This is a genomic window from Algihabitans albus, assembly GCF_003572205.1.
GTDB lineage: Bacteria > Pseudomonadota > Alphaproteobacteria > Kiloniellales > DSM-21159 > Algihabitans > Algihabitans albus.
Genome location: NZ_QXNY01000007.1, coordinates 55846 through 111279 on the forward strand (window position 1 = coordinate 55846; position 55434 = coordinate 111279).

53 protein-coding genes and 1 pseudogene (2 of these 54 cut by a window edge) are annotated in these 55434 nt (G+C 66.5%); 28 read left to right on the forward strand and 26 right to left on the reverse strand.

The window, feature by feature from the left end; all coding sequences use genetic code 11:
- Positions 1-800, forward strand: partial view of a hypothetical protein gene (locus DBZ32_RS19530; protein WP_119168943.1) — the 3' portion only. 304 nt of this gene lie to the left of the window's left edge; the window shows 800 of its 1104 coding nt (coding positions 305-1104); the start codon falls outside the window, past its left edge; it ends in the stop codon at positions 798-800.
- A 29-nt stretch (positions 801-829) separates the two neighbouring features.
- Here DBZ32_RS19530 and DBZ32_RS19535 read toward each other — a convergent pair whose 3' ends face one another.
- Complete coding sequence (locus DBZ32_RS19535; protein WP_119168944.1) at positions 830-1702, reverse strand: hypothetical protein; 873 nt, start codon at positions 1700-1702, stop codon at positions 830-832.
- A 65-nt stretch (positions 1703-1767) separates the two neighbouring features.
- Between DBZ32_RS19535 and DBZ32_RS19540 the strand changes: the two genes are divergently transcribed.
- The gene (locus DBZ32_RS19540; RefSeq protein WP_119168945.1) at positions 1768-2313 is read left to right on the forward strand and encodes a DUF924 family protein; all 546 of its coding nucleotides are present in this window, start codon (positions 1768-1770) and stop codon (positions 2311-2313) included.
- Between the two features lie 67 nt (positions 2314-2380).
- Here DBZ32_RS19540 and DBZ32_RS19545 read toward each other — a convergent pair whose 3' ends face one another.
- Positions 2381-3565, reverse strand: a complete 1185-nt coding sequence (locus tag DBZ32_RS19545) for an FAD binding domain-containing protein (protein WP_119168946.1) — start codon at positions 3563-3565, stop codon at positions 2381-2383.
- 114 nt (positions 3566-3679) lie between these two features.
- On the opposite strand from DBZ32_RS19545, the gene DBZ32_RS19550 reads away from it, so the two are divergent.
- Together DBZ32_RS19550 and DBZ32_RS19555 are read left to right on the forward strand one after the other, a co-directional pair.
- A complete protein-coding gene (locus tag DBZ32_RS19550; protein WP_119168947.1) occupies positions 3680-4582 on the forward strand; it encodes a LysR family transcriptional regulator in 903 nt (300 codons plus the stop codon).
- Between the two features lie 102 nt (positions 4583-4684).
- A complete protein-coding gene (locus DBZ32_RS19555) occupies positions 4685-5056 on the forward strand; it encodes a hypothetical protein (protein ID WP_119168948.1) in 372 nt (123 codons plus the stop codon).
- A 77-nt stretch (positions 5057-5133) separates the two neighbouring features.
- Here the strand turns inward: DBZ32_RS19555 and DBZ32_RS19560 are convergent, their stop codons facing one another.
- Both DBZ32_RS19560 and DBZ32_RS19565 read right to left on the reverse strand, forming a co-directional pair.
- Positions 5134-6180, reverse strand: coding sequence for a methyltransferase (locus DBZ32_RS19560; RefSeq protein WP_119168949.1), 1047 nt, complete (start codon positions 6178-6180; stop codon positions 5134-5136).
- A 593-nt stretch (positions 6181-6773) separates the two neighbouring features.
- Positions 6774-7406 carry a pyridoxamine 5'-phosphate oxidase family protein gene (locus DBZ32_RS19565; RefSeq protein WP_119168950.1) on the reverse strand — a complete coding sequence of 211 codons (633 nt, stop codon included), beginning with the start codon at positions 7404-7406 and terminating at the stop codon, positions 6774-6776.
- 126 nt (positions 7407-7532) lie between these two features.
- Between DBZ32_RS19565 and DBZ32_RS19570 the strand changes: the two genes are divergently transcribed.
- A complete protein-coding gene (locus DBZ32_RS19570; protein ID WP_119168951.1) occupies positions 7533-8498 on the forward strand; it encodes an endonuclease/exonuclease/phosphatase family protein in 966 nt (321 codons plus the stop codon).
- 26 nt (positions 8499-8524) lie between these two features.
- Here the strand turns inward: DBZ32_RS19570 and DBZ32_RS19575 are convergent, their stop codons facing one another.
- From DBZ32_RS19575 to wrbA, 4 genes are all read right to left on the reverse strand, one after another.
- Complete coding sequence (locus tag DBZ32_RS19575) at positions 8525-10978, reverse strand: DUF3772 domain-containing protein (protein WP_162906862.1); 2454 nt, start codon at positions 10976-10978, stop codon at positions 8525-8527.
- A gap of 281 nt (positions 10979-11259) precedes the next feature.
- A complete protein-coding gene (locus DBZ32_RS19580) occupies positions 11260-12288 on the reverse strand; it encodes a glutathione S-transferase family protein (RefSeq protein WP_119168953.1) in 1029 nt (342 codons plus the stop codon).
- Between the two features lie 76 nt (positions 12289-12364).
- The gene (locus DBZ32_RS19585) at positions 12365-13090 is read right to left on the reverse strand and encodes a pirin family protein (protein ID WP_119168954.1); all 726 of its coding nucleotides are present in this window, start codon (positions 13088-13090) and stop codon (positions 12365-12367) included.
- Positions 13091-13143: 53 nt separating this feature from the next.
- Entirely contained in the window at positions 13144-13743 is a 600-nt protein-coding gene (gene wrbA, locus DBZ32_RS19590; RefSeq protein ID WP_119168955.1) for an NAD(P)H:quinone oxidoreductase, read from the reverse strand.
- 130 nt (positions 13744-13873) lie between these two features.
- On the opposite strand from wrbA, the gene DBZ32_RS19595 reads away from it, so the two are divergent.
- Positions 13874-14809: a LysR family transcriptional regulator gene (locus DBZ32_RS19595; RefSeq protein WP_119168956.1), complete on the forward strand. Its 936-nt coding sequence runs from the start codon at positions 13874-13876 to the stop codon at positions 14807-14809.
- 41 nt (positions 14810-14850) lie between these two features.
- Here DBZ32_RS19595 and DBZ32_RS19600 read toward each other — a convergent pair whose 3' ends face one another.
- Positions 14851-16404 carry a methyl-accepting chemotaxis protein gene (locus DBZ32_RS19600; protein ID WP_208539331.1) on the reverse strand — a complete coding sequence of 518 codons (1554 nt, stop codon included), beginning with the start codon at positions 16402-16404 and terminating at the stop codon, positions 14851-14853.
- A gap of 325 nt (positions 16405-16729) precedes the next feature.
- Between DBZ32_RS19600 and DBZ32_RS19605 the strand changes: the two genes are divergently transcribed.
- The 3 genes from DBZ32_RS19605 to DBZ32_RS19615 all read left to right on the forward strand — a co-directional run bounded on the left by DBZ32_RS19605 (position 16730) and on the right by DBZ32_RS19615 (position 19892).
- Positions 16730-17344, forward strand: a complete 615-nt coding sequence (locus tag DBZ32_RS19605; protein WP_119168957.1) for a hypothetical protein — start codon at positions 16730-16732, stop codon at positions 17342-17344.
- Positions 17345-17413: 69 nt separating this feature from the next.
- Positions 17414-19099: a methyl-accepting chemotaxis protein gene (locus DBZ32_RS19610; RefSeq protein ID WP_119168958.1), complete on the forward strand. Its 1686-nt coding sequence runs from the start codon at positions 17414-17416 to the stop codon at positions 19097-19099.
- A 259-nt stretch (positions 19100-19358) separates the two neighbouring features.
- Positions 19359-19892 carry a GNAT family N-acetyltransferase gene (locus DBZ32_RS19615; RefSeq protein ID WP_119168959.1) on the forward strand — a complete coding sequence of 178 codons (534 nt, stop codon included), beginning with the start codon at positions 19359-19361 and terminating at the stop codon, positions 19890-19892.
- Between the two features lie 14 nt (positions 19893-19906).
- On the opposite strand, the gene DBZ32_RS19620 is transcribed toward DBZ32_RS19615, so the two are convergent.
- The 5 genes from DBZ32_RS19620 to DBZ32_RS19640 are packed head-to-tail and all read right to left on the reverse strand — an operon-like array spanning position 19907 to position 27367.
- On the reverse strand, positions 19907-20419 hold the full coding sequence (locus DBZ32_RS19620) for a TspO/MBR family protein (RefSeq protein ID WP_119168960.1): 513 nt from the start codon (positions 20417-20419) through the stop codon (positions 19907-19909).
- The gene (locus DBZ32_RS19625; protein WP_119168961.1) at positions 20416-22545 is read right to left on the reverse strand and encodes a hypothetical protein; all 2130 of its coding nucleotides are present in this window, start codon (positions 22543-22545) and stop codon (positions 20416-20418) included. The genes DBZ32_RS19620 and DBZ32_RS19625 overlap by 4 nt, the downstream gene beginning before the upstream one ends.
- 15 nt (positions 22546-22560) lie before the next feature.
- Positions 22561-25386 carry a DUF4159 domain-containing protein gene (locus tag DBZ32_RS19630; protein ID WP_119168962.1) on the reverse strand — a complete coding sequence of 942 codons (2826 nt, stop codon included), beginning with the start codon at positions 25384-25386 and terminating at the stop codon, positions 22561-22563.
- Between the two features lie 4 nt (positions 25387-25390).
- The gene (locus tag DBZ32_RS19635) at positions 25391-26293 is read right to left on the reverse strand and encodes a DUF58 domain-containing protein (protein ID WP_119168963.1); all 903 of its coding nucleotides are present in this window, start codon (positions 26291-26293) and stop codon (positions 25391-25393) included.
- Positions 26294-26341: 48 nt separating this feature from the next.
- Complete coding sequence (locus DBZ32_RS19640; RefSeq protein WP_119169015.1) at positions 26342-27367, reverse strand: AAA family ATPase; 1026 nt, start codon at positions 27365-27367, stop codon at positions 26342-26344.
- Positions 27368-27576: 209 nt separating this feature from the next.
- On the opposite strand from DBZ32_RS19640, the gene DBZ32_RS19645 reads away from it, so the two are divergent.
- From DBZ32_RS19645 to DBZ32_RS19660, 4 genes are all read left to right on the forward strand, one after another.
- Positions 27577-28167, forward strand: a complete 591-nt coding sequence (locus DBZ32_RS19645; protein WP_235830282.1) for a DUF1285 domain-containing protein — start codon at positions 27577-27579, stop codon at positions 28165-28167.
- Entirely contained in the window at positions 28119-28787 is a 669-nt protein-coding gene (locus DBZ32_RS19650; protein ID WP_119168964.1) for a CoA pyrophosphatase, read from the forward strand. The genes DBZ32_RS19645 and DBZ32_RS19650 overlap by 49 nt, the downstream gene beginning before the upstream one ends.
- Complete coding sequence (locus DBZ32_RS19655) at positions 28784-29191, forward strand: GFA family protein (RefSeq protein ID WP_119168965.1); 408 nt, start codon at positions 28784-28786, stop codon at positions 29189-29191. Before DBZ32_RS19650 ends, DBZ32_RS19655 begins: the two co-directional genes overlap by 4 nt.
- A gap of 62 nt (positions 29192-29253) precedes the next feature.
- Positions 29254-29535, forward strand: a complete 282-nt coding sequence (locus DBZ32_RS19660) for a hypothetical protein (protein WP_119168966.1) — start codon at positions 29254-29256, stop codon at positions 29533-29535.
- Between the two features lie 4 nt (positions 29536-29539).
- Here DBZ32_RS19660 and DBZ32_RS19665 read toward each other — a convergent pair whose 3' ends face one another.
- Together DBZ32_RS19665 and DBZ32_RS19670 are read right to left on the reverse strand one after the other, a co-directional pair.
- Positions 29540-30025 carry a thioesterase family protein gene (locus DBZ32_RS19665; protein WP_119168967.1) on the reverse strand — a complete coding sequence of 162 codons (486 nt, stop codon included), beginning with the start codon at positions 30023-30025 and terminating at the stop codon, positions 29540-29542.
- Between the two features lie 168 nt (positions 30026-30193).
- Positions 30194-30577 (reverse strand): RidA family protein, encoded by a 384-nt coding sequence (locus DBZ32_RS19670; protein ID WP_119168968.1) that lies wholly within the window; start codon positions 30575-30577, stop codon positions 30194-30196.
- Positions 30578-30644: 67 nt separating this feature from the next.
- On the opposite strand from DBZ32_RS19670, the gene DBZ32_RS19675 reads away from it, so the two are divergent.
- Positions 30645-31175 carry an Lrp/AsnC family transcriptional regulator gene (locus tag DBZ32_RS19675; protein ID WP_119168969.1) on the forward strand — a complete coding sequence of 177 codons (531 nt, stop codon included), beginning with the start codon at positions 30645-30647 and terminating at the stop codon, positions 31173-31175.
- Positions 31176-31230: 55 nt separating this feature from the next.
- Here DBZ32_RS19675 and DBZ32_RS19680 read toward each other — a convergent pair whose 3' ends face one another.
- The 3 genes and pseudogenes from DBZ32_RS19680 to DBZ32_RS19690 all read right to left on the reverse strand — a co-directional run bounded on the left by DBZ32_RS19680 (position 31231) and on the right by DBZ32_RS19690 (position 32613).
- Positions 31231-32067 (reverse strand): methyl-accepting chemotaxis protein, encoded by an 837-nt coding sequence (locus DBZ32_RS19680; protein ID WP_119168970.1) that lies wholly within the window; start codon positions 32065-32067, stop codon positions 31231-31233.
- Positions 31979-32407, reverse strand: a pseudogene (locus DBZ32_RS22760) (sensor histidine kinase); the annotation flags it as partial. The gene DBZ32_RS19680 and the pseudogene DBZ32_RS22760, both read right to left, overlap by 89 nt.
- Positions 32407-32613 carry a hypothetical protein gene (locus DBZ32_RS19690; RefSeq protein ID WP_119168972.1) on the reverse strand — a complete coding sequence of 69 codons (207 nt, stop codon included), beginning with the start codon at positions 32611-32613 and terminating at the stop codon, positions 32407-32409. The gene DBZ32_RS19690 and the pseudogene DBZ32_RS22760, both read right to left, overlap by 1 nt.
- 51 nt (positions 32614-32664) lie before the next feature.
- On the opposite strand from DBZ32_RS19690, the gene DBZ32_RS19695 reads away from it, so the two are divergent.
- The 3 genes from DBZ32_RS19695 to DBZ32_RS19705 all read left to right on the forward strand — a co-directional run bounded on the left by DBZ32_RS19695 (position 32665) and on the right by DBZ32_RS19705 (position 35695).
- Complete coding sequence (locus DBZ32_RS19695; RefSeq protein WP_119168973.1) at positions 32665-33606, forward strand: hypothetical protein; 942 nt, start codon at positions 32665-32667, stop codon at positions 33604-33606.
- 481 nt (positions 33607-34087) lie between these two features.
- Positions 34088-34936, forward strand: coding sequence for an MlaA family lipoprotein (locus DBZ32_RS19700; protein WP_119169017.1), 849 nt, complete (start codon positions 34088-34090; stop codon positions 34934-34936).
- A 96-nt stretch (positions 34937-35032) separates the two neighbouring features.
- On the forward strand, positions 35033-35695 hold the full coding sequence (locus DBZ32_RS19705) for an MlaC/ttg2D family ABC transporter substrate-binding protein (RefSeq protein WP_119168974.1): 663 nt from the start codon (positions 35033-35035) through the stop codon (positions 35693-35695).
- 246 nt (positions 35696-35941) lie between these two features.
- On the opposite strand, the gene ettA is transcribed toward DBZ32_RS19705, so the two are convergent.
- Positions 35942-37615: an energy-dependent translational throttle protein EttA gene (gene ettA, locus DBZ32_RS19710; RefSeq protein WP_119168975.1), complete on the reverse strand. Its 1674-nt coding sequence runs from the start codon at positions 37613-37615 to the stop codon at positions 35942-35944.
- Between the two features lie 180 nt (positions 37616-37795).
- Positions 37796-39859 carry a bifunctional lysylphosphatidylglycerol flippase/synthetase MprF gene (locus DBZ32_RS19715; protein ID WP_119168976.1) on the reverse strand — a complete coding sequence of 688 codons (2064 nt, stop codon included), beginning with the start codon at positions 39857-39859 and terminating at the stop codon, positions 37796-37798.
- Positions 39860-40356: 497 nt separating this feature from the next.
- On the opposite strand from DBZ32_RS19715, the gene DBZ32_RS19720 reads away from it, so the two are divergent.
- From DBZ32_RS19720 to DBZ32_RS19735, 4 genes are all read left to right on the forward strand, one after another.
- Positions 40357-41088, forward strand: a complete 732-nt coding sequence (locus DBZ32_RS19720; protein WP_119168977.1) for a class I SAM-dependent methyltransferase — start codon at positions 40357-40359, stop codon at positions 41086-41088.
- A 230-nt stretch (positions 41089-41318) separates the two neighbouring features.
- Entirely contained in the window at positions 41319-42053 is a 735-nt protein-coding gene (locus tag DBZ32_RS19725) for a substrate-binding periplasmic protein (RefSeq protein ID WP_119168978.1), read from the forward strand.
- Between the two features lie 71 nt (positions 42054-42124).
- On the forward strand, positions 42125-43612 hold the full coding sequence (locus tag DBZ32_RS19730; RefSeq protein WP_119168979.1) for a sensor histidine kinase: 1488 nt from the start codon (positions 42125-42127) through the stop codon (positions 43610-43612).
- Between the two features lie 77 nt (positions 43613-43689).
- Positions 43690-44130: a response regulator gene (locus DBZ32_RS19735; RefSeq protein ID WP_208539332.1), complete on the forward strand. Its 441-nt coding sequence runs from the start codon at positions 43690-43692 to the stop codon at positions 44128-44130.
- A gap of 143 nt (positions 44131-44273) precedes the next feature.
- Here the strand turns inward: DBZ32_RS19735 and DBZ32_RS19740 are convergent, their stop codons facing one another.
- Positions 44274-45185, reverse strand: coding sequence for a LysR family transcriptional regulator (locus DBZ32_RS19740; RefSeq protein ID WP_119168981.1), 912 nt, complete (start codon positions 45183-45185; stop codon positions 44274-44276).
- Between the two features lie 133 nt (positions 45186-45318).
- Between DBZ32_RS19740 and DBZ32_RS19745 the strand changes: the two genes are divergently transcribed.
- The 4 genes from DBZ32_RS19745 (at position 45319) to DBZ32_RS19760 (ending at position 47919) form a co-directional block, all read left to right on the forward strand.
- Positions 45319-46023 carry a type 1 glutamine amidotransferase domain-containing protein gene (locus tag DBZ32_RS19745; protein WP_119168982.1) on the forward strand — a complete coding sequence of 235 codons (705 nt, stop codon included), beginning with the start codon at positions 45319-45321 and terminating at the stop codon, positions 46021-46023.
- A gap of 184 nt (positions 46024-46207) precedes the next feature.
- On the forward strand, positions 46208-46624 hold the full coding sequence (locus DBZ32_RS19750) for an antitoxin Xre-like helix-turn-helix domain-containing protein (protein ID WP_119168983.1): 417 nt from the start codon (positions 46208-46210) through the stop codon (positions 46622-46624).
- A complete protein-coding gene (locus DBZ32_RS19755; protein WP_208539333.1) occupies positions 46621-47331 on the forward strand; it encodes an RES family NAD+ phosphorylase in 711 nt (236 codons plus the stop codon). The genes DBZ32_RS19750 and DBZ32_RS19755 overlap by 4 nt, the downstream gene beginning before the upstream one ends.
- Positions 47332-47376: 45 nt before the next feature.
- Positions 47377-47919 (forward strand): dihydrofolate reductase family protein, encoded by a 543-nt coding sequence (locus DBZ32_RS19760; protein ID WP_119168984.1) that lies wholly within the window; start codon positions 47377-47379, stop codon positions 47917-47919.
- Here DBZ32_RS19760 and DBZ32_RS19765 read toward each other — a convergent pair.
- Both DBZ32_RS19765 and DBZ32_RS19770 read right to left on the reverse strand, forming a co-directional pair.
- Positions 47903-48403: an SRPBCC family protein gene (locus tag DBZ32_RS19765; protein ID WP_162906863.1), complete on the reverse strand. Its 501-nt coding sequence runs from the start codon at positions 48401-48403 to the stop codon at positions 47903-47905. The two genes, DBZ32_RS19760 and DBZ32_RS19765, sit on opposite strands and share 17 nt — an antisense overlap.
- A gap of 2 nt (positions 48404-48405) precedes the next feature.
- A complete protein-coding gene (locus tag DBZ32_RS19770; protein WP_119168986.1) occupies positions 48406-48720 on the reverse strand; it encodes an ArsR/SmtB family transcription factor in 315 nt (104 codons plus the stop codon).
- Between the two features lie 110 nt (positions 48721-48830).
- On the opposite strand from DBZ32_RS19770, the gene DBZ32_RS19775 reads away from it, so the two are divergent.
- Positions 48831-49457 carry a glutathione S-transferase family protein gene (locus DBZ32_RS19775; protein WP_119168987.1) on the forward strand — a complete coding sequence of 209 codons (627 nt, stop codon included), beginning with the start codon at positions 48831-48833 and terminating at the stop codon, positions 49455-49457.
- Positions 49458-49751: 294 nt separating this feature from the next.
- Positions 49752-51659 (forward strand): putative bifunctional diguanylate cyclase/phosphodiesterase, encoded by a 1908-nt coding sequence (locus tag DBZ32_RS19780; protein WP_119168988.1) that lies wholly within the window; start codon positions 49752-49754, stop codon positions 51657-51659.
- Positions 51660-51981: 322 nt separating this feature from the next.
- Here the strand turns inward: DBZ32_RS19780 and DBZ32_RS19785 are convergent, their stop codons facing one another.
- On the reverse strand, positions 51982-52410 hold the full coding sequence (locus DBZ32_RS19785) for a response regulator (RefSeq protein ID WP_119168989.1): 429 nt from the start codon (positions 52408-52410) through the stop codon (positions 51982-51984).
- A 94-nt stretch (positions 52411-52504) separates the two neighbouring features.
- Positions 52505-54454 carry a sensor histidine kinase gene (locus tag DBZ32_RS19790; protein ID WP_162906864.1) on the reverse strand — a complete coding sequence of 650 codons (1950 nt, stop codon included), beginning with the start codon at positions 54452-54454 and terminating at the stop codon, positions 52505-52507.
- A gap of 125 nt (positions 54455-54579) precedes the next feature.
- On the opposite strand from DBZ32_RS19790, the gene DBZ32_RS19795 reads away from it, so the two are divergent.
- Positions 54580-55434, forward strand: the 5' portion of a protein-coding gene (locus DBZ32_RS19795) for an extracellular solute-binding protein (protein ID WP_208539335.1). Its footprint extends 603 nt past the window's final position; only the first 855 of its 1458 coding nucleotides appear in the window; its start codon is at positions 54580-54582; the stop codon falls past the right edge of the window.

Sequence of the window (55434 nt, forward strand, 5' to 3'; positions counted from 1 at the left end):
AACGGCAGCTGCCAGGTCTCGTCACCGGCGAGGCCGAGTTGACGATCCCGATCGGCGACGATGCCGACGCGCTGCGCAGTTTGAAGCAAGGTCGCTTTCTGGGCATGGATGCGCGCCACGAGAGCTTCGGCTTCAAGCTCGAGGGCACGATGAAGGCGCTGAGTCTGCTGGAGCGCTGTGTGGAGCGAAGGCTCTATGCCGGCAGCTTGAACCCCTTCGGCGGTCCGGGGGAAGGGCCCGGCGAAGGTACGGCGAACCCCTTCGGTCCGGTTGCCCCGGGAGCCCCTGAAGCGCCGTTGGACCCGGACGACTGGACTTACCGCGATTTCGCGCTGACGCCGCAGAAGTTGAAGGAGTTTCTGGTTGCTGCCAGCGGGGGCGGTTCGGCCCGCGTCCATCGGCCGGGAGCCAACGACGCCTACCTCGATTTCGTGGTGGAGGGCATTCCTGGAACCTACCTCGAATTTCCGACAGACATGCGGGAACCGGACGCCACCTTAACGTTCCGATTGCTGGCGGAGGCCTTCGCCGACGATTGCCGAGCCCGTGTCGGATCGGGCACGTTGGATGCCACGCTTGTCGGCGGGCTGGATATCGTAAGGGGCTTTCATGCCTGCAGCTCGCCGGATCGCTACGTCGCGGTGATCGCCCTGTCCGAATCCTACCTCGACAGCCTGCTGACCATGGAGGCGTCGCGCGAGGGGCAGGCGGTCGCCGAGCGCTTGGGACGCAGGTTCTTCTCCACCCTGGCAGCGGCCGCCGGCAGCTCCTACGAGGGTGTCAGCTTGCTGTTCGAATAGCGTTCGATGCGGCGCCGCGCCTGCGGCGATCAGTATTGGAAGTTCAGCTTGCGGCTGACCAAGGGGATCGGGCTGGCCGGTTCCGCTTGCCCCTGGCTGGGTACCACCCGGTTGAGAGTCGCCGGCTGCGCGGGTGCGGGCGGAACGACCTGGGGCGAAGCCGGGACGACACGAGCTTGTGTCGGAACGGCTTGCGGCGTTGGCAGGCCGGCCGCCGGTTGCTCGCCCGGCCGCTCGCCTTGCGTCAGGTCCTGTTGCGCGGTCGGGCCGAGTGGACTTGTGCCGAGTGGATTTGGGGCAAACCGGTTCTGCGGCGCAGCGCTTCGCTGCGGCGCGGTCGGCGCCTCCTCCGGCAAGGCTTCCCCCGGTGCCGCGGGGGGCGTAAGCATCAGGTCCCCGGGGCGCACGCCCTCGTCGCGCGGCACCTCGACGGGGCCGCGGCCGCCGCGCACGTTGCGGATGTCGTCGAACCAGGGCGGGATATAGACCTGTCCCGCCACCAGGCGCGGCAAGCTCTCCTCCGGCTGCTGCGCGGGGGCGTCCGGCAGGACGATCCCGCGCGCGCCGCCCGGGCCGCGCTCTCCGGCCGGATCGCGATAGAGCCCCGTCGTGGAGTCGATCTGAGGCGGCAGGATCGTGGCGCCGGCGGGCAGAGGCACGCGCGGCAGATTGCTGAGATCGACTCGCGGGATCGAGACTGTCGAGGACCCCTGTTGCTCCTGCGCGCGCTCGGCCGGCGTGGTGTGGAACTGCAGCTCGCGGGAGACCAGCGGGAGCTGCTGCGCCATGGCCGCCAGCGGAGCCAGCGCCAGTGCCAGAGTCGCAAGGGCGCCGAAGGCCAGCGCGGTGCCGGCGACGGGTCGCGGAGCTTCAGAGCCTTTGCCGGTGAGGATCTTGTTCATTGCCGGTGCTTGTAGCAGAAAGATGCCGGTTTGGGCGAGCGGGTCGGGCGGGAGAGCAGGGCGGCATGGACGAGATCGACGCGGTACTGGATTTCTGCTTCTCGGAGGCGGTCGCACCGAAGTGGTTCGTCAAGGATCCGGACTTCGACACGGAGGTGGCGCGCGTCCTCGGACCTCTATTGGAAAGGGCGCGCGCCGGCGCCTTCGGCCATTGGCCGGCGACGGCGCGGGGCGCGCTGGCTCTGGTGCTGCTGTTCGATCAGGCGCCGCGCAACCTCTTCCGGGACAGTCCTGAGGCCTATGCCCTGGATCCGCGCGCGCGGGCGCTGACGCGCCAGGCGGTGACGGCGGGCCTGGACCGCGATCTCGCTCAGGACCGGCGGCTGTTTCTCTACCTGCCGCTGCAGCACAGCGAGGTCCTGGCCGACCAGAACCTGTCGGTGGAGCTGTTCGGCCAACTCGATGAGGACCCCGACTGTCTGGTCTATGCCGAGCGGCATCGTGAGATCGTGCAGCGCTTCGGCCGCTTTCCCCACCGCAACGCCGCCCTGGGCCGCGAGACCACGGCCGAGGAAGCCGACTTCCTGACCCAGCCGAACTCGTCCTTTTAGCGGCCGTCTAGAGCGCGATCGTCTCAGGCGGAAGCGCTTCGCTTCCGCCTGAGACGTGAATCCTACTCTAGCGGTTGAACAGGAGGTGGTCGCCGCTTCGGCGGCCCTGGTCCCGGAGGCGCTGGCCGAGGGCGAGTTGCCGGGGCTCCCAGCGCTCCAGCGCTTCGTCGATGTCGTCCGGGCAGCGCCGCAAGGCGTCGGCCAGAGTCAGGGCGTTGGCCGCGGCCTTCGCCGTGCTGGCCGCCGTGTGCGGGCGCGGAATGAAAGCGGCGTCGCCCAGCAGGATCACGCGGCCCCGCACCATCCGCTCGACCGCCAGATCCCGGATCGCCTGGGCGAAGGGCTCCCGCGTCGCCCGCACGACCTCGCGGAAGGCAGGGGGCAACAGCTCGCCCGCTTCCCGGTGGACATGGTCGCGCCACCGGTCGGCCAGCCGGCCCTCGGGCAGGGAGAAGCCCCGGTAGCGGCCCTCCCGATCAGTCATGATGTCCCGCAGCGCGGCGTCGTCCGCCACCCGGTACCAGACCCAGTTGTAGAGGCGGTGGCCGGAGCGGGTATCGTTGTTCTCGCCCGGCACCAGATAGCCCAGGATGTGCGACCCCTTGGTGTTGGCGAAGCCGAAGTCGCCGTGCAGTCCGTCGCGGGCGGCCGGCGGCATCTCGTCCTCCGGCACCAGGCCGCGCCAGGCGAGATAGCCGGCGTAGGCCGGCTCCGCCTCCGGCCAGAGCAGGCGCCGCACCGTGGAGCCGTTGCCGTCGGCGCCGACCAGCAGATCGCCAGTCTCCTCCGTGCCGTCCTCGAAGCGGGCCGTGACGGTTTTGCCGGCCTCGTCCTGCCGCAGCCCGACCAGGGTCTTGCCTTGGCGATAGTGCGCCTCGCCGAAGGCCCGCTTCATCGTGGTGTAGATCAGCGACCAGGAGGTCTGGGTCTGCGGCGCCACCTGCCGGTCCTGGAGCGAACCGTCGCGCCGGAACACTTTACGCTCGCGCGACCGCACGCCCAGATCCATCGTCTCGACTTCCGCGCCGGCCTGACGGAAGGCCTCGACGACATCGGGCTGCAAGACAATGCCGCCGCCCCGGCTGTCCAGGCCGTGGGAGGAGCGTTCGTAGATGTCGACGGTCCAGCCGGCCTGCTTCAGCAGGGCTCCGGCGAAGAGGCCGCCGAGGGATCCGCCGACGACCAGAGCGCGGCGTGCAGTCGGAGCGCGGCTTGCTGTCGGAGCTGCGGCTTGTGAGGCTTTGGGGCTCAAGGCGGCTATCCTTTCCAGGTCTCCGTTGTGTCCTTTGCGCAGACATTATTCCTCGCCACTCCGAAGTAAAACGCCGCTTGCTCGCCTATGTTTCATTCGGTTATGGAATGAGTTATGGACCGCATCGCCGCCATGCGGAGCTTTCTCCGCGCCGTCGACACCGGCAGCTTCACCGAGGTCGCGCGGGAAGGGAACACCACGCAGCCCACCGTCTCGAAGCAGATCGCGGCGCTCGAGGCCCATCTGGGCGTCCAGCTTCTGGTGCGGACCACCCGGTCGCTCTCGGTAACGGAGGAGGGCGCGCGCTACTACGAGGCGGCCAAGGCGGCGCTCGACGGCCTGGAGGCCGCCGAGGCGGCGGCGCGCGGGTCGAAGTCTCCCGAAGGTCTGCTGCGGATCGGCTGTCCCGTGTCCTTCGGGCAGGTCCAGCTCGTGCCGCGCCTGCCGGCGTTTCTCTCGCGCTTTCCCGCCCTCTCCGTCGATCTCGCGATGTCGGACGCTTTTCTCGATCCCGTCGAGCAGGGTGTCGATCTGGTGATCCGTCTGGGTGCGCTGAAGGACTCGCGGCTGATGGCGCGCTCCGTCGGGTCTGCGCGGCGGGTCACGGTAGCCAGTCCGGCCTATGTCGAGGCCTTCGGCCGGCCCGGGCGGCCCGAGGATTTGGCCCGGCACGACTGCGTGCTCTACACGCGGCTGACGTCCGGTTCCGAGTGGCCTTACGCAGGGCCCGACGGCACGGCGCCGGCCGTGCGGGTGCGTGGCCGGGTCCGGGCCGATAATTCCGTTGCCATGCTGGGCGCGGTGCTGGCGGGCCTGGGGGTCGGACTGATGCCGCTTTGGCTCGCCGGCGACGATCTGCGACGCGGGCGGCTGCTGTGCCTGCTGGAGGACTACGAGCCGCAGGCGCTGCCGATCCATATCGTCTCGCCGCCGCGCCGCTTCGCGCCGCCCAAGGTGACAGCCTTCGTCGACTACATCGCGCGGGCGTTCAGGCAAGATCCCCACCTCTCGGGATGAGGCCGCGCCGCTTCCGGAAACTGCGACTGGCGTTTGTGAGGAGGCGTCCGATCTGCTCTAAGTGAGCCATCGAAGACGGACGAGCGACCAGGAGTTTTTCGAATGCCGATCCTCTCTGCCGCAACCTCTGCCGCCGCGCTGCTGGCTCTGGCCTTCGCGCTGGCCGGCCCAGCCGCGGCCCTGACCGACCAGGAGGCCGAGGGGATCTTCCTGCGCTATCAGAAGGCCATAGCCGCCGCCGAGTCCTGCTACGAGGTCACCTTCGGCCAGTCGGAGCAGCAGGCGATGATGGACGTCGTCAACGCGGCGGTGGAAAACCGGATCGGCGCGAAGCGTCTGCGTCTGGTCGTCGAGGCCGAGACCGAGGTGCGCGAGATGCTTCCGAGCCAGAGCTGCAATGGCGAGAAGATCCTGCCGTTGCTGGAGCTGTTCGAGCGCGATCTGCGGCCGGCGCTGGCGGGCGTAGAGGGTTAGGGTCTTCGGGAATCGGCTGCGGGGACTGGCTGGGTGGACCCTGAGGCGTCGCCAAGGCCTTGGGTTGTCCCCGGGCGTCAGGCAGGCTTTTGGAGGACGACCAGCTTGGTCATGGCCGGGATAAGCTCGCAGGTCTGGCTCACCTTAAATCCGATCTCCTGACCCATCCGGGTTAGCCAGCCGACCGACAGCGAGCGCGCATCTGGCGTAAAGGCCATATGCTGAAGCTGCCAGAGCGCGGCCAGCGCCGGGCCGCGGCGGTCGTCCTCGACCATGAAGTCGTGCACCATCAATTTGCCGGCCGGCGCCAGGGCGGCGAAGGCGTTGCGCAGTAGGCTTTCCACCGCACCCCCGGGCACGCCGCTCATGAGATAGGACATCAGGATCGCATCCTGGTTGCCGGGCCACTGCACCTCGATCGCATTTCCGGGGATATAGCGGACGCGGTCGACCAGCCCGGCTTCGGAGATGAAGCGCCAGCCGATCTCGGCCACGTTCGGAAAGTCGATAATCGTGGCGTGCAGCTGCTCGTAGGCCTTGCAGAGGCTGATGGTCACCGCACCCGTGCCGCCACCGACGTCCAATAGGGATGTCGTGCCGGCCAGATCGACAATCCGGGCCAGCGTGCGGCCCGGTCCCAGAGAGCCGGCATGCTGGCTTTCGGAATAGACCGAGGCCTGCTCCTCGTCCGCCATCCAGTGGCGGTACGACGCGATGGCCTCGTCCGGCAACTGGTCCTGCATCACGGCGTTCAACTGCAGCAGGAAAGGGTACATCTGCTGGTCGATCTGGTAGCGCAGATAGTCGCCGAAATCGTATTTCGACTGACGCGAAAGGAAGCTTTCGGCCGCTGGCGAGTTCTGCAAGCGCGTCTTGTCGGCATAGATCAGGAGACCGATGCTGACCAGCGCCGTGGTCAGCATTCCGATCCGATTGACGGGGACGCCCGTCGCCTCGGCCAGTTCCTCGACGGTCTTGGCACCGTCCGCCAAGGCCGTGAAAAGCTCGATGTGCAGCCCTGCGAACAGCGCTTTCGACGCCATGAAACTGAAGGCGATCGAAGACAGCTCTTCGGCGGTCTCGACCGGTTTGGCCTCGCCGCCAAGAATGTCTTGTACGTTCATTGGTTCTGAAAACTCCTTTGGATCCAGGAGGGACGGCGAGCATACAGGGTCTTCGCTGCAGCGCAACATGAGGGCGGAAAGGGTGCGTCCAGGCGCCGTCGGGGGCAGTACGAGCGGGAGCGCTCATCGCGGTGTGAAGGCCAATCCGAGGCCGCTGCACGGTCGAAGGCAGATGGGACTCTTCCAGGTTCCCGATTTAAATGCCTCACCGAGTTGGTACGGAGAGCGACGCCTACGGTTGGGCGTGAGACGGCCTGTCCGGCGTTTTCAAAGCCCCACTCCGAGGGATATCGGGGCTCGCACGGCTCACTGTGCCGCCGTGAAGCAGGTTACGAGAGGGTCGCTTGTCTCAGAGATGGAGTTCCACGTTCTTCCGGAAGATCAGTCGCCGCGTCGCCGATTGCAAACCCTTTATAGAGTACTATTGCAGGAAGTCTCACCCTGTATGAAAGCTGACAATCGCACAGGTTCGGCGCGGGGGGGGGTGTCCGCAATCGGGTGATTGGGCAGTACGGGGAGTCCACAGGTATCGACACGGCGCGCCGCATCGCTGCCGCAGTCACGGTCCGGCTATCGATCGCTTGGGCGCGAGGCTAGGGCTGTACCCAGGTCTCGGTCAGGTTGCCGGCGTCGTCCCAGGTGAAGCGGGCGGCGCGGTGGCCCTGATGGCTGAGGTAGAGCCAGTCCAGCCGGCGGATCTGGCAGAGCACGACGGTGAAGTTTCGGCGTCCGGCCAGGCTCTCTTCCTCCGTCGGGCTGCGGTCGGCCAGGGCGGCGGGCAGGCCCGATGTCGGTGTCTCGGTCGGGCGGCCGGGCGGCTGGTGGGTCATGTAACAGCGGCGGCTGAACAGCCGGGTGCCCTGCCAAGCCGCGTCCGCGGCGGCGTCCGCCTCCCGATGGACCTTGGCGAGGGCCTGAACGCGGAGCTGAGTTTCCTCGGCCGCATCGTAGAACAGGAAACTGACGCGCGGGTCCGTCCCGATCTGGCGGATCTTGGCGCTGCGTGCGTCGCTGTGGACGCGCAGCAGGTGGTGTCTCCGGTCGACCCCGCGCAGCACGACACTGCGGGCGTCCGGCCCTTCGTCGGGCGTGGAGGTCGCCAGGACCGGCAGATGAAAGCCGTGCTTGCGGTCGCTCACCCCGACCTGCAGCAGATGCCAGCAGTTCTCGAGAACGGTGCCGAGGTCCGGCTCGTCATCGCGATGGCAGATGTGCACCAAGGTCATTCTTCGCGCCCCGAAAGGGCCGGTTGAAAAACGATAGGTTCAGGCTCGAAACCATCTACTTTCGCAGATAGGCAGGCTACTCTTCGGTTTCCAGGGAGCGGCCCTGTAGTGGCATAGTCGCATCCCATGAGCACGAGCTTTCGGCTGGCCACCTTCAACCTGGAGAGTCTCGGCGACGGCGACCGCGGCGGGCCGCCGCTGGCGCCGCGGCTGTCGGCCCTGCGCCCGCTGCTGCTGGCCCTGGAGGCCGAGGTGGTCTGCCTGCAGGAAGTGAATGCCGTCTCGCGCGACAAGCGGCCGCGCCAACCCGAGGGGTTGGAGGCCCTGATCGCCGGGACGCCCTATGCCGAAGCGGCGCGGTGCCTGTCGCTGGGCGTCACCGGGACGCACCTGGCCGACCGCCATAACCTGGCGATTCTGAGCCGTCTGCCGATCCGGAGTTGGCAGTCCTTGCACCATGCCTTCGTGCCGCCGCTCGACTTGCCGCTGATCGGACGGGAGGGCGTGCAGGTGACGCGAAACTTCGACCGTCCGCTGCTGTTCGCCGAGTTGGAGCTGGCCGACGGACGGATGCTGCACCTGCTCAATCTGCATCTGCGCGCACCTCTGGCCGCCGCCTTTCCAGGCGGCAAACGCGAGGGCACCTGGCGCGACACGGCGGCCTGGGCGGAGGGCCTCTACCACGCGTCGCTGCTGCGCAGCGCTCAGGCGCTGGAGGCGCGGCTGCTGGTGGAACGGATCTTCGACGCCGAGCCCGAGGCCCTGATCGCCGTCTGCGGCGACTTCAACGCGGAGGGGGAGGCCGCCGCGCTGGAGGTCCTGGCGGCACCGCCGGCCAAGACGGGCTTGGCGGAAAGTGCCGGGCGCGCCCTGGTGACCCTCGATCCCGGCCTGTCGCCCGAGCGCCGCTTCTCCCTGCGTCACGCCGGCCAGGCGCTGATGGTCGATCATATCCTGGTCAGCCCGGCGCTCTTCGCCGGCTATCGAGGCATCGACAGCCTGAACGCGCACTTGGTCGATGACTGCGCTCAGTCGGCGGGTGCCGAGCGCGGCTCCTTCCACGCACCGCTGGTCGCGGCGTTCGACCTTTAGAGCCTGCGATCCCGGTCGCGGTTCGCTTAGCGGTCGCCCCCGTCCGACCCCCCGCCGTCCGACCCCCCTTCGGGGCCGACCTCGCCGCCGCGCGGCGCCATCGCGGCGGCGGGTCCGGACCCGGGCGCGATGGCCTGGCCCGGCGCGGTGACGATGTGCAGGTCGCGCTGGGGGAAGGGGATCGAGATCTTGTGTTCGCGAAAGACCCGGTCGACCGCGAAGTGCAGGTCGCTGCCGACCCTCAGGTAGTAGTCGGTGTCGCGCACGTAGGCCCGCAGCTCGAACTCCAGGGCCGAGTCGCCGAAGTTGCGGAAAAGGACATAGGCAGCCGGCGTATCCAGCACGTCGGGATGTTCCTGAGCGCAGGAGAGCAGCAGGTCGTGGACGAGCTGGGTATCGGAGCCGTAGGCGACCCCGACCTTCACGGTGGTACGCGCGACGCGGTTCTTGTGGGTCCAGTTGGTCACCGGCTGGGTGACCAGCTCGCTGTTCGGCAGGATCACCGAGGCGCGGTCGAAGGTCTCGATCTCGGTGGCGCGCACGGAGATATGCTTGACCATGCCCTCGTGGCCGGCGGTGACGATCCAGTCGCCCACCTTGACCGGGCGTTCGATCAGCAGCAGCAGGCCGGAGACGAAGTTGTTGACCACCTCGCGCAGGCCGAAGCCGATGCCGACCGAGAGGGCGCCGGCGATGATCGCGATGTTGGAGAGGTCGAGCCCGAGGGCGGCGACGCCCAACAGCAGGGCCAGGATCACGCCGACGTAACCGCTGGCGGCGACGATGGAGTGGCGCACGCCGATGTCGAGCCGGGTCTGCGGCAGCAACCGGTCGGACAGCAGCCGTTTCACTATGCCGGTGGTGGCCAGGGCCAGCAGGAAGACGATCACCGCCAGGACGAAATCGAGCGGCGAAATGGTCAGGCCGCCGATCTCGAAGCCTGTGACGATCTCGCGGGTCCAGAGATTCAGCAGAGCGGAGGGGACGCCGAGCAGGTTCAGCAGCATGTAGAGGCTGCCGAGCACCAGCGCGGCGTCGATCGCCAGCGAGACCCAGAACAACAGGACCCGCGCGCCCTGTTCGCTGAGACCGCTCGAGCGCGTGACCCCCTCGAACCAACCGCCCTCCGGTGTCAGGAGTTGTTCCAGCCCCTCACGCAGGATCGCGCGGAGCAGCAGCAGTCCGCCCAGCAGCAAGGCGAAGAACATCAGGCGGGACAGCAGGAAACCGCCCATGAAGGCATAGCCTGCAAGTGCCGTCAGCGGGGCGGCCGCCAGCAGCAGCCAGATCAGCAGACGGGCGGCGGGCCAGTAGCTGCTGCCGATGCCCTTCGCCTCCGGCCAGAAGCGGGATGGCAGCAGGCCCATCAGGAGGATCGTCACGACGGTGATGGCGATCAGCAGGAAGACCGAGGCCAGAGCCTCCGGCATCGGCGACATCGTGATGCCGATGGTGTCCCAGCCGAAGGTGAAGAGGGCGTTCGCCGCCGCGAAGGCCGTGATGCCGTTCGCCAGGGCGACGGCCCCGTCGGGCGAGGTCGGGACGATGCGCCAGGCCGGCAGCTTCGGTGAGAGCGCCGCGCGTGCCAGGCCGGCGACCAGCAGGAAGAAGGCCAGGGCGCGCAATCCCGAATCGATCAGCTCGGCAAAGTGGCCGGTCAGCAGCCCCTGGCCGATCAAGGCACCGGCCAAGGCCGCCAGCGCCAGCAAGGGCAGCAGCGCGTCGGCGGCGCCGTCGACCACGACGGCTAGAAGCCGTCGGGTGTAGGAGGGATCGGAGATGGCCGGATCGCGGCCGAAGCGGCCCTTCAGGAAGAGCCGCACCGGCCAGGCGAGGACGCCGGCGAGCAGGAAGGCCAGCAACGCCAGGAAGTAGGGGCCGGGCCGGCTCGTGAGCGCCGGCGCCTGGCCGTACCATTCCAGCGGCGCGGCCAGAGCGTGGCCGACCACCGTGACCGCCTCTCCGAAGGCATCGAGCCAGGTCTGCGGCTCCAGCGGGCTGGGGAAGAGCGTCAGCAGCTCGGCCGTCAACTCCTCCTGCTGAGCGCGGCTGATGTCCCGCAGCAGCACGTTGGCCTGCGTTTCCGCTAGCTGCGCCTGACGCAGCCGGGACTCGAAGACCGCAATTCTTTCCTGGATGTTCTGGCGCGCCTCGGTGATCTCGGGCCGCTCTTCGGGCTCTCCCTCGGCTGGGGGCGGACCCAGCGCCTCCCGTTCCTGACCGAGCGGCGTCAGCGCGTTCTGCGCCCGTCGCTCCGCCGCGTCGGCTTCGGCGATCAGCGCATTGAGGTCGTTCTGCAGTTCGGTGGTGCGCGTGGGTGACGGCGGCGTGCCGCTGAGCTCCTCGCGGACCGCATCCAGGGTTTCATGCCAGGATGCGCTGATTTCGTCGAAGGAACGGGCTTGCTGCTCCGCCAGAGCGGAGAGCGGCGTAAGCAGGACGAAAAGGGCAAAGGCACAGAACGCCAGGCGGGCAAACACGATCCGGTCGAACCTCGAGAATGATCGGCAGGTCGCCGAGGGTAGCGGCGCTGGGTAGCAGTCCGCGAGCTGGCCCGACAAGCCCTGCCGCCGCCTGTTCCCCAACCTTGTCCCGGTAGCGCCGAAGCGAGGGGAAAAGGGGGCAAAAAGACGACCGTCACGCCTTCTTCGCGCTGTGCCGCCCGTGGCATCTTGTTCGTAGGTCTAGTTCAATGCAACCACGGGTGCCAGGAAGCGGGCTCAAGCGACCGCTATCCGGCCTACGGCCCTCTGCAGGCGCCCTATTCGGCCGCTCGGCTCAAACGGTCGCGGTCGTGGGGGGCCATGAAATCGATCCGCAGGCCGGACGGCACGACGCCGGTCGGGTTCACTGTCGCGTGGCTGCCGTAGTAGTGCCGCTTGATATGCGTGAAGTTCACGGTTTCGGCGACGCCCGGCACCTGGAAGAGTTCACGGGTGTAAGCCCAGAGATTGGGGAAGTCGACCAGGCGGTCGCGGTTGCACTTGAAGTGTCCGACGTAGACCGGGTCGAAGCGCACCAGCGTGGTGAAGAGGCGCCAGTCGGCTTCGGTCAGGGTCTCCCCAACCAGGTAGCGGTTGCGGGCAAGCCGCGCCTCGAGCCCGTCCAGGCAGGCGAAAAGCGCTTCGAAAGCTTCCTCGTAGACAGACTGTTCGGTCGCGAAGCCCGCCTTATAGACGCCGTTGTTGATCCGGTCGTAAACCTGGGCGTTGACCGCGTCGATCTCGCCGCGCAGCGCTTCCGGATAGAAGTCCGGCGCGGAGGCGTCGCCGATCTCGCTGAAGGCCGCGTTGAGCATGCGGATGATCTCCGCCGACTCGTTGCTGACGATGGTCCGGCGTTGCTTGTCCCAGAGGATGGGGACGGTGACCCGGCCGCTATAGTCCGGCTTGGCCTTGGTGTAGAGCTGGTGCGCGAAGTCGAAGCCGTGGAGCGGATCGCCGGCGGGATAGCCGGAGGTGCCGCCAGCGCCCTGGTTGTCGCTATCGGTCGGGCGGAACTCCCAGCCGTTCTCTGCCATGTGATAGTGCACCGTCGAGGTGGAGATCACCCGCTCCAGACCCTTCAGCTTGCGGAAGATCAGGGTGCGATGCGCCCAGGGGCAGGCCAGGCTGACGTAGAGGTGATAGCGCCCGGCTTCGGCCTCGAAGCCGCCGTCGCCGCTCGGCCCGGGGCTGCCGTCCCGCGTGATCCAGTTGCGGAAGGCGCTGTCCTGACGCCTGAAGCGCCCGCCGGTCGACTTGGTGTCGTACCACGTGTCGTGCCAAACGCCCTCGACCAGCAAACCCATCTTGGTTTCCTCCCGCTGCAGGTATCACGGACGCGGGCGCCGGCCAATCGGATAGCCGGCGCCCGCGCTCCGTGAGTTAGGCCGGAACCTCGGCGATCAGGATCTCGCTCTGGTCCTCGGCGGTCAGCTCGACCGCCTCCACGTCGGCGAGCGCGACACCATCGCGGGCCTTGGCGGAGAAGGACGTGCCGTCGCCCTCGACCTTCACCCGACCGACCGCCGGCACCAGATAGGCGCTCTTGCCTGGCTGGGGCCGGTAGGTCACCGACTGTCCCGGCTTCAGGGTGGCGGCCAGGATGCGGGCGTCCTGGTGAATCCTCAGGGGACCCTCGGTACCGCCGGTCTCCTCGCCGGTTCCGGAGGCCAGCACCACCAGCTCTCCGCTGCGCTCGCCCTTGGGAAAGGCGCTGGCGGCCCAGCCGGGGGCGATGCCCGGTTCCGCGGTTTCGATCCAGATCTGGAAGATCTTGGTCTCCTCGCTTTCCACGTTCATCTCCGAGTGCTGAATCCCGCTGCCGGCCCACATCACCTGGACGTCGCCCGCCTCGGTCCGGCCGGCATTGCCCAGGCTGTCCTGGTGGGTGATGGCGCCCTCGCGCACGTAGGTGACGATCTCCATGTCGCGGTGGCCGTGGGGGGCGAAGCCGCGGCGCGGCTCGATGGTGTCGTCGTTCCACACCAGCAGCTTGCCGAAGCCGCGCCGCGCCGGATCGTCGTAGCCGGCGAAGCTGAAGTGATAGCGGGCGCTCAGCCAGTCGTTCTCGAAGCGCCCGAGGCTCTCGAAGGGACGATGCTCGATCATGGCGAAAGATCCTTTTTGTGCCGGCTCCCGGGCCGATTTCAGTTATGTGTCCGCTAGGCACTCAGTTTCTTGGCGACTTGGGCGACGGTCTGACCCTGGTAGCGGGCCAGCGCCAGCTCCTTGTCGTTCGGCTGGCGCGAGCCGTCGGCCCCGGCGATGGTCGCCGCGCCGTAGGGGCTGCCGCCCTTGACCTCGGACAGATCCGTCAGTTCGGCCGCGCCGTAGTTCAGCGGCACGATGACCATGCCGTGGTGGGCCAGGGTGTTCCAGGTCGAGGTGATGGTGGTCTCGTTGCCGCCCCCGGTGCCGGTGGAGGCGAAGACGCTGCCGACCTTGCCGACCAGCGCACCCTTCATCCAGAGCCCGCCGGTCTGGTCCCAGAAATTTCGCATCTGGCTGGCCATGTTGCCGAAGCGGGTCGGGGTGCCGACGATCACGGCATCGTAGTCCGCCAGTTCGGACGGCTCGGCGAGCGGCGCGGTCTGGTCCAGCTTGGCGCCGGCCTTCTCCGCCACCTCCGGCGGCATCAACTCGGCGACGCGCTTGACGGTGACTTGGACGCCCTCGACGGAGCCTGCACCGTCGGCGACGGCGCCCGCCAGGGTTTCGACGTGGCCGTAGGTCGAATAGTAGAGCACCAGTACCTTGGTCATTCTTGGAGACTCCCTTGCCCGTCTCGTCGGTGAAAGCCGTTGCCGGCTGGTTCGAAGGAAAGATGGTGCGTTCACCCAAGGATGTTAATAAGCTGAATTGTTAATTGATTGTTTCTTGGAGGAAACGCCAATGAGGCTCGAAGACGTCACGGCCATGGTCGTCTTCGCCCGCGTCGTGGATCTGGGCGGCTTCTCCGCCGCAGCGCAGGCGCTCGGCCTGTCCAAGTCGGCGGTGTCGAAGCAGATCAGCAAGCTGGAGGACCGGCTCGGCACGCGGCTGCTCAACCGCACGACGCGGCAGCTTTCCCTGACCGAAGCCGGGGCGGCCTTCTTCGAGCGCTGTCAGCGGGTCGAGGCCGAGGCGCTGGCGGCCGAGGAGGCGGTGACGCATCTGGCCGAGGCGCCGCGCGGTCTGCTGAAGGTCAATTCGGCCCTGTCCTTCGGCGTCCGGCATATCGCCCCGGCGCTGCCGGCCTTCCTGGCCATGTGCCCGGAACTGGAGGTCGATCTCTCGCTGAACGACCGTCCAGTGGATCTGGTCGAGGAGGGTTACGATCTGGCGATCCGGATCGGCAAGCTCGACGACTCGAGTCTGGTGGCGCGCCGTCTGGCTCCGATGCGCCGCTTTCTCTTTGCCGCGCCCGACTACCTGGCGCGCGCCGGGCGGCCAGAGCATCCGAACGACCTCAAGCAGCATGACTGCCTGCTCTACGCCTATCAGACCAGCGACCAGACCTGGAGCTTCAAGGCGGCGACGGGCGAGGCGGAGCGGGATGTGAAGGTGCGGATCTCCGGGCGGCTGCGGATCAACAACGGAGATGCCATTCTGGAGGCCTGCATCGCCGGGCAGGGCATCGCCCTGCTGCCCAGCTTCATCTGCAGCGACGCCTTGACGGAGGGCGCCGTCGAGCGGCTGTTGCCCGACTGGGCCGACGGCACGCCGGGTGGGGTGCACGCCGTCTTTCCGGCGAGCCGGAACCTGTCGCCCAAGGTTCGCGTCTTCGTCGACTTTCTGCTGAGCCGCTTCGGCAGCGAGCCCTATTGGGACGCGCCGCTGCGCGATTGAGGTCCGCTCTCCCCGACGCCCTGCTTTGCTGGGCGGCCTTGCTAAGCCGCCGTGTTCTGCAGGCTGCGATAAAGGTCGGTGCCTTCCTGCGCCAGGGTGTCAGCGGTCTGTACGGCTTCGGCGATGGAGTCCAGGCTGGTGCTGACTTCACCGACCGCCCCGGCCGCCGACTGCATGTTCGCGGCGATCTCGCGCGTCGTCTCGGTCTGTTCCTCGACCGCTCCGGCCACGCCCGTGACGCTTTTTTCCACCGAGGTCACGGCGTTCTTGATGCTGTCGAGACGCTGGACGACGTCGCCGGCGATGGACTGCATGCCGGCGATTTCCGTGGAAACCTGCTCGGTGGCCTTGGCCACCTGGGTCGCCAGCAGCTTGACCTCCGAGGCAACGACGGCGAAGCCCTTGCCCGCCTCGCCGGCGCGGGCGGACTCGATGGTTGCGTTGAGGGCCAGCATGTTGATCTGTCCGGCGATCTCCTGGATCACCGAGACGATGCTGTTCATGGCGTCCGCCGCGCCGACGAGTTGCTGGGTCGCGGTGTCTGCCTTCGCGGTCTCCTCCATCGCCGTTCCGACCTGTTCGGTGGAGAGGGTCATGCTCTGCGAGATTTCGGTCGCGGAGGCCTGAAACTGCCCCGCCGCCGCCGCCGCCGATTGGACCACCTGCGCCGTTTCATTGGATGCGGCGGCCGCCGAGGTCGTCTGCTCGTTGGCGGTGCCGACGGCTGCCAGGATCTTGTCGAGATTGCCGTCCACCAGCTTGCCGACGCGCTCGGCTTCGTGGCGCGCGTGGACGCGCTGGGTGATGTCCGTGGCGTAGAGTACGACCTTGAAGGGCTTGCCGTCGGGATCGAGGATGGCGTTGTAGGAGGCCTGCAGCCATAGCTCCCTGCCATCCTTGCCGATCCGCTTGACCTCCGAGGCGCGATGCTCGCCGCGCGCCAGCGCCTCCCAAAACTCCCGGTAGTCCCGGCTTTGCGCGTCGTCGGGCACGAGCAGGAGCCGATGGTTTTGGCCGATAACCTCCTCGAGGCGATAACCGACCGCGTTCAGGAAGTTCTCGTTGGCGTCGAGAATGGTGCCGTCGAGCTGGAAGGACACCACCGCCTGGGACGTGTTGATCGCCGCGATCTGTCCGCTGTAGTCGGCGTTCTGCAGCGTTTGGGCGGTGACGTCGATGGCATGCTTGATGACCTTGACGACCCGGCCGCGCGCATCGACGACGGGACTGTAAGTCGCCTGAATCCAGATCGGCCGCCCGCCCTTGGCAATGCGCTTGAAGACGCCGGTCGGCGGCTCGCCGCTGCGCAGATTGGCCCAGAACTGCCGGTAGGCATCGCTCTCGGCGAAGAGCGGATCGACGAAGAGGCTGTGATGCCGGCCCTGGATTTCCGCCAGATCGTAGCCCATGGCCGCCAGGAAGTTATGGTTGGCGGTGATGATCGTACCGTCAGGCTCGAAATGAATGATGGCCTGCGACCGATCCAGCTCCGCGAGCATCGAAGCTATTTCGACGGAGGTGACCTTGATCCTGCCGCCCGCCGATATCCGGCCGCGCCCGGCACCTAGGATGCGGCCGAGGGAGAGGTGCGCCATGAGTCGTCCTTTAGCGAAAAGCAAAGCAGCGATGGTGTGAGCGGAGCCGAGAGGTGGCCACAGCGTTGACGATAATTGAATTCGGAGACTGCCCCCTAATGGTTGATGGAGGGTAAAATTTGATCGAGTTTTCCGAGTCTTAGCCGCTGCAGCCAGACCGATTTGCAAGTCGTTCGATTCTGCAAGACCAGCATAATTCAATCTGAAATTGTGCCGATTTGATAGATAGTCAGCGAACTACACTTCTAATTGTATCCAATTTACCACCGCTTAATCATAGCGTGACACTGTCCGATGCAAACAAAGGGTAGTCCGGAGGAGCCCCATGCGCCGCATCTTGCTCAAATTAGCTATTTCCCTCGCGTTTCTACCGTTGGCTATCGGCGCGGTTGTCGGATCGGCCGAAGCCGACGCGCCGCGGGTGCAGATTTCCGAGGCCGACCTGGATCTGATGCGCGACTGGGTCGCGGTGCCGGTCACCATCGCGACGCTGCGCGGACTCAATGCCGAGCAAAACGCGCTGTCGCAAGCCGATATCGATGCGCTTGACAAGGAGTGGCGGGCCGAGCGCGAGCGGATCGGCGACCGGCCCCTGGTGGCCGAACTGATGGCCCGGCCGCTGTCCAACTATCTGCTTCGCCGTCAGGCCATGGCCGGCGGCCTCTACACCGAGATCTTCGTGGTCACCGACCGCGGCCTGAACGCCGGGCAGAGCGCCGTGACCGGCGACTACTGGCAAGGTGACGAGGCGAAGTTCACAAAGACCTTCGAGGTCGGCGCCGATGCGGTCTTCATCGACGAAGCCGAATTACACGAGGCTTCCGGCACCTGGCGGCAGCAGGTCAACTTCACCATCCCCGACCCCGAAACCGGCGCGCCGATCGGCGCCGTGACCATCGAGATCAACTTGACCGAACTGGCACGCCGCCGCGCGCTCTAGAGTCCGCACAGAATCCGGCGCCCCGGTTCGCGCCAGACCCCGGACCGCCGAAACACGGAGTCCTCGACCATGACCTTCCTCGACAATCTGCCCATCGTGCGCAAACTTACGGTGGCTTTCGCCGGTATGTTCCTGATCGGCGTTCTGGCCTCGGGCGTTGGCCTCATGCAGATGTCCGCGATCCAGGAAAGCGCCCAGGCCACGCGCACCACGATCGAAACGCGCGGTCATCTGGAGGAGCTGCGCGAGGCCTTCATCGAACAGCAGGGTGCCATCCGCGCGCTCCTGCTGAGTGGCGAGCGGGCCTATGTCGCGCAGTACGATCAGGCCGTCGAGCGTTACGGACTCTCCTATGGGGTGGCCCGCAACTCGCTCAGCGACCAGGAAAGTGTCTTGACGAAGCTGGCGGCGCTCAACGAGGAGGTCGCGGCCTGGCAGAACGACGTGGCCGCCCGTCAGATCCGGTTGATGCGGGAGCCGCTGACCATCGACGAGGCGCGGGCGATGGAGGTTTCCGGCCTCTCCACCATGGCCATGCAACGGGTCCAACAGATCTATGTCGGTCTCCTTGAGGGTAAGCGCGTCGAGATCGAAAACCGCGCAGCCGAGGAGAACGCGGCCTTCTCGACCGCCTTCGCCGTGCTGATCGCAGGCGCTCTGCTTTCGCTCGCGGCGGCCGTCGGCTTCTGCCTGCTGCTGGTGCGCAGCCTGTCGCGTCCGATCTCCGCCATGACCCGGGCCATGAGCCGGCTGGCCGACGGCGATACCTCGGTCGAGGTGCCGAGCGTTGGGCGCGGCGACGAGGTCGGTGCCATGGCCGCGGCGGTTCAGGTCTTCAAGGACAACGCCATCCGCAACGCGGAGCTTGCCGCCGCCTCGGAACAGGAGGCCGCCGAGCGGTCGGCGCGCGCCGACCGACTGCGCGGCGTAACGGAGAGTTTCAGCCGTGACATCGGCGACGTGCTGGATCAGGTGACCGGCGCCGCGCGGCAGCTCCAGGGAACCAGCACCAGTCTGACCTCGACGGCGCAGGAGACAAGCGAGCGTGCCTCCAACGTCGCTTCCTCCTCCGAACGGGCCAGCCAGAACGTCGAGACCGTCGCCGCGGCCTCGGAGGAGTTGGGGGCCTCGATCCAGGAGATCACCCGACAGGTCAACAAGCAGCGGGAACTGGCCGGCGAGGCGGCCAAGGACGCGAAGGCGAGCGATGCCGAGGTGCGCCGGCTGGCCGACAGTGCCCAGAAGATCGGCGACGTGGTCAGCCTGATCACGGACATTGCCGAGCAGACCAATCTGCTGGCGTTGAACGCGACGATTGAAGCCGCCCGTGCGGGCGAAGCGGGCAAGGGCTTCGCGGTGGTGGCCAGCGAAGTCAAGAACCTGGCCAGCCAGACCGCCAAGGCGACGGAGCAGATCTCCAGGGATATCGACGCGATTCAGTCCCAGACCTCCGCTACCGTTGGCTCCATCGACGTAATCGGCCAGCGCATCGGCTCGATCAGCGAGATCGCCACCGCCGTTGCCACCGCCGTCGAGGAACAGTCGGCCGCGACCCAGGAGATTTCGCGCAATGTCCAGTCGGCCGCGGCCGGCGCGCGCGACGTCAACGACAACATCTCCGGCGTCACCGAAACGGCGGGCGGGCTCGACCGCTCTTCCTCGGAACTCGCCGATGCTTCGCGAGTCCTGACCACCCAGTCGGAAGAACTGCAGCGCTTCGTCGCCCGTTTCGTCGAGGACGTCCGGGCGGCGTGACGGTGGTATACCGGCCTATGGCATCGACGGGCACGGCAGAGCCGAGCCCGTCCCGCTTTTGCTTTGCCGGTCCCGCGCTTCGTGCTATCGAACTGAAATGACTGTTCGTTCGTTCATCTCCGTCAGAAGCCGCGCCTCGCTGCGCGGCGATCTGCGACGAGGGTGCGGCCGCCGACGCGCGGCCTGAGCCGGCCTCGTGCGTTGGCGCGAAGGGCGGCTCCTGTCAGTCCCTTCGACCGCACCGCGAGAGTTCCGAACGATGAGCTACGAGATCCAGCAGGCCACACCCGCAGACGACGCCCAGATCGAGGCGTTGCTCGACCGCACCTTCGGCTACGACCGCAAGCAGCGGACCTCCTACCGGCTGCGTGACGGGATCGCGCCGCTTCCGCGGCTGTCCTTCGTCGCGCGCCATGCCGACGGCGGCCTGCTGGCCTCGATCCGCTACTGGCCGATCCGAATCGCGCGGACGCCCGCGATCCTGCTCGGTCCCCTGGCCGTCGAGCCGGCCTTGCAGGGACAGGGTTACGGCAAGGCGCTGGTCCGTCACAGCCTGAGCGAGGCGAAGCGCCAGGGGCACCGTCTTTGCGTCGTGATCGGTGCGCCCGGCTACTATGAACCCTTCGGCTTCGTCTCGGCGCCGGCCGCCGGCCTGGTGATGCCCGGCCCGGTCGCGCCGGAGCGCTTTCAGGTGCTGGCGCTGCGGGCGGGCGCGCTGGCGGGCTTGCATGGCGTGCTGGGCCGGACGGATGCCGCCGACCCGGAGAGCGACCGCGCGCCGCGCCGCGCCTAGAGCGCGATCGCGCTCTAGTTCAACACCACGATGCCGGCGTTCAGGACAGCGGCGTAGGTCAGCCACAGCAGATAGGGGACCAGCAGCCAGGCGGCCGGACGGCTGAGGTCGGCGAAGCTGCGTGCGGTCAGGGCCACGAGCAGGAAGAGCAGCAGAATCACCAGCAGGCCGAGCAGGGGCGCCTGGGCCCCGAAGAAGACGAAGGGCCAGGTGAAGTTGACGGCCAGTTGGAGGCCCCAGAGCAGCAGCGGTTTGCGTGCCCGTTCCGGTTCGCCCGCCGCCACGGCCGCCCGCCAGACCAGCCAGGCGGCCACCGCCATCAGAACGAAGAGTAGGGTCCAGGCGACCGGGAAGGCCCAGCCGGGCGGTTTGACTGCAAGCTGCGCGAGCCCGTCGTACCAGTCCTGATTGGCCTCGGCTGGAAAGCGGCCGATCTGCCCGACGCCCAGGGGCAGCGCCAAAAACCCGGCAAGCAGGAGCCAGTCGCGCGCCGTCGTCCGCCGGGCGGCTTGCGGCGGCTCCGTCATCGGCCTTCGCGCCGCCAGGCGAAAAGCAGGGCGGCGAGGGCCAAGGCCAGGGCGGCCAGTTCCGGCAGCAACGGGCGGGTCTCGACCCCGGTCACCACGAAGGCGCCCTGTCCGACCACGCCGAACCAGTCGTTGCCGGCGCGGTCGCGGTCGGCCCGGATCTTGCGCACGGCGATGTCGGCGTTCTCGAGAAGGCCCTGGGCGCGCCCGCCGGTTGCCTCGATCACGGGTGCCAGGATCTCGTCGGTCGCGCGCAGGTCCGCCATCTCGATGGGATTGACCGGGCCGGCCGCGGCCAGGGCGACGCGCTCGCCATCGCTGACGCGGTAGACGCCGGGCTGATCGACCGGCAGCGCGGCGGCGGCCCGTCCGGGGCCGCTGGCCTCCAGGTCCAGCGTCACGGTCTCGCCGTTCGGCAGGGTCACCTCGACGGACGACCAGTCCTCCTCCAGGCTGCGCTGCTCGATCTCCAGGCGGTCGCCGTGGACGGCGGCGCGCAGATCTTCCTCCTCCAGGTCCGGTTCCTTCATCAGCCAGTGCGCGACCCGCCGCGTCAGTTCGGCCTGCGGACCGCCGCCCTCGAAGCCGCGCGACCAGAGCCAGATGTGGTCGCTGGTCAACTGGGCGACCCGGCCCTCGCCGATGCGGTCGAGCACCAGCAGCGGCCGCTCGTCGGCACCGGTCATCAGGATTTCGCCGTCCCGGGCATCCGTGTCGACCTGGCGGAACCAGCGGCCCCAGCCGGGCGGTCCCTCCTCACCCGCCAGCAGAGCGCCGGGCAGGGCCGAGGTGACAGGGTGGCGGTGGCCGAGGTCGGTGACCGCGGCGTGGAAGGGGCGCTCCACGACGTCGCCGGTGGGCGTCGCCGGCAGGACGCGGCCGAGCGGTGTGCGATAGAGCGACAGCGGCGTGGCGAAGGCGGGGCCGACCGCCTCGAAGAGCGCGCCGCCTTCCTCGACGTAGCGGGCGATGTTCTCCAGGTAGAGGTTCGGCAGGACGCCGCGGCGGCGGTAGCGGTCGAAGATCACCAGGTCGAACTCGTCGAGTTTCACCTCGAAGAGTTCGCGCGTCGGGAAGGCGATCAGGGACAGCTCGTGGATCGGCGTGCCGTCCTGTTTCTCGGGCGGCCGCAGGATGGTGAAGTGCACCAGGTCGACGCTGGGGTCCGATTTGAGAATGTTGCGCCAGGCCCGCTCGCCGACATGGGGCTCGCCCGAGACCAGCAGGACGCGCAGGCGGTCGCGCACGCCGTTGACCACGACGGCGGCGGTGTTGTTGCGTAAGGTCAGTTCGTCCGGCCCGGCCTCGGCCTCGATCTCGATCACCGTCGCGCCGCGGCGCTCGACCTCGAAGCTGTACTCCACCTCGCTGCCGAGCGGTACGCGCAGCAGTTCCGGTTCGGCGCCGTCGCGGGCGATCCGCAGAGTGGCCTGGCCGCCGGGCGCGGACTCGGGCAGATCGTCGACGCGCAGGGTGAGCGAGAGTTCGCGCCCGACGATGCCGTAGCCCGGCACGTTGGTGAGGGTCAGGCGCCGGTCGCGTTCGTCGTCGCGGCCGCTGCGCAGCAGATGGACGGGCGCATCCAGCGCGAACTGCTCGAGGCTCTCCGGAACGTCGTGGACCTGGCCGTCGCTGATCAGGAAGACCGCGCCGACGCGGGTCTGCGCCACTTCGGACAGGGCCTGATCGACGGTGGCGAAGAGGTTCGTGCCGCCGCTCGCACCTCCCGTGCCGCCAGGTCCGGGACCGGCCCCTCCCGTTCCGCCGCCCAAGCCGCCCCCTTCCGAGCGCACCACGCGAACCTCGGTATCGGGCAGGGCCTCCAGCGCCTCGGTCAGCGCGGCCAGGGCCGTCGTCTGCTGATCCGGGCGCGGCGCGATCTCCGTGCTCGGACTCTCGTCGAGCACCACCAGCGCCACGTCGCGCAGGGGCTCGCGCTCCTCCGACACCGCAGAGGGATTGGCGAGGGCCAGCAGCAGCGTGGCGGCGAAGAGCGCGCGCAGCAGGCCGCCGCGCGCCCTCTGCCAGAGCGTGGCGCCGCAAATCGCGGCGCTGGCCAGGGCCAGGGCCGCGAGCGCCGGCCAGGGAATCAGAGGGTCCCAGGCGAGGGTAAGATGATCCAGCATGACGCGGCCGCCCTCCTACTGTCCCAGCCGTTCGAGGATGTAGGGCACATGCACCTGATCGGCCTTGTAGTTGCCGGTCAGCGCGTACATCACGAGATTGACTCCGAAGCGGTAGGCCATCTCGCGCTGGCGTTCGCCGCCCGGCACCGCGGCGGCCATCGGGCGCCCCAGGTCGTCGATGGCCCAGGCGCCGGCCCAGTCGTTGGAGCCGATCACGACGGAGGCGACGCCGTCGTTGTCCGCCTCGTCGGGGTTTTCGACCCAAAGCGTGCCGCCGTCGTAGCGGCCGGGAAAGTCCTGCAGCAGATAGAAGGCCTTGGTCAGCACATGCTCGGGCGGGACCGGGACCAGCGGCGGCACCTGGATCCCGTCGGTCAGCCGTTGCAGGGCCTGACCGTTGCGGCTGGACGCGCCGAACAGGCGGGTGCCGACGGCCGGTTCGCGCAGGTCGATCAGCAGGGTGCCGCCGTTGACGAGGTAATCGTTGAGGGCGCGCCGCGCCGCCGAATCGAGGTTGGTCTGCTCCGGCGTGATCGGCCAGTAGAGCAGCGGAAAGAAGGCCAGTTCGTCGCGGCCCAGTTCCACCGCCATGGGGTCGGACGGCTCCACCGCCGTGCGCCGCAGCAGCAGACGTGAGAGACCCGACAGCCCGGCGCGGCTGAGGTCGTCGACCCGCGGCACGCCGGTGATCACGTAGGCCAAGCGGGTGTCCAGAGTCGCGGCCAGGATACGGCGCAGGTCCTGATCGCTTCCGGATTGCGCCCCGGATTGGGCTTGCGCCGTGGATTGGGCTTGCGCCGTGGATTGCGCGTGCGCCGCCGGGGTCTGGAGCAGCAGTCCGGACAGCAGGAGCAGGCCGAGGGCGCCGGCGCTGACGCCGCCCTTGGCCGCCCGGCGCAGGCTGCCGGGCCGCAGACTGAGATGGCCGCGCAGCGCCAGCGCGATCAGGGCGTCCAGCAGCGCCACCACCAGCGCCGCCGTCAGCAGCCAGGGCAGCAGGTCCCGCTCCTCGCCGCCGGCGTAGACGCGCGACTCCAGGCCGCGCGGCAGGTTGCCGATGGGGATCAGGGAGGGATTGCCGGCCACCAGATTGTGAGCGCGGCGGCCTGCGTCTGTCCCGTAGATGCCCGGCGGATGGCGCGGACCGATCTCGCCGGCCTCGATTGCCTCCGCCGTCAGAGCCAGGGCGGTGACCGGCGGCGTGCCGAGCCGGCCGAAACCGTCGAGGGTGGAGAGCGGCGGCAAGGTCGCCTCGCTGGCGCCGCTGACGCCCTGACTGACCGCCACGACCCGCCGCAGCATCTCGACGAAGAGGCCGGAGAGCGGCAGGTCGGACCACTCCGTGTTCGCGGTGGTGTGGATCAGCGTGACCCAGCCCTGGCCGCGCGGTTCCGCCGTGACCAGCGGCGTGCCGTCGGTCAACTGCGCCCAGGTCTTGTCCGGCAGGTCCAGCGCCGGCTCCGCGAGCACCTGGCGGGACACGGCGACGTCCTGCGGCAGCATCAGCCCGGCGAAGGGCGAGTCGGGAGCGAAGGGGGCCAGTTCGGCCGGATCGCTCCAGGTCAGTGCGCCGCCCATGACGCGGCCCCCCCGGCGCAGCTCGACCGGCAGCAGGCCGTCGTCGCCCTCCGCCAGACGGGGACCGGCGAAGCGCAGCAGCAGCCCGCCGGCCTGGACCCAGCTCTCCAACGCCGTCGCCTGCTCGGGCGGCAGCGGACCGAGGTCGGGCAGGGCGATCACGGCGACGCCGCGGTTCATCAACTGCCCGACGTCGCCACGGCTGATCTCGGTGAAGGGCGCCAGCGCGCGCTCCAGGAAGTAGAGTTCGCTCAGAAGCGGTTGCGCCGCGTCGAGCGGGCCGGCGGAGACCAGGCCGACCGGGCGGCGGCGCCAGCGCTCGTCGAGGAACAGCACCGCGCCGGCGCCGGCCTCGCCCTCGATGTCGAGACGGGTGATGCGGTTGCGCAGCTCGATCGGCAGGGTCAGGGCCTGGGCCGTCTCGGCGGCGCCCGGCTCGAAGTCCAGAAGCTGCTGGGCGACGACCCGACCGCGATCGTCGCTGGCCCGCACGGTCAGACTGTCGGGCGCTTCGCTCGGTGCGCGCCGGGCGCGCAGGATCAGCGCGGCCGTGTCGATTTCCGGCGGGAGCAGCAGACGGGGCAGGTCGCCGGGCGCGTCGCGGTAGATCTGGACGCTGCCGAGCCCGGCGAGCGCCTGGGCGAACTCCGCGGCTTCCGGGTCCGCTCCGCTTTCCAAGCCGTCGGACAGCCAGACGACCGTGGCCGAGCCGTCCAGCTCGAGCGCGCGCAGCCGCTCGGCGGTGGCCGGACGGTCCAGCGCCCAGGGCCTCGGCTGCAGGCCGAGGGCGATGCGGCGCGCCTCCGCCGCGGGCAGGGCCGAGAGCCGGGTTTCCGCCGACTCCCGCCCGTCGGGCGCGGTGGTCGCCAGGACCACGGTCCGGCGGTCCCGCTCCGCCTGATCGAGAAGATCGCCGAGCAGGCGCTCGCGCGCCGCCCAGTTGGCGGCGGCGGCCCAGCCGTTGTCGACCACCACGACCACGGTGCCGCCGCCGGCGAGCTGGGCATTGGGATTGAGGATGGGACGGGCCAGACCGAGGATCACCAGCGCCGCGAGCAGCATGCGCAGGGCGATCAGCCACCAGGGCGTGCGAGCCGGCGTCTCCTCCGGCGGCTGCAGGCCGAACAGCAAGCGGATCGCCGGAAAGCTAAGGCGCTTCGGCGCGGGCGGCGTGACGCGCAGCAGCCACCAGAGGATCGGCAGGCCGGCCAGGGCGAAGAGCAGCAGGGGATTGACGAAGCCGAGAGGACCGAGTGTCAGCATGGTATCAGCGTCCCCCGGGCTGTACGGCGAGCGTCTGGTACAAACCGAGCAACGCCGACTGCGGTGTCGAATCCGTGTGGTGCAGTCCGGCCGTCCAGCCGGCCCGCCGCGCGATCTCGATCAGGCCTTCGCGCTGTTGCGCGAGGCGCTCTAGATAGGCGCCGCGCACCGTCTCGACCCGGCTGAGCAGCCAGGGCTCCTCACCCTCCAGCCCCTCGAAACGGACCCGCCCTTGGAAGGGCAGCCCTTCCTCGGCGGGGTCGAGGATCTGCAGGATGTGGCCGCGCAGGCCGCGTTCGGCGAAGTAGCGCACCCGCGCCTCGACGTTCTCCAGCGGCTGCAGGAAATCTCCGAACCAGACGACCTGGCCAAAGCGTGGCAGATCCTGGCGCGGTGCCAGCGCGTCCTCGTCGGCCAGCCGAACGGCGTCGCCGCCGCGCTCCAGCTCGAGCGCCAGGCGGGTCAGGGTCGCCCGGCTCGCATCGGGGCGGCGCCCCGTGCCGGCCAGCGCCACCCGCTCGCCGGCCTGGATCGCCAGAACCGCGAGGCCCAGCAGCAGCAGGTCGGCGCGCGCCCGCTTGGTTTCCAGGTTGCGGTCGGACGACCAGTCCATGGAGGGCGAGGTATCGCGCCAGAGCCAGACCGACTGCGCCGCCTCCCACTCCGTCTGGCGGACGAAGACCCGGTCGGACTTGGCGGTCTGGCGCCAGTCGATGGTCTGCGGGGTGTCGCCCAGTTCGTAGGGACGGAACTGCCAGAAGGTCTCGCCCTGTCCGACCCGCCGGCGGCCGTGCACGCCTTGAGCCACGGTGGAGGCCACCCGCTCGGCCGCGATCAGCAGGGGCGGCAGACCGGCCGCCAGGGCCTCGCCGCGTTGTTGCAGGGGAAGGTCCGGGCTCAGCGCCATGGGCCGGTTAACTCTCGGGAACTTTGCGGGCGGGCCGTTTCATCCGGCTCAACGATAGGGCTCGCTGAGCAGCGCGATGATATCGTCGATCACCACCCCGTCGGCGCGGGCGGCGAAGCTGAGCGCCATGCGGTGGCGCAGCACGGGCCCCGCCATGGCGAGCACGTCGTCCATCGAGGGGGCGAAGCGGCCGTCCAGGACGGCGCGGGCGCGAATCGCCAGCATCAGCGCCTGGCTGGCGCGTGGTCCCGGTCCCCAGGCGACCTGCGCTTTGATCTCGTCGCGCGCCGTTTCGGTCGGGCGGCCCGAGCGGACGATGCTGAGGATCGCCTCGACGATCTTCTCGCCGACCGGCACGCGGCGGACCAGGGTCTGCGCCGCCATCAGTTCGGCCGGCGACATCACCTGCCGCGCCTCGGCGCCGCGGGTGCCGGTGGTCGCAAGCAGCATCTGCCGTTCGGCCTCGAGATCCGGATAGCCAACTTCGATTTCGACGAAGAAGCGGTCGAGCTGCGCCTCCGGCAGGGGATAGGTGCCCTCCTGCTCTAGCGGATTCTGGGTCGCCAGCACGTGGAAAGGGTTCGGCAGTTCGTGGGGCGAGCCGGCAACGGTCACGCGATGCTCCTGCATGGCCTGCAGCAGCGCCGACTGGGTGCGCGGGCTGGCGCGGTTGATCTCGTCGGCCATCAGAAGCTGGGCGAAGACCGGCCCTTGGATGAAGCGGAAGCTGCGCCGGCCGCTCTCGCCCTCCTCCAGCACTTCGGAGCCCAGGATATCGGCCGGCATCAGATCGGGCGTGCACTGCACCCGGCGATCCTCCAGCCCGAAGACCGTGCCGAGTGTTTCGACCAGGCGGGTCTTGGCCAGGCCGGGCACGCCGACCAGCAGCGTGTGCCCTCCGGCGAGCAGCGTGATCAGGGTGTTGTCGACCACCTGCTGCTGACCGAAAATCACATGGCCGATCCCCTCGCGCACGGCGGCGAGTCGGGCGCCCAGACGCTCGATCTCACCGGCCAGGCGGTCGGCCTCGGCCGTTGGCAAAGCTGTCTCTGCGGCGGTTTCTGCGGCGGTCATCTGCGGCTTGGCCTCCCTGCCGGTCCGGCGCTGCACCTCGGCCCGCGCCACGTGGTAGAGTCTCCCGGTACGGTCGTCACGCCAACAGGGTGACGCGAAAGCACGCTCAAAGCTAGGCCCCGACGACAGCTCGAACGGTAGATCACATGGTGGCCCAGGCGATGATAAAGATCTAAGTCTCGACTATGGCAAAGATAGGGAGCCAGGCGATGGACGGACAGTCCGGCGGCCAGTCTTTCGGCGACACGAAGTCGCGAGGTCCCGCCGACAGGGCGGATGGCGGTCCCTCGAACGATGGACCGCCGACCTGGCCGTCCTGCGGCGACTTCGACATGAAGATTGCCCGCGACGGGACCTGGAGCTACCGGGGCAGCCCGATCGGCCGGAAGCGGCTGGTCAAGCTTTTCTCCAGCGTGCTGCGGCGCGAGGCCGACGGAGACTATTGGCTGGTGACGCCGGTCGAACGCGGGCGCATCGCGGTTGAGGACGTGCCCTTCATCGCCGAGGAACTGGTCGAGCGCGGGGACGGCCCGGAGAGGATCCTCGCGTTCCGCACCAACCTGGACGACTGGGTCGAGGCCGATACGGCGCATCCGCTCCGGATCCTCCACGACGCTGAAAGCGGTGAGCCGACTCCCTATATTCTGGTAAGGGACGGCCTGGAGGCGCGGCTTGCACGCGCCGTCTTCTACCATCTGGTGGAGCTGGCGGTGCCTCAACGAGACGAAGAGGGACGGGAACGCCTCGGCGTATGGAGCAAGGGCAGTTTCTTTCCGCTGGACCCACCGTCCGGCAGCTGACCGGCGAGGCGGTGGAGCGCCGGTTGCGCGCCGCCGCGCCCGGACGCCGCTCCACCCTGACGCTGCAGCCGGAAGGCACGCGTGGCGACCACGAGCTGAATCCCGACCTCTACGACCCGGAGCGGACCATGAAGGCGGCGGCCGTGCTGGTGCCGCTGGTCGAGCGCAAGGCCGGCCTCAGCGTGCTGCTGACCCGGCGCACCGCGCACCTGCGCGACCACGCCGGCCAGATCGCCTTTCCGGGCGGACGCCTGGAGCCGCAGGACGCCGATGCGCTGGCCTGCGCCCTGCGCGAGAGCGAGGAGGAGGTCGGCCTGCGGCGCGATCTGGTGACGCCGATCGGGCAGCTCGACGTCTATGTCACCCGCACCGGCTTCGAGGTCACGCCCGTCGTCGGGCGGATCCCGGCGCCGCTGGAGCTGACGCCCGACCCTTTCGAGGTCGCCGAAGCCTTCGAAGTGCCGCTGGCCTTCTTCCTGGACCCAGCGAACCGCGAGATCCAGAGCCGCGTCTACCAGGGCAAGACCCGCCACTTCTACGTTTATCCCTACCGGGACTACTACATCTGGGGCGCAACGGCGGGCATGCTCAACAACCTGGTCGAGGTGATGGGGACATGAAGGGCGACATGGAGGAAACCCACGGCAGTTGTCATTGCGGAGACGTGCGCTGGGTCTTCACCCCGCCGATCAAGACCGTCGTAAAGTGTCACTGCGGAAACTGCCGCAAGCTGCAGGGGTCGGACTACAGCACCTGGGTGGTGGTGCCCTCGGAGCAGTTCCATATCACCGAAGGCGAGCGGAGGCTGACGACCTATCGCACCGGCGTGTCTAGCAAAAGCTTTTGCCCGCGCTGCGGCACCGCGGCCTACCTCGTGAACGGGCGTCATTTTCCCGGACATGTGGTGCTGGCGCTGGGCTCGCTCGACGGTTGTTCGGACGCCTTGGCCCCGCACGTCCAGGTCTACACCCCGGACCGGGCGGTCTGGGTCAAGCTTCACGACGATGAGCCGGTCTTGAGCTGAGCGGCTCGGGGATAGAAAGAAGTTTCAGTGTCGAGAGAGGGAGCCATCCGGCGGATGACCGCATGTTGAAAAAACTGATCACCATCGTCCTGCCCTTCCTGATCCCCTTTCTGCTTTATGCCATCTACGCCGGAATGCAGCGGCTGTCGCGGCGGCAGGAGGCGGCAACGGGCCATGCGCCGATGTGGAGCGGCGCGACCGTCGGCTGGCTGTCGATGGCCGGGGCGCTGATGGTCGCGGCCACGCTGATCACCTTCCGCTTCGTTGGTTCCCCGGCCTTTCTGGAGCCCGCGCCCACGGCCCTGCAGGCACCGCCGACCTCCTTCCCATCCGAGGCGCGCTGATCGGCTACTTCGGCGGGTTGAGGGAGATACCGCGTCCGGCCTGAGGCGGACGGGGCAGGTCCTTATGGGCCTGCCAGACCGCCTCCACCCGTGCGGCCACCTCCGGCGCCATGGGCGCGGCGCGGCGGGTCTCGAGGTCCACGTGCAGGCTCATCCACTCGAGCGTGGCGGCCAGGAAGCCTTCCTCGGCGTGATACATGCGCAGGAAGATATTGAGCTTCTTCGAGTCCCAGCCGAGCAGTTGCAGCGTCACGACGAGCGGCGCGTCGGGCAGCAGTTCCTGTAGATACGTCACATGGGCCTCGACGGAGAAGATCGTGCCGCCGCTGCTTTCCCGATAGGCGGCATCGATACCGATCCGGTCCATGAAGAGATCGAAGGCCTGGTCGAAGGCCACGACGTAGTAGCCGACGTTCATATGGCCGTTGTAATCGAGCCATTCCGGCTGAACGTGGGTGCGCTGCAACTCGAGCGCCGCGTCGAAGGGCATGGCGGGGTCTCCGATAAAGTGCTGGAAAACAGGGCTGTCTCGGTAAGTGGACTGGGGGCTTATAGCAGATCCACTCTCGCCGAACCTCAGCGTGACGTGTCGCTCGAGTTGGACCGGCGCGCCAGTTCGGGCAGCGTCCGGCCGCCGATCCAAACTCTTGTCGCGCCCTCAGGCCGCGGCGATCACCTCGATCTCCACGAGCCAGTCGTCTTCGAGCGTTTGCACCACGATGGCGGTGGTGGGAACGCGGCGGCCGTTTAGCGCGCGCAGCCGGGCGGCCTGGTTCGCCTCCCTGAAGGCGGCGTCCCGCAGATAGCTGGTCAGGCGCACGATGTTGTCCGTCGTCATCTCGGCTTCGGCGAGGATGCGGCGGAGGTTCGACCAGACCAGCACGAGTTGCTCCTCCAGGGTTTCGGGCGCCGTCCCTTGCGCGTCGAGACCCATGGTTCCGCTGACGAAGAGCAGCCGGCCGGTGCCCTGCACCTCCAGGGCGTGTAGATAGTCGTCGGCGCGATAGATGCCGTCCGTCGGGTTTCTCGGTGTCGTTTGCATGATGAAGATCCTTTCGCCATTCTCGATAAATGACCATCGATACTCAGGAAAAGGTCGATTTCGACTTATGGATGTAGAAACAGAAGATCTTCGGCTGAACGGGAGGCAGGCGCGGTCCCTGGATGCTTTCGACCGAAGGATCTTGGCTGCGCTGACCGAGGACGCCCGCCTGACTTACGCGGAAATCGGGCGGAGCGCCGGTCTCTCGGCACCGGCGGCCCACGAGCGGGTCAAGCGGTTGAAGGCTTCGGGCGCTCTCGCCGGCACGACGACCCGTATCGACGCCGCCTCGGTCGGAAAGCCTTTCCTCGCCTTCGTGCACGTCGATGCGGAGGGCTGGGGCAAGAGTCAGCGGATGATGAGGCTGAAGCGCTTTCCCGAGGTGGAGGAGATGCATTCGGTCGCCGGCGACACCTGCGTCATCCTGAAGGTGCGGACGGCCAGCGCCCGTGACCTGGAGGCCTTTCTCTCGCAGCTCTACGTGCTGCCGGGCGTCCGGGGAACGCGGAGTTTCGTCGTTCTCTCGACCTACCTGGAGCGCCCCGTTCAGGCCGAGGTCACCTCGGACTGGCCGGAAATCCCTCTGCCGCCGAAATGACGGCTCCGGCCTGTACCGCAACCCATCGCCAGGCTTCGCGTGCGGTGTTTCCGGGTCAGGCCGACTGCACGTCGTCCAGGAAATGCCCGACCAGTTTGCTCAGCGTCTCCGACTTCTGGGACGGCGTTTCGGCCGAGTTGAGGAGTTCGGCCGTCGCGTTGCCGCTGCTCACGAAGGTTTCGGTCACTTCGGAGATGGTGGAGGAGGCCTCCGACGCGCCCTGGGATGCCTGGGTCACGTTGAGGTCGATCTGCTGGGTCGCCTTTTTCTGCTCCTCGACCGCGGTGGCGATGCTGCCGGCGATTCTGGCGACGGCCGAAATTTCTTCGGCAACTCCCTCGATGGCGTCGACCTTGGCGCCGGTTTCGGCCTGCACCGCGCCGATTTGAACGGCGATGTTCTCGGTCGCCTTGGCCGTCTGGGTGGCCAGGTTCTTCACCTCGCTGGCCACCACGGCAAAGCCCTTATCGGCCTCGCCGGCGCGCGCCGCCTCGATGGTTGCATTGAGCGCCAAAAGATTGGTCTGCTCGGCAATGCTGGTGATCATCTCGACGATTTCGCCGATGCCCTCGGTGGCGGACAAGGCGGTGGCCGCCTGGGCGCTGGTTTCCTCGGCGGTTCTCGAGAGCCGCTCCGCGGTCTTCTGGGAGATCCCTCGTGAAGCCGCCGACCACGGCGAGTTCCTCGCGGACCTGAGTGTCGAAATCGGCCGCCAGCCGGCGCAGGCGTTCGGCGCTTGCCGTGCGCTGCCGTTGCTCCTTCTCGCTTTCCACCTGACGCACCTCGTCGGCCAGCAAGGTTTCCTTGAAGTGCTCGACGGTTGCTGCCAGCAGCCCCACCTCGTCCTGGCGATCGCGATGGGGGACCTCGAGATCGTGCCGCGACAGGCGATCGGCGACCTTCGCCAAGGCGGTGATCGGCCGCGAGACCGAACGGGCGGCGAAGATGCCGATCAGGGCCAGGGCGCCGGAGACGATGACGAGCAGGCTGACGGCCTTGTTGCGGAGACTGACCGCGGGGGCGAGCATCTCCGCCAGATCCTGTTCGGCGAGAACCTCCCAGGTGACGCCGGCGAAGGTAAAGGGGGCGAAGGCCGAAGCGACCGGCACGTCGCGATAGTCCAGGGCGTCCATGTACCCGGACCGTCCGGCGAGCGCGGCCTCGGCCGGGTCGGTCTCGACCTTGCGCTGCAGGATCGTCGTGGTCTCGCTGAAACGGGAATCGCTGCGCATCAGATAGTCTTGCCCGACGATGTAGGTCTCACCGGATCCACGAAGGCTTGGAAACCGGTCTGCGGAGTGCCCCGCGCGGCGCGGAAGCTGCGGCCCAGTCCGGTGTTGCGGTAGTCGCCCGTGACCAGGTTGGTCGCGTAGTCCGTGTCGGAGGTGTCGGACAGCCGGGTCTCGCGGCCGGGGCGGGTGTTGGCGCGGCTCTGCAAAGCGGGTAGCGTCGCGGCATCTTCGTCGCCTTCTGCGATCTTGCGAGTCCCATGCGTCTGTTGGCTTTTCTCGGCGGCCACGGCCCCAAGGTGCTGTTCCTCGGGGTCTTCATCGGCCTGGCCCTGCCCGATCTCGCGTCGCTGGCGCGCCCGCTGGTCGGCCCGGCCGTGGCGACCCTCCTGGTGCTGACGTTGCTGCGGGTGGAGTGGGGCCAGATGGTCGCCTATCTGCGCCGGCCCGGACTGCTGGCCTTGCTGGTGGTCTGGCTGATGCTGATCTCGCCGGTCGCGACCTGGAGTGTCCTGGCCGTGCTGCCGGGACCGCAGCCGCTGGAAATCGCCCTGGTTCTGATGGCGGCGGCACCGCCGATCCTGGGGGTCACGGCCATCGCGATCCTGTTGGGGTTGGATGGCGCTCTGGCGCTGGTCATGGGGCTGGCGGCGACGCTGCTGACGCCGATCACCGTGCCGCTGCTGTCGCTCTGGCTGCTCGGGCTGGAATTGGAGGTCAGCATCGCCGGCTTCATGCTGCGTCTGGCGCTGGTTGTGCTGGGGGCCTTCGCCCTTGCCTTCCTGCTGCGCCGGCTGGCGGGCGTCGGCTGGTTTCGCGCCCGTGCCGCCTCGCTCGACGGCCTGGTCGTGCTGGTCATGCTGGTCTTCGCCGTGGCGATCATGGACGGCGTGACGGCGACGATCTTCGCGCGGCCCGAGGTCGTGGCACTCTGGATTCTCGCCGCCTTCGTCGCGAATCCACTGTTGCAGATTGCCGCCGTACTCGCCTTCTGGTGGCAGGGGCCGCGCCGGGCCCTGACCATCGGCCTGATGTCTGGAAACTGTAACATGGGGCTGCTGCTGGCCGCGCTCCCGCCGCAGGCCGACTACGATGTGGTGCTGTTCTTCGCGCTGGCCCAGCTCCCCATGTATATGCTGCCCTTCGCCTTGACCCCACTCTATCGTCGGCTACTTCTTTCGGTTGAGGGCGAGCGCGACTGAACCCGGCATGGTCGGGGAGACGGGTCGCGATTTCGTTGGTAAAGCTGCAACACTCTGTGAAAGCTGACTCTTTTATCGGGCCGCGTTATAGTCTTTTGGCCTCAGGTGTGATAGCAGCAAGAGATCGCTTCTCAGGCGAGGGTTCGCACACGAACCACTTGTTAAGGGCCGGCGGCTAAGGTGACCGAAGGGCCGGTCGAGACGGCGGTTGTCGTAGAGTTGGTTACTGAGCCGTTACCGCGAATCCGCTTGCGCGGGCTCGTTTCGGGGGGCACCCCGGTCGGAAGTCCGGATCGGGAGTCGGGTCCCGGTTCGTTGGTCTGTTACATGGCAGAGTCTCCTGCTCGGAAGAGTCGCGAATCCTCGGACTCGGTCGGTCGCAGTCGGGACGTCTGATAGCTGGGATAAACGGGGCGCAATGGTGTATCGGGCTGTCTCGCGGACTTTGGGCCGCTTCATGAAACCTGTGTCGGGGCTTTTGATGTGCCTAGCCGTTCTCGGCGGCTGCGCATGGGCGCCGGGGCTGGAAAACACCAATGGCTACGCGCAGGCGCCGGCTCGGGATTTCCAGTTGGCTGCCAGGGCGGACGGCGAGTATTTCGCCAGCGATATCGCGGATGTGGCGGATGTCGGGACGGGCCAGTTCGTTTCGGCCGGCGATCCTCTGGAAGTGTTCAACCGCTTCATGTTCGCCATCAACGACACCCTCGACATTTTCGTGCTCAAGCCGATCGCGGTGACCTACCGCCGCTGGACGCCGGACCTGTTTCAGGAGGCCGTGAGCAACTTCGTCACCAACCTCAGCGAGCCGGTGACCTTCGCCAACGCCCTGTTCCAGGGGGACTGGGAGCATGCCGAAACCACCGGCAGCCGCTTCCTGGTCAACAGCGCGATCGGCTTCGGCCTGTTCGATCCGGCGACGGGACTGGGTCTGGAGCACCGCAACGAGGACTTCGGTCAGACCCTGGCGGTGCATGGCGTGCCGAGCGGCCCCTACCTGGTGCTGCCGCTGCTCGGACCTTCGACTTTCCGCGACGCGGGCGGCCGGGGCGTGGACTTCTTCCTCGATCCCTTCAACTACCTGGCGCGCGTGAACGACAAGGATACGCTTGCGCTGACGCGCACCGGGGCCGAGGCCGTGAGCTTCCGGGCCGCCAACATCGACACGCTCGATGAAGTGCGCCGCGATTCCATCGACTACTACTCGCGCATCCGCTCTCTCTGGCGGCAGCAGCGCGAGCGGCAGATTCGAAACGACGTGGGCGGGGTTGGGCCCGAGTTCAGCGGCGCCGAGCCCTCGACGGATCCGCGTCAGGTCAGCGTTCGTTAGACATTTTTCGCTAGTCTTAGAACGCTAAGAGTTTTCAGGGTTGAATAGAGAAGCGCGGCGAACGGCCCACCGGCCGCGAATGCGAGAAGGAGCGACATGACTGCAGTAATCAAGCGCGGACTGCGCCAGGCGGGATTGGCCGTTTTTGCAGCGGCCCTGATGCTTGCCGGACCCCTAGGGGCGCCGGCCTCGGCCCAGGCCGAGACGCCGACCGAGTTCCTGCAGGAGTTTTCCAATACGGCTCTGACGCAGCTGACCGGCGACGATCTGAGCCAGGCCGAGCGCGAGGCCCGTTTCGGAACGCTGCTGGAAGAGGGCTTCGACGTGCCGGCGGTCAGCCAGTTCATTCTGGCCCGTTTCTGGCGTTCGGCCTCCGAACAGGAGCGCGCCGACTTCATCGAGGTGTTCAAGGACTACCTGGCCCAGCGGTTCCTGCCGCTGTTCGGCGGTGCCAGGGACGCCGAGCTTCGGTTCGGCGGCTCTCAGCCCTTGCAGGGGCGCGACGATCTGTTCGAGGTGCCGGTGACCTTCAGCCCGCCCGGCGGTGGCGAGCCGGTGCGGACCATCTGGCGCGTGCGCGGGCAGAGCGCCGATTTCAAAATCCTGGATGTACGCGCCGAGGGTGTCAGCCTCGCGGTCACGCTGCGCGACGAGTACAGCTCGGTAATTCGCCAGCAAGGCAGCGTTACCGGTCTGGTGCAGGAACTGCGCCGCCTGATCGACAGCGGTCAGGTTCGCCCGGTCAACCAGCAAGGCTGAGGCGCGCGGCGAGAGCCGCCACAGGCCAGAGTTGTGCGAAAAGGGGCCTACGGCCCCTTTTTACCGTCTGCGGTCAGGTCTCAGGTCCGCGCCGGTTGTGTGCGAGCCGGCTGTCGGCGGCGGCCGCCGCGCTTCGACTTCGCGCGGCATGAAGGTGGTGCGGGAGGGGCGTCGGGAGGCGGCATCGCGTGAGCCTGCCGCCATCTTTCAGACGCTCCTCCTTCACTGGACGTTGCGCTGGGCGCGTCAGCGCGTCAGGGGCTTGTACTTGATGCGATGGGGTTCGACGGCGGCGTCGCCGAGCCGGCGCTTCTTGTCTTCCTCGTAGTCCTGGAAGTTGCCCTCGTACCAGACCGCCCGGCTGTCGCCCTCGAAGGCCAGGATGTGGGTCGCCACGCGATCGAGGAACCAGCGGTCGTGGCTGATCACCAGCACACAGCCGGCGAAGTCGAGCAGAGACTCCTCCAGGGCGCGCAGGGTGTCGACGTCCAGGTCGTTGGTCGGCTCGTCCAGCAGGATCACGTTGGCGCCGGACTTGAGCAGCTTGGCTAGATTGACGCGGTTGCGCTCGCCGCCCGAGAGCTGTCCGACCTTCTTCTGCTGGTCGGGGCCCTTGAAGTTGAAGCTGCCGACGTAGGCGCGGCTGTTGACCTCGCGCTTGCCGACGGCGATCACGTCGGCGCCCTCCGAGATTTCCTGCCAGATCGTGTTGTCGGCGCCCAGCGTGTCGCGGCTCTGGTCGACGTAGCCCAGCTTCACCGTGTCGCCGACGCGCAGGCTGCCGCCGTCCGGCTGCTCCTGGCCGACGATCATCTTGAACAGCGTGGTCTTGCCGGCGCCGTTGGGGCCGATGATGCCGACGATGGCGCCGGGCGGGACCTTGAAGGAGAGGTCCTCGATCAGCAGGTGGTTACCGAAGCCCTTGCGCAGGTCCTGCGCCTCGATCACCAGGTCGCCCAGGCGCGGGCCCGGCGGGATGACGATCTGGCCGGCCTCCGGCGCCTTGTCGACCTGGGTGTTCAACAACTCCTCGTAGGCCTGGATGCGGGCCTTCTGCTTCGACTGGCGCGCCTTGGGCGACTGTTTGATCCATTCGGCCTCGTGATCCAGCTCGCGCTGCCGCGCCTTTTCCTCGCGCGCCTCCTGCGCCAGACGCTTGCGCTTCTGCTCCAGCCAGCCTGAGTAGTTGCCCTGGTAGGGAATGGCGCGGCCGCGGTCGAGTTCCAGGATCCAGCCGGCGACGTTGTCCAGGAAGTAGCGGTCGTGGGTCACGCAGCAGACGGTGCCGGGATACTCCTCCAGGTGGCGCTCCAGCCAGGCCACGGATTCGGCGTCCAGGTGGTTGGTCGGTTCGTCCAGCAGCAGCAGGTCGGGCTTCTGCAGCAACAGGCGGCAGAGCGCGACGCGCCGCCGCTCGCCGCCGGACAGGTTGGCCACCTTGGCCTCGCCCGGCGGGCAGCGCAGGGCGTCCATCGCGATCTCGATGGTGCGGTCCAGGTCCCAGGCGTCGGCCGCGTCGATCTTCTCCTGCAACTCGGCCTGTTCGGCGATCAGCGCGTCGAAGTCGGCGTCGGGCTCGGCGAAGGCGTTGCTGACCTCGTTGAAGCGGTCGACCAGCGCCTTCAGGCCGCCCAGCCCCTCCATCACGTTCTCGGCCACCGTCTTGTCGGCGTCGAGCTTCGGCTCCTGATGCAGATAGCCGACCTTGGCGTCCTTGGCGGGCCAGGCCTCGCCGTTAAACTCTGTGTCCTCGCCGGCCATGATCCGCAGCAGCGTGGACTTGCCGGTGCCGTTGAGGCCCAGCACGCCGATCTTGGCGCCCGGCAGGAAGTTCAGGTGCACGTCCTTCACCACGGTCTTGCCGCCTGGGTAGGTCTTCGACAGACCCTGCATGGAATAGACGTACTGGTAGGAGGCCATCAGGCGCGCCCTTCGCTGGTTTCGGTGGCTGTTGGGGAACGGGACCCGTTCGGCGCCGCATCCTAGCGACGCGGGGCCGGGCGTCAACGGGTGCGTCAAGGGGTGCGTCAGCGCAGGGTGTTGGCGGGGCGCATCAGCGGGGGAGGCGCTAAACGGAGAGGTCGGCCGGGATCTGCGGACTTAAGGGCCGCCCGGCGGTCCGATATCGCGGTTCGCCGCTCCCTCGGCGGCCTTTCCGCCTGCCGGCGCCACCTCGGGCGTCTTCCGACAGAGACGATAGGCCGCGAAGGCCGCCCCGATCAACGCCGGGCCCGGCCGGTGGGCCAGGTAGCGCGGTTCCCAGTCGGGCCGGAAGGTCGATTTGAACTGGCGCAGGCCCTGCAGGCTGTGGAAGCGGCCGCCGTGGCGGTAGACCGCGCTGCCCAACCGCTCGACCGGGCAGCTACTCTCCTCGAGTCCGCTCAGCGGGGCCATGCACAGGTTGAAGCGCAGCGCCCCGGCCTGCTTGGCCGCCAGGGCGGCGGCGGCGACCAGCGCATGCATCGTCCCGCCCGGTACGTCGCAGCGGGCGCGCATCAGGTCCAGTGCCCATTCCGACCCATCGCCGCTGATCCAGACACTGACGAAGGCGCAGCACTGTCCGTTCCGCCGGGCCTCGAAGACGGGAAAGCGGGCGAGGTAGGCGGGGTCGAAGTGACCGGTGGAAAAGGAGCGTTCCCGCCCGCGCTTGGCGTCCCGCCAGAGCCCCGCGACCTCGGCCAACGCGGCGAAGGGGGCTTCGCCGGGGGCGTGCCGCAGGATCTCCACGCCCGACTTCGCGGCCTGGCGCGTCTTGCGGCGCAGATCCCGCCGGCTGGAGCCGGCGAGATCGAAAGTCGCCAGGTCCAACACGGCCTCATGACCGATCCGCGCGGTCCGCAAACCCTGGGCGCGGCAGATCGCGGCGGCCTCCGGCCCGATCTTGTAGAAGACCGACCGGCGCGCGCCGGTCGCGGCGGCCTGGTGCCGGACTTGCGCGATCAGGGCGGGCCAGGTGTCGCGCCGTCCAACCGGATCGCCGAGCGCAACCAGCGTCCGGCCGCTTTGGCCGAACATGACGAAGCTCGCCTTGTCCCGGGAAAAGAAAAAGCGCTTGTCGCCCAGGAACGCGAGATTGGACTCGGCCCGATCGCTTATCTCGAAAGCCCGCGCGATCAGGGCGGGGTCGTCCGCCGTCGCGACGCTCCTATGCGCCGAGGGCTTGCGGCGCGGCGGCGCCATCGGAGGCCGCGGCCATGCCTTGCGCCGGGCTCGCCATTCGGTCCCGCCCAGTTCCGCGTCGGTCAGCAGCAGCAGGCCGAGGCAGAAGGGCAGGCCGTAGTAGACCATGCGGAAGCAAAGGATCCCGGCCAGAAGAGAGTCCATCGGCGCGTCGGGCAGGGCGATCAGCAAGACACCCTCGAAGGCACCGAGCCCGCCCGGCGTGTTGGCCAGGAGGCCGGCTGCCAGAGCCGCGATGTAAGCGGTCAGGACGAAGCCGACTCCGGCCTCCAGCTCGCCGGGCAGGAAGGCCCAGAGAGCCAGGCCCGCCGGAATCACGTCCAGCGCCGCCAGGCCGGTCTGGCGCAGCATCAGCGTCCGGTCGGGCAGGGCGACGCTTCGCCCGAAGAGAGACAGTTCGACGCCGCCGAGCGAGAGAAGCAGCCCGTAGATCGCGAGGGCCAGCAGGCTTCCCGCGATCACGCCGGAGCGCGAAACTCCGGCGATGGTCGCGACGGAGTCGCTGGCCAGCAGAGTCATGACGGCGAAGACGACCGTCAGCCCCATGAAGAAGCCGGAGGCGACCAGGGCCGAGGCCGCCGCCGCATCCCGGGGCGTGACGCCGTATCCGCGCAGCATCCGCCAGCGGGTGAGACCGCCGACCACCACCCCGAAGCCCAGCGCCTGTCCCATGGCGGTCGCGGCGAAGCCGGAGCGCAGCAGCGCCGAAACCGGCAGGGGCCGTCCCATCAGCCGGAAGGCAAGCAGGTCGTAGCTGGCGATGGCGAGATAGCTGAGGGCGGTCAGGGCAATGCCCAGCACCACCATGGTCAGGGAAACGCCGGCGATTTCCGCCAGCGTCGCGTCGAGATCGATCTCCTGAAAGCGGTCGCGCAGAAGATAGAGAGCCAGCAACAGGCAGAGCCCGGCGAACGCCGTTCGGGTCAGGACCCAAAGCGCCTCCGTACTGCTGTTCGAGCCGCGACCGACAGAGGAGTCCGACAAGGGCGTTCACTTTCTCAAGATCCTGTGGAGACAAGGATGCCTGGGGAACCTTTCGCGGCGGTAAATTCGATCGATCGCCGCGCCTATTCGAGCTTTCGGAGAAGATATGAGACAGTCTTCGCCAAATACGGGACGACCCCCCTTTCGATGAGAAAGAAGGATCCTTCTTTGCGAAGCGACGTGATGGGGAACGGCATCGAGACGCGGTTGGCCCGGCGCCCCGGTCGGTCAAGAGCAGGGCCGTATCGGTCAATGACGGCCTTTGCGCCATGCTTTCAATTTTAGCAATAACGCATCCGATATCTCACGGTCTGGCAGTATTACATTTTTTAGGTCTAACAAGAGCGGCTGGACGATGCGATTTCGTCACCCAAACACCACAGGGACAAAGGTAGTACCAGGGTTGGAAGAGCGTTCTAGACTGAGAAAGTCCTGGTTTCAGCCGCGATATTTCTTATACGAAAGCCACCGTCCACAAGGCAGAGACTGGCGAGATCATGATCTCCAAAGCGCGTATCAAGCGCCATCTGCTGCCGAATTCCTCGCGAGCCTACCTGCGCCGCTACAACGAGGATTTCGCGCGCGGGACCGCGCCGGGCATGCTGGTGCTCGATGCCGGGGCCGGGGATCAGCCCTACCGGCAGTTCTTCCACGACTGCACCTACGAGAGCGCGGACTTCGAACAGGTCGACAAACCCTACGCGAAATCAACCTACGTCTGCGATCTCTGTGATATCCCGGTCGAGGACGGGCGCTTCGACAGGGTCGTCTTCAATCAGGTGCTGGAGCATCTGCCCGATCCTCTCGCCGCGCTGCGCGAGCTGGGCCGGACCCTGAAGCCCGACGGCAAGATGATCTGCACCTGTCCTCTGTTCTACGAAGAGCACGAGGAACCCTACGACTTCTACCGCTACACGCAGTTCGCCCACCGGCACATGTTCGAGACGGCGGGCTTCGAAATCGAGCGCCTGGAATGGATGGAAGGCTACTTCGGCACGGTCGCCTACCAGTTCCAGGGCATGGCCAGCGCCCTGCCCGCCAACCCGAAAGCCTACCTGCGCCGGCCCTGGTGGCCGGTCCTCGCCTGGCCGCTGATTGTGGCGCTCAAGGGCGCCGCCTTCCTGCTCGCCGGTCTGTTCTACCGGCTCGACACCGCCTGTAAGATCACGAACGCCGGCTATCCGAAGAACTACGTGGTGATCGCGCGGAAGCGGAGCGGCGGGCGGTAGAGCCGGCGGCGGCCGGATTTTAGAGACAGACCTACCGTGAAATGGCTCGTATCCCGACGGCCGCGCCGGGAATTGGGGGCGTTCGGCGTCGTCCCGGAGAGTTTTTGCGGCTATTGAGATAAATTTCATTATTTTCCGGTATCCAGATCGACCGATGCTTCGTCGTTGCCGATGCTGATTGAACCGGAACTTTCCATCGGTATTCAAAGCCGAAACAGGATTCAACCGTGATGAGACCACTCCTTCTCGCGTTCGCCTTGCTTTTTGGGTGTCTCGGTCCCGCGCGTGCCGAGACGCCGATCAGGGTCGTCGTGGACGATTGGCCGCCTTTCGGGGGCGAGTATCTGCCGAACGGGGGGATTTCCCTGGATGTCATCACCACTGTATTGGAGCGCGCGGGGTATGACGTCACAACGGAAATTCTGCCGTTCGCCCGCATTCTGAACGGCGCGCAATCCGGAATTTACGACGTCGTCGGCAACCTGTTCCTGCAAGAGGAACTGCAGGCCTATCTCACTTACAGCGATCCTTTCTACGAGACCGAAGTGCGCTTCGTTCAACAGAAGGGACACGATCATGTCTTTACCGATGTCGAGAGTTTGCGGCCCTACTCGATTGCTGTCGGCGAGGGGTACCTCTACGAGGAGAGATTCGACAGTGCGGACGACCTCAACAAGGTCGTCGTCACCACGACGATCCAGGGCGTCAGAATGGTCGCGAGCGGTCGCGTCGATCTGACCTTGGACAGTACGGATGTGATCGACTACGCGATCAGAACCGACGATCCCGGCCTGGCGGATCAAATCGAGTATCTCCCCACAGTCCTTACGGCGCAGCGTATTCACATGGCCGTGCGAAGCGATTTCCCCGGTCGGGACAAGCTGCTTGCGGATTTCAATAGCGTCCTGGCCGACATGAGGGCCGATGGTTCGCTGGACAGGCTGCTTGAGAAACACCGTAACTAGGGTCCATCGGTTCCGCCCCGTGCGGTCGAAGGCGCCGGTACGATTTCGTTGGATGCAGAGTGACGAGACCGATGTCGACTTTGACGCTCCTCCACCAAGCGAAGAAACCGGCCGACCGGCTTGGACGCCGGATTGTCTTTCTCATCGTTCTGTCCGGTGCGCTCTTGTCGGTCTTATCGGCCAGCGCTCAGCTCTTTCTGAGCTACCAGCGGGACCGCGAGGAAGTTCTGCAGTCGATCGACGTGATCGAAGAGAGTTTCCGGGAGGGTTTCGAGAACGCCCTTTGGGAATTCAACTTCGACCTCGTTCAGACCCTAATGGACGGTATCTACAACAAAGCGGATGTCCATTTCATCGCTTTGGAAACCACTACCGGCCAGAAGTGGAGCCAGGGCGAGGCGTCCTCGACCGACCTGATCATGGACAAGCTGGATTTTCAGTATCGGCAGGAGGCCGGCACGGCAGTTCCGCTGGGCACAATGACAATCGGATTCAGTCTCGTGAACGTTCAGGAACGGGTCTGGGCCCAGTTCTGGACTCTGTTGTTCTCCAATTTCGCCAAGACCGCGTTGGCATCGATCATCATGCTGGCGATCTTCAACCATTTCGTGAGCCGCCATCTCAGGAGTATCGCAACCTACGTCGCGGGATCGTCCTGGCTGAACCGATCCGAAGCACTGAAACTGGAACGGTCGGGCGACGACCGGCAAGACGATCTCGACTACATCGTAACCGCGATCAACGATGCGAAGGCCCGCAGTGCCCAGGCCTACAAGGCCGTGCAGGCGGAGGTGAATCAGCGACGCCTCGCCGAGCGGTCGCTCGCCCGGAAGGCGGAGAACCTCGTGCGGCTCAACGAACTGCTGGTGCAAACGAACCGGGAGCAAGCCGAGTTCACCTATGCCATCTCACACGACCTGAGATCGCCGACGAATACCGTCGGCATGCTGCTAGACGAGCTGACCTTGTCGCATGGCGGAGTGTTCGACGACGATGCAAAGCATCTGATCGACAGAGCGCAGAGGACCGTCGGACGCATGGGTAAGTTGGTGGAAGACGTCCTGAGCTACTCCCGCACGATCGAGGAGGAATTCGCGCCCGAGGCGGTCGATCTGAATTTTCTGGCGCAGGAGATTCTGGAAGATCTGCAGTCGGATATCGCATCCACCAACGCAACAATCGATCTCGGCGAACTCCCCGTCGTTACCGGCAACAGTCTGCAGCTCAGACTGCTGTTCCAGAATCTCATAAGCAATGCGATCAAGTTCCGATCGGAGGACAGGTCGCCGCGGATTACTATTCACGCGGAGAGCGACCGAAAAGCCGGGAAGCGCAGCATCGTCATCTCCGACAACGGAATCGGAATCGCCCCGGAGTTTCACGATCGGATCTTCGGCCTGTTCCAGCGGCTGCACTCTTACGAGGCTTTCCCGGGCTCCGGCTTGGGCCTGACCCTCTGCAAACGGATCGTCGCCAACCACGGCGGCGCCATAGAGCTTCGTTCGGTTCCCGGTGAAGGAACCGCCTTCGAGTTTCCCCTACCGCTCTACATGCCTTGATCGATTCAGGTTTTCCGGGGCGCAAGACCACCCTCGGTCCCACCGCCTGCAGCGCACGAACTTAGGACGCCAATCACATGACTGCTCCAGACCTCCATCAAGCCGCATCGCGCCCGACCGTCATGTTGGTGGAGGACGACGAAACCGATCAATTGATCTACAAACGCGTCATCGCCCGCTCCGGCCTTCTGGGCGAGGTGGTATCCTTCTACTATGCGGATGAAGCGCTGGAGTTCCTGAAGCGCGAAGATCGCCAGAAGATCGACGTCATATTTCTCGACATCAATCTGCCGCGCATGAGCGGATTCGAATTTCTCGAGGCTGCCACGATCGAACTGGGAGAGAAGTTCGCCAAGGCCGTGATCGTGATGTTGACGACGTCGCTCAACCCCAAGGACCGCGCGCGCGCCGGCGAGTTCAAAGTCGTCAAGACCTTCATCAACAAGCCGCTCACCGCCGAGAACGTCCATGACGTCGTCGCGCTTCTGGAGCGGGACAAGGACGGCAGCCCTGTCTGAGGGCTGACGCCGGAGCTCCAGACCAGATAGTGATCGGTCGGACCCTCGTCTTGGGTCCGGCGATGACGTTAAATCCAGTCTCGATTCAAAGTGTGAGAGTCTGTTTCTTGGGATCGGCGGAACCGCAAAGCGAGTCCATAGGATCACAACAGGCTCTCGGCGGCGAGCATCTCCTGCAGCTTCTGGCGGGCGTAGAAGACGCGGGGCTGGCGCAGGGCCGACTTCGGCCAGGCGAGATAAAGCCGGTTGATCAGCGGAGCGGCCTTGCAGCTCAAAATCACCAGCCGGCGCCTGCGCAGGGACTCCGCGATCAGATAGTCCGGCAGGACCGTCCAGCCGCTGCCGCCTTCGACCAGCGCACGTAGAAACCGCAAATCGGGCACGACCACGGATGGGCGCAAGCTGCCGGGATCCCGGCCCTCGCGTTCGATCAGGCGGGCGATCTGGCTTGGCTGTTCGTCGTAGGCGAGGGGCGGATGGGCCAGGGCGGCCGTCAGGCTCCTGTCGGCGCGGCCTCCCGGACCCAGCAGCCGTGCCGCCCAGGCGGGGGCGGCGACGGGCAAGAGCCGTTCCTCCTGAATGACTCGGCAGCCGATCTCCGGCGAGACCGGACGCGAGGCGGTGATGGCGAGATCGACCTCGCCGGTCTCCAGTGCGCCGTAGATGACGTCGCGTCCACCCAGCGTGACATGGGCCGTAAGACCGAGGGCCGCGAGGGTGGCGATCGGCTCCACCATGCGGGCGTTCATGAACTCCGACGGGCCGGCGATGCGGATGGTGCCCTCGATCGCCTCGGCCCGGACGCGCAGCATGGCGAAGGTCGCCTCCAGCGTGTCGTAGCTGGGGCCGATGGCGGTGGCCAGTTCCTCGCCCGCCGCCGTCACGCGCACGCCGCGGGCATGGCGCTCGAAGAGGGGGCGGCCGAGCTGGTCCTCCAGGGTTCGGATATGGGCGGAGGCCGCGGGCTGCGTGATCCCCAGCGCCGCCGCGGCGCGGGATACCGACCCGCTGCGGCAGGTCTCGAGAAAGGTGCGGAGCGGAATGAAGGGCGTCATGGCTAGATATAATAATATCTATGGCTGAACGAAAATATCCTTCTTTGCCCTGATGCCTCGGCGTGCCCAGATCAGGGCTAGACGTAACAGCGTCGGCTGTCCCGGCGCGACACCTCATACAAGGAACATTCAGATGCCGAAGCGCGCTCTCATCGTCCTGACCTCCCACGCCAAGCTGGGTGAGACCGGCAAGCCGACCGGGTTCTATTGGGAAGAACTGGCGGTTCCTTATTGGAGCCTGCGGGATGCCGGCCTCGCCGTGGATATCGCCAGCGTCGAGGGTGGCGCGGCGCCGGCCGATCCGGGTTCCGAGGCGGAGGAGAACCGGCCCGCAGTGGTCCAACGGTTCTTGGACGACGCGGATGCCATGGCTCAGCGGCAGGCGACCCTGCCCATCGCCGAAGTCGATCCCGCCGCCTACGACGTTGTGTTCCTGCCCGGCGGACACGGGACCATGTGGGACTTCGCCCAGAGCGAGCGGCTGGGCGAAGTCGTGGCCCAGGCCTACGAGGCCGGCGCCGTCGTCGGCGCCGTCTGCCATGGTCCGGCCGGGCTGGTCGGGGCCGAACTCTCGAACGGCAAGCCACTGGTTGCCGGCAAGCGCGTCAACGGCTTCACCGACGCCGAGGAAGAGGCGGTCGGCCTGACCGAGGTCGTGCCCTTCCTGCTGGAAAGCAAGCTGCGCGCGCTGGGCGGTCTCTTCGAGGGCAATGCCGAGACGTTCCAGGCGCACGCCGTTCGCGACGGCCGGCTGGTGACCGGCCAGAACCCGCGGTCGTCCGAGCGGGTGGCGACGCTGCTCCTGCAGGCGCTCGCCGACATCCGGGCCGCTGCCTGAGGAGTGAACCTCCAAAGGTGACGCTGCGGGCTGCGGCCGTCGGATCGGAAATCTGTCCGGCGGCCGCGCGTCCGAGCCGGCGGTGTGCGACGGCGAGGTCGTGGTCGGGCGAGGCTGTGCTTGGATCGGCCTTGCAATTTGGCATTAACAGTCCTAATTTCTGCCAGATTGCAAAGGATAGCTTATGCCGGAACTCCGCCTCATCGACCGCAGCCGGGCCAGGCCCGAGACGCCCGAGATCACCGATGCCGAGGCGGCGGCCATGGCGCGGGCGGTGCCCAACCTCTTCAAGCGCTGGGGCGTCACCGACAGCCAGGCCTGCACTCTGCTCGGCGGGATTTCGGCACGCACCTGGGCGCGTTGGAAACTGGGCGGAAGCGGCCGGCTGCCGCGGGATCTACGGGCCCGCCTCGCCAACCTGATGGGCATTCACAAGGCGCTGCGTCTGATCTTCCGCGAGCCGGAGCGCGGCTATGCCTGGATCGCGGCACCCAACGCGGTCTTCGGCGGCCGCTCGGCCCTGCAAGTGATGCTGGGCGGCGAGTTGACCGACTTGATGCGGGTGCGGCACTACCTGGATGCGGAGCGGGGCGCCTGGTGAAGCCCGAGGCCCCGCCCGTCTCCCGGGTTCAGTGGCCGAGAACCTACCGCATCATACGCTCCCGCTTTCCGCCGATCGACCTGTTCGAGGACATCGCGGACCCAGCCGACTGGGACGCCATTGCCAGCGCCGAGAGCAAGACCAACCCGCGCGTCGCGGAGTCCGTCGGGTTGCTCGACCTTGTGCCGCCGGCCCGGCGCGTCGCCGGCGAAGGGGCAACCTGGCTGATGGCGCCCTTCGTTCATGTCTCCCCGGACCGCCGCAGCCGTTTTTCCGACGGCAGCTTCGGCGTCTACTACGCGGGCGACCGCTTCGAGGTCGCCTTGTTCGAAACGATCCACCACCACGGCCGCTTCATGAGCGCGACCGATCAGGCGCCGGGCTGGACCTCGGATTTCCGGGAACTCGTGGGATCGGTCGACCGCGCGCTCCACGATCTTCGCGACGCTGCGGATTGGTCCGACTGTCTGGACCCGGACGACTACGGCCCGTCGCAGGCCTTGGCCGCACGGCTGCGCGCCGTGGGGGCCGATGGCATCGCCTATCCCAGCGTGCGCTATCCGGAGGGAGACTGCGTCGCCGTTTTCTGGCCCGACCTGATTCCGATTCCCGTGCAGGCCCGGCATCTGGGCTACCATTGGGACGGAAGCCGCGTGGACCGGATTCGCGATCTGGGCAGCGGCGAGGTCTTCGCGGTGGAGGGTTAGAGGGCTGTCCGGCGCCGGCTTTTTCTTCAATCGCGGAAACCATCCATGACAACGGGTCACGTCTTCATCGCCACCAGTCTCGACGGCTTCGTCGCGCGCCGGGATCATCGGCTCGATTGGCTGATGAAGCAGAATACCGAGGGCGAAGATCACGGCTACGAAGCCTTCCTGGCGGGCGTCGACGGCTTGGTCATGGGCAGCGGCTCCTACAAGACCGTCCTGGGCTTCGGCGACTGGCCCTATGCGAAGCCGGTGATCGTCATGAGCACGTCCTTGTCCAGGGCCGATGTTCCGGCCGAGCTGGCCGACCGGGTGCGGGTCACGGATCTCGGGCCGCGAGACCTGATGCGGGAGTTGCAGGCCGAGGGGTGGAGTCGCGCCTACATCGACGGTGGACAGGTCGTGCAGTCCTTCCTGCGGGCCAATCTGATTCGGGATCTGGTCGTAACCCTCGTGCCGATCCTGATCGGCGAGGGGCGCCGACTGTTCGGAGAGATTGCCGAGGATATCGATCTCGACCTTCTTGGCGTGACGTCCTTCCCGTCGGGTCTCGTGCAGACCCGCTACAAGATCAAGCCGGCCCTGTGACGGCGGCGGCGAGCCAGTCGCCGAGCTGTTGGAAGGAGGCGTCCCAGCCGCCTCCCACGCCCTTGCGGCCATCCTCACGCAGAATGCCCTCGTGGCGCAGGTAGACATGGGTGCTGGCACCCTCCGCCCGGAAGCGGACGGTGACCTGCGAGCGGGGTGTCTCCTCGCGCCGGCCGTCGGCCGTCTCGCGGACGTGGCACCAGGAGAAACTGAGGCAGCTTTCGGTCTCGACCACGCTGTAGGTTCCCTGCAGGCTGGCCCGGCCGCCGTCGTCCTGCGACAGCACGAAATGCCAGTGGCCGCCGACGCGCAGATCCAGAGTTGCCGAGATCAGGCAGCCCTTCCCCTTTTCTCTTCCGGGACCGAACCACTGCACGATCTGCTCGGGGTCGGTCCAGGCCCGGTAGACTCGGGCCAGCGGCGCCCGAAAAAGGCCCTCCAGGACGACCGGTTCCTCCCCGACGGGACTTCGCAGAAAGCCCACGATCACGTCTCCTCATGCAGGTACCGGGCCAGGGCCTCGAACTGGCCGGTCCAGAAGGTGCGATAGTCGTCGAGCCAGTCCGACGCAGCCTTCATCGGTTCCGCCTCCAGCCGGCAGTAGCGGGTGCGGCCGCGTTTGCTGACCCTGACCAGACCGGCGTCGTCGAGAACACGGACATGTTTCGAGACAGCCGTGAGCGACATGTCGAAAGGTTCGGCCAAGTCCGACAAGGCCGTCTCTCCGGTCGCGAGGCGTGCGACGATGGCGCGCCGGGTCGTATCGCTGAGGGCGGCAAAGGTTCGATCGAGGTCGGGCACGGGTGCTCCTTCCAAAAGTGAACTATATGGTTGACTTAAAAGCGGCGATCAATTAATCAACCATATAGTTCACTAATAATCCAGAGCAGACGCTGAGGAGGCGACGGTCCATGAAGCTCTACGATGCAATGACCCCGAACAATCTGCGCGTCCACATCTTCCTTGCCGAGAAGGGCATCGAGGTTCCGAGACAGTGGGTCGATGTCCTGAAGGGCGGGACCCGGACGCCGGCCTTCCTGGCGATCAATTCCCTGGGCGAGCTGCCGGCGCTGGAACTCGACGACGGGCGTATCCTGACAGAGAGCGTCGCGATCTGCCGTTACTTCGAGGCACTGCATCCCGCGCCGAGATTGCTGGGCGAAGGTGCCTACGGCCAAGCCCGGGTCGAGATGTGGAACCGGCGCATGGAGTTGTACCCTTTCGCCGCGATCGGCGACGTCGCGCAGCACACCTTGGGCTTCTTCGCCGACAAGCTGGAGCAGAACCCGGACTATGCCGCCGCGCAGATGCGGCGGTTCGATAAGCTGTGGGCGTGGCTCGACAGCGAGCTGTCGGACGGACGGGCCTTCGTGGCTGGCGAGAGCTTCACCATTGCGGACATCACCGGCATGGCCGTGCTGTTCGTCTGCGACATCATGGAGAAGGCCCTGCCGAGCGACCTGGTCCACGCGAAGCGCTGGGAAGAGGCCATGCGGGCACGGCCGACCTTCGTGGAGCGGATGCGGATGGCCGCGTAGGGCGGAGGGCGCGTCGCGCGACCGGCGATTGGCCGGAGGCGGCCAGGATACGCGCCTCCGGCCACCGCGCGGCTCTGAAGCCAGGGATCCCGGCGAGTGGCGCGGCCCCCGAATTCTGTCAGTCAGCTTCGCGTCGCAGGCGTACAGAAGTAAATAACCTCTACTAAATCAAGAATTGATGTGTATGATTAGCTTTCGTTCGATCACAATTATTTCTGTTCATAAAAAATATACCATTGGAGAAATATTATTTGGTCCACTGTTTGAAACTTATTGTGTTCGGGAATGTAGTCGATGCTGTGGGCTTGGGACGTTCACGCCTCGCCGGAAGAACAGGGTGCGTTTTCGGCGCCCCGCATTCTGGTAATCGACGACGACGAGGTCGATCGCCTGCACAGCCGCCGCTTGCTGACCGAAATCTTCGGGTCGGAACTGCGGCTGGACGTCGCCACCACCTGGAACGAGGCTCTGCAGGCGGTCGCGGCCGATGTCCACGACATTTACCTCGTCGACTACTTTCTCGGCTCCGGCACAGGTCTCGAGATCGTCGAGTCCGCCCCTCAGACGGACCGGAACCGCATTTTTATCCTCCTGACCGGCCAAGAGAACCGCGATGTCGACCTGGCCGCGACACGGGTCGGTGTCGCGGACTTTCTGCTGAAGACGGATCTCGACGTGAAGCGGCTGGAACGCTCGCTTCGCTATGCCAACGAGTCCATGCGGCAGAAACGTCTGTTGATCGAACAGACGGACGAGCTTCGCAAGGCCAAGGCGGCCGTCGATAAGGAGATCCGGAAACAGCAGATCCTGACCCGGGAACTGACAGAGGCGCAGAGCCAGCTCACCGAAACGCTGTCCCGTGCCGAAACGAGCGAACAACGCTATCGCTGGCTGGCGCAGCACGACATGCTGACCCAGATTCCGAACCGGACACTCTTCAACGAAAGGCTGCGGGAGTGCCTGGAACAGACGTCGAGGACGCGGAAGGGCCTCGCTCTGCTTCTACTCGATCTCGACCGCTTCAAATGGGTCAATGACAGTCTGGGTCATCAAGCGGGCGACGAGCTGCTGGTCCAGGTGGCTCGGCGGCTCATCGAAACCGTCCGGGAAACGGATGTGGTCGCCCGGATCGGCGGCGACGAATTCGCGATCCTGGCAACCAACCTCGACGACGAGCAGTCCGCGGCTCTGGTCGCCGACAAGGTCATAGCCGCTCTATCTCAGCCCTTCGAGATCTTTGGGCACCACTTCGAAACCAGCGCCAGCATCGGCGTGGTCCTGGTCGCGGCGGACGACCGCAAGGACCCGAAAGTGGCGATCCAGGAGGTCGATTCGGCGCTCTATCGTGCGAAGGCATCGGGGCGCGGTTTGTTCCGTTTCTACGACGAGGTTCTGGACAAGGAAGTTCAACGGGCTCTTTTGATCAAACGCGAACTGCCTCTCGCGATCGCGGCCAACGACCTCACGCTGGCGTTTCAGCCCAAGGTGAGGCTGGCCGATGGGGCCGTCACGGGTCTGGAAGCGCTGATCCGCTGGACACATCCGGTCCATGGCCCGATCTCGCCCGCCGAGTTCATTCCGATGGCCGAATCGACCGGACAGATCATCCCGCTATCGGCCTGGATCCTCGACGAGGCTCTCGAGACAGTGACGAGCTGGAAGGGAACGGCACTCGAAGGGCTTCGGCTGGCGCTCAACCTCTCTGCCGTTCAGCTCAAGCAGGGGGGCCTGGTTGGCGGCGTTCAGGAGCGCCTTCGGTTCTTCGACCTGAGTCCCTCGATCCTGGAACTCGAGATTACCGAGACGGCCGCCTTGGAGAACCTCGAGCTTGCCACCTGTCAACTCAACCAGCTCCGTAGCCTGGGCGTTTCCATCGCGATCGACGACTTCGGAACCGGCTACTCGTCCCTGGCGCTGGCGACATCGCTGCCGGCCGACTGCCTCAAGATCGACCGGTCGTTCGTCGCCGGAATGCTGGAGAACCGCGCGGACGCGGCTGCTGTCGGCTCCACCGTGACTTTGGCCAAGAGTCTCGGTTTCGGCACCGTGGCCGAAGGTGTGGAGACCGAGGCGCAGCGCATCTATTTGAAAGATCACGGCTGCGACGAAGCTCAAGGTTACCTCTTCGCCAAGCCTCAGCCGAAGGATGAGATCCTTCGGTGGTACGAAGCGCGAAGAAGAAATCTGCTTTCAGTCGCCTGAGACGTGAATCGCTCTCTCACCTGATGGTGAGAGTAGGAGTCACGCCCGAGCTGGGATCGCCAGAGCGAGTCCACACTAGCGCGATCCTGTTCTAGACCAGATGGCGGCCGGTCGAACCGACTTTGCCGGTCCGGGAACCGCGTAGGATCCATGCTCTCGCGGGTTTGGAGCGCAAGCGCGGCCTCTAGAGCCTGTTGTGATTCTATGGACTCGCGTCGCGGTTCCGCCGATCCCAAGAAACAGACTCTCACACTTTGAATCCAGACTGGATTCAACGTCATCGCCGGACCCGATAGGTGGGTCCGACTGATCGCTATCCGGTCTAGGGCAGCTCTACCACGCGCCAGTAGTGATTGATCATGTCCATGGCCTCGACGAAGGTCTCCATGGCGTTTCTCTTGACGACATAGCCCGCCACGTTCCGCTCGTAGGCGGAGACACGGTCCCGGTCATGTTGAGACGTGGTCATGACGAAGACGATCGAGGTCTTCAGTTCCGGGTCCTGGCGGATGGCGTCCAGGAACTCGATCCCGTTCATTCTCGGCATATTGAGATCGAGCAGAATGATGAAGGGTCTCGGCAACCTCTCGAAGCCGTCTTCTCCCCGCAGGATGGAGAGGCCCTCCAGGCCGTTTCCGGCCACCACGACGGAATTCGAGATCTTGAGATCCTTGAAGGCGCGCTTGATGCAGAGCACGTCCACTTCGTCGTCTTCGATCATAAGAAAAGTGACATCCCGGCGAGCGTTCATAGCGCCAAGTCTCCCCTGAATAAAGACCGACCAGTTCGTGAGCTAGGCGGTTGCGAGCGCGATGCCGTCACCGCGGGTTTGAAGCCGGTCATCGTCATGCAGCCTTTTGGATCGCCTCGGCGCCGTGCCAGTGTTTCGGCCAAGTGAAGCGGAAAGCCGCCCCACGCGCGGTTCTGGGGTCGGATTCGATCTTGATGGTGCCGCCAGCCGACTCGACGATTTTTCGGACGATGGCCAAGCCCATACCGCTGCCCTCGACCTCGTCCCGGCTCCTCAGAGCCTGGAACATCGCGAAGACCTTCTCGTGAAATTCGACCGCGATCCCCGGACCGTCGTCCTGAACCAGGAATTCGTAGAAGGCACCCCGATCGGCGGAGGTGATCCGGATGCAGCCCTTTTCGGAATCGTGGTGCTTGACCGCGTTTCCAATCAGGTTCAGGAAAACCTGCTCCAGCGGGACGTGGGCGGTCAGCAAAAGCGGTAACGCCTGAGGTATCTCGAACCGGAAGTCGGCACGAGCCGCCGTCATCTTGAAAAGGTCGGGAAGCGCGGTGTTCAGATCGAGGAGCTGGATCTCCGTCTTCTCACGGCCTGCCCTCGAATACTGCAGGAGGTCGTCGAGCAGCTGTCCCATCCGCTTGATCCGCCCCTGAAGCAGGGTCAGATGCTGTTTCGTATCGTCCGACATAACCTCCGCGGCATCATCCTCGATCCAGGTCGCCAGGTTGGCGATGCCGCGTAGCGGCGCCTTGAGGTCGTGCGACGCGACGTAGGCGAACTGTTCCAGTTCCGCATTGGACCGCTGGAGTTCACCCGCATTAGCTTTGAAGACCTCGAGGGCTTCCGCCATGTCGCCCAATTCGTCTTGGCCCGAGACGTCGATGTCGACTTCGAGATTCCCTTGAGCGAGATCGCGCGTGATGTCGGCGAGCCGGACCAGCCGCTCAACCACGTCCTTGAGCACGAAACGCCAACTGACATAGATCGCCGCGACCAGTGCCGTGGCGGCGATGATCGCGAGAATGATCCGCCCGAAGGCCACGGCCTCGCGCGCCTCCTTCGACGATGCGTCGATCAGCGTCGAGACCTTGGAGACCAGTAGGCTGGCGTCGCCTTGGAGCACTTCCGCGTGCGCGAAGTTATCCGCACTGAGCTGCGACAGTTGCCGGCGGATTTCGATCAGCTCCGATTGAAGCGCGAAGAGATTGTCTGGGCCATATGCCCTTACCAGCAGTCTCTGCAGAGACTGCGCGACCAGCGCACGCAAGTTGGGGTCTTTCAGTGCGACGGTGGATCGTGTCAAACCGCGAAGGTCGATCCCGAGCTTGCTCTGGATCGCCGCGATCTTCGCCGCGTCACTGCTTAGCACCAGCTCGTTGACATATCTTACCAGGTTGTCGGAGAGAAAGCGCATCTCGGTCAAACGCTCGACCAGGTAGTAGTCTTTGTCGACCAGCTCTGCGAAAACCTCTCTCGTCTCCGGAGCCACGGAGGTCGAGGTCGACAGGACTCGGCGGAGATCGTCGGTCTTGGTCAGCAAGGTGGCCGAGACCTCCACGATCCGGGGTTTCACCGCCTCGATCATCCGCTCGGCATCCAACTTGGATTGCTCGGCTGCCTGGGTCAGTTGCACCCTAAGGCGATTGCGTTCGGCGACCAGTTCGACTTGACGCTGCAGATTGACGAAGACCCTGTCGAACTCCTCTTCGACCCTATTCAGCAGTTCGTCGGCCCCGCCGCTGCCGCGAATCTGCGCGAGGGTGGCTCGGAATTCCGTGTTGGCCGACTCGATACGCGCGGCCGCCCGTTGAAGGCGATAGCTGTCTTCCGCAGCGATCAAGGTCGGCGTCGCCGCGACGACCAGCAAGACCTGCGAAACCAGACGTTCCGTACCGAGAGCAGCCGGAAGTGCGCGGTCCAGTACTTCGTTCTGCGCACGCTCGATCACCTGGTAGCTGACGATACCCACGACGGCGGCGAGAAGCGAGAAGAGCGAGATGCCGAGGAAAGCGTTCCGCAGCTTGTACGCGATCCCACCTTTCAAGACAGCTCGATGTCTGGTGGTGGCTCCAGGTGGAGAAGGCATCTAAACGCTTTCGTAAGAGGGAATAACGTAGAAAGTATCTCAAATTTGGTTAGCATTTTGTGAAGTGCATTGGAGACTCGCCGATGAAGCGCCGGACGTTCTGCCTCGGCATGGGTTTGACGATGGGGTCGCTTTGCGTCCCTCCGGCTGTCCCCGCGACCGCCGCAGCGCGCGGCGGAGCAGCGCTGGACAACCTTCACGAGACAGTCGCGCGCGCCGCACGAGACCTGGCGGCGAACCGGAGTCTCCGTCTGGCCGTTCTCATCCCGCAGGGCAGTCTCGCAAACGTCGCCCCGGTGGCCGAGGCTTTCGGCGCCGCGACCGGGATCGCCGTCGATTTGAAGGAGGAGCCGGTCGATACGATCAGCGCACGGATGGTCGTCGACACGATGTCGGGCGGTGGGACTTGCGATCTGGCGCTGCCCGCGACCTTCAATCTTCCCGATCTCGTGGAAGCCGGCGCGGTCGTCAATCTCGACGCGTTCGCCGCGAAGTACGAGCCGGCCGGCTTTCGGACCAGCGCGCTCTTCTCCCTCGGCGATCAATACAAGGGCAACCTCTACGGCTACCAGACCGACGGCGACGCCTACCTCATGTTCTACCATCGCGACTGGCTGGAAGACCCGGACGAGCGGAAGCGCTTCGCCGACCGGCATGGCTACGAGCTGAAGGTTCCGGAGACCTGGGAAGAACTCGATACCGCGATGGCCTTCTTCCATCGACCGGAGGAGCAGCGCTACGGCGGTGCCCTGTTCAGGGCGGCGAACTACATCGCCTGGGAATTCTGGATCCGCTTCCATGCGAAGGGCTTCTGGCCCTTCGACGAGGATCTCGAGCCGCAGATCGACAACGCGGCCGGTGTGGCGGCGCTCGAGGAATTGCTGGCCGCCTCGCGCAGCCTCGCTCCCTCCGTGCGGACCGATACCTTCGATGCGAAC

Bases quoted from the DNA above. Each gene is read 5' to 3' on its own strand.
- DBZ32_RS19610 (WP_119168958.1), top strand. From the start codon at position 17,414: ATGACCTTCCTCGACAATCTGCCCATCGTGCGCAAACTTACGGTGGCT.
- DBZ32_RS19785 (WP_119168989.1), bottom strand. From the start codon at position 52,410: ATGAACGCTCGCCGGGATGTCACTTTTCTTATGATCGAAGACGACGAA.
- DBZ32_RS19555 (WP_119168948.1), top strand. From the start codon at position 4,685: ATGCCGATCCTCTCTGCCGCAACCTCTGCCGCCGCGCTGCTGGCTCTG.
- DBZ32_RS19630 (WP_119168962.1), bottom strand. From the start codon at position 25,386: ATGCTGACACTCGGTCCTCTCGGCTTCGTCAATCCCCTGCTGCTCTTC.
- DBZ32_RS19645 (WP_235830282.1), top strand. From the start codon at position 27,577: ATGGACGGACAGTCCGGCGGCCAGTCTTTCGGCGACACGAAGTCGCGA.
- DBZ32_RS19560 (WP_119168949.1), bottom strand. From the start codon at position 6,180: ATGAACGTACAAGACATTCTTGGCGGCGAGGCCAAACCGGTCGAGACC.
- DBZ32_RS19650 (WP_119168964.1), top strand. From the start codon at position 28,119: ATGGAGCAAGGGCAGTTTCTTTCCGCTGGACCCACCGTCCGGCAGCTG.
- DBZ32_RS19740 (WP_119168981.1), bottom strand. From the start codon at position 45,185: ATGACGCCCTTCATTCCGCTCCGCACCTTTCTCGAGACCTGCCGCAGC.
- DBZ32_RS19625 (WP_119168961.1), bottom strand. From the start codon at position 22,545: ATGCTGGATCATCTTACCCTCGCCTGGGACCCTCTGATTCCCTGGCCG.
- DBZ32_RS19665 (WP_119168967.1), bottom strand. From the start codon at position 30,025: ATGCCCTTCGACGCGGCGCTCGAGTTGCAGCGCACCCACGTTCAGCCG.
- DBZ32_RS19735 (WP_208539332.1), top strand. From the start codon at position 43,690: ATGACTGCTCCAGACCTCCATCAAGCCGCATCGCGCCCGACCGTCATG.
- DBZ32_RS19660 (WP_119168966.1), top strand. From the start codon at position 29,254: ATGTTGAAAAAACTGATCACCATCGTCCTGCCCTTCCTGATCCCCTTT.
- DBZ32_RS19600 (WP_208539331.1), bottom strand. From the start codon at position 16,404: ATGGCGCACCTCTCCCTCGGCCGCATCCTAGGTGCCGGGCGCGGCCGG.
- DBZ32_RS19635 (WP_119168963.1), bottom strand. From the start codon at position 26,293: ATGGCGCTGAGCCCGGACCTTCCCCTGCAACAACGCGGCGAGGCCCTG.
- DBZ32_RS19780 (WP_119168988.1), top strand. From the start codon at position 49,752: ATGCTGTGGGCTTGGGACGTTCACGCCTCGCCGGAAGAACAGGGTGCG.
- DBZ32_RS19675 (WP_119168969.1), top strand. From the start codon at position 30,645: ATGGATGTAGAAACAGAAGATCTTCGGCTGAACGGGAGGCAGGCGCGG.
- DBZ32_RS19655 (WP_119168965.1), top strand. From the start codon at position 28,784: ATGAAGGGCGACATGGAGGAAACCCACGGCAGTTGTCATTGCGGAGAC.
- DBZ32_RS19750 (WP_119168983.1), top strand. From the start codon at position 46,208: ATGCCGGAACTCCGCCTCATCGACCGCAGCCGGGCCAGGCCCGAGACG.
- DBZ32_RS19615 (WP_119168959.1), top strand. From the start codon at position 19,359: ATGAGCTACGAGATCCAGCAGGCCACACCCGCAGACGACGCCCAGATC.
- DBZ32_RS19550 (WP_119168947.1), top strand. From the start codon at position 3,680: ATGGACCGCATCGCCGCCATGCGGAGCTTTCTCCGCGCCGTCGACACC.
- DBZ32_RS19640 (WP_119169015.1), bottom strand. From the start codon at position 27,367: ATGACCGCCGCAGAAACCGCCGCAGAGACAGCTTTGCCAACGGCCGAG.
- DBZ32_RS19535 (WP_119168944.1), bottom strand. From the start codon at position 1,702: ATGAACAAGATCCTCACCGGCAAAGGCTCTGAAGCTCCGCGACCCGTC.
- DBZ32_RS19620 (WP_119168960.1), bottom strand. From the start codon at position 20,419: ATGACGGAGCCGCCGCAAGCCGCCCGGCGGACGACGGCGCGCGACTGG.
- DBZ32_RS19585 (WP_119168954.1), bottom strand. From the start codon at position 13,090: ATGATCGAGCATCGTCCCTTCGAGAGCCTCGGGCGCTTCGAGAACGAC.
- DBZ32_RS19595 (WP_119168956.1), top strand. From the start codon at position 13,874: ATGAGGCTCGAAGACGTCACGGCCATGGTCGTCTTCGCCCGCGTCGTG.
- DBZ32_RS19760 (WP_119168984.1), top strand. From the start codon at position 47,377: ATGACAACGGGTCACGTCTTCATCGCCACCAGTCTCGACGGCTTCGTC.
- ettA (WP_119168975.1), bottom strand. From the start codon at position 37,615: ATGGCCTCCTACCAGTACGTCTATTCCATGCAGGGTCTGTCGAAGACC.
- wrbA (WP_119168955.1), bottom strand. From the start codon at position 13,743: ATGACCAAGGTACTGGTGCTCTACTATTCGACCTACGGCCACGTCGAA.
- DBZ32_RS19670 (WP_119168968.1), bottom strand. From the start codon at position 30,577: ATGCAAACGACACCGAGAAACCCGACGGACGGCATCTATCGCGCCGAC.
- DBZ32_RS19705 (WP_119168974.1), top strand. From the start codon at position 35,033: ATGACTGCAGTAATCAAGCGCGGACTGCGCCAGGCGGGATTGGCCGTT.
- DBZ32_RS19605 (WP_119168957.1), top strand. From the start codon at position 16,730: ATGCGCCGCATCTTGCTCAAATTAGCTATTTCCCTCGCGTTTCTACCG.
- DBZ32_RS19580 (WP_119168953.1), bottom strand. From the start codon at position 12,288: ATGGGTTTGCTGGTCGAGGGCGTTTGGCACGACACGTGGTACGACACC.
- DBZ32_RS19720 (WP_119168977.1), top strand. From the start codon at position 40,357: ATGATCTCCAAAGCGCGTATCAAGCGCCATCTGCTGCCGAATTCCTCG.
- DBZ32_RS19775 (WP_119168987.1), top strand. From the start codon at position 48,831: ATGAAGCTCTACGATGCAATGACCCCGAACAATCTGCGCGTCCACATC.
- DBZ32_RS19565 (WP_119168950.1), bottom strand. From the start codon at position 7,406: ATGACCTTGGTGCACATCTGCCATCGCGATGACGAGCCGGACCTCGGC.
- DBZ32_RS19700 (WP_119169017.1), top strand. From the start codon at position 34,088: ATGTGCCTAGCCGTTCTCGGCGGCTGCGCATGGGCGCCGGGGCTGGAA.
- DBZ32_RS19695 (WP_119168973.1), top strand. From the start codon at position 32,665: ATGCGTCTGTTGGCTTTTCTCGGCGGCCACGGCCCCAAGGTGCTGTTC.
- DBZ32_RS19745 (WP_119168982.1), top strand. From the start codon at position 45,319: ATGCCGAAGCGCGCTCTCATCGTCCTGACCTCCCACGCCAAGCTGGGT.
- DBZ32_RS19730 (WP_119168979.1), top strand. From the start codon at position 42,125: ATGTCGACTTTGACGCTCCTCCACCAAGCGAAGAAACCGGCCGACCGG.
- DBZ32_RS19540 (WP_119168945.1), top strand. From the start codon at position 1,768: ATGGACGAGATCGACGCGGTACTGGATTTCTGCTTCTCGGAGGCGGTC.
- DBZ32_RS19725 (WP_119168978.1), top strand. From the start codon at position 41,319: ATGAGACCACTCCTTCTCGCGTTCGCCTTGCTTTTTGGGTGTCTCGGT.
- DBZ32_RS19570 (WP_119168951.1), top strand. From the start codon at position 7,533: ATGAGCACGAGCTTTCGGCTGGCCACCTTCAACCTGGAGAGTCTCGGC.